This window comes from Streptomyces sp. NPDC025273 (assembly GCF_040638585.1).
In the GTDB taxonomy this organism is placed as follows: domain Bacteria; phylum Actinomycetota; class Actinomycetes; order Streptomycetales; family Streptomycetaceae; genus Streptomyces; species Streptomyces cinereorectus.
This window is the reverse complement of record NZ_JBEZYP010000017.1, coordinates 1-54891: the sequence shown is the minus strand read 5'-3', so window position 1 is coordinate 54891 and position 54891 is coordinate 1. Positions and strand designations below refer to the sequence as shown.

Sequence of the window (54891 nt, the reverse complement as noted above, 5' to 3'; positions counted from 1 at the left end):
TCACGACGATCACCGCGTTGAAGTACGAGGGCTGGGAGCCGGGGTCCACGCCCCAAGGCTCCGTCTCGTACACCGGGGAGACTGCCTTGACCCGCAGGCCGGGGGTGTCCTCCAGGGCGTCGATGGCGCCCTGGAGGGTCTCCAGCCGGTTGCCGAGGTTGGATCCCAGGGAGATCACGGCCCGTTTGGGGTTGGAGAGGGTGATGTCCGCCGCGTCCACCTGCTCGACGACGGCGGCCGGCACCGGCTGGACGGTCGGGTCGCTCTGCCCCTCGGTGGAAAATGCAGTCATGCTCGGCTCCGGGTGATGGTGATGGTCACGTCGTCGAAGGGGACGGTGATCGGCGCGTCCGGCTTGTGGACGACCACCTCGACCTCCTCGACCCCTTCGTGCTTGAGGCACTGCTGCGCGATGCGTTCCGCGAGGGTCTCGATCAGGTCGACGGGTTCACCCTTGACGACGGCGACGACCTCCTCCGCCACCACGCCGTAGTGCACGGTCTTCGTCAGGTCGTCGGCGGCTGCCGCGGGGCGGGTGTCGAGGCCGAGCACCAGGTCCACGATGAAGGTCTGGCCCTCTTCCCGTTCCCGGGGGAAGACGCCGTGGTGCCCACGGGCCTTGAGGCCGCGCAGCGCGACACGATCCACGCGAATCACTCCTGCTGTTCGTCGGTCGGGCGGCACCCCGGCCGCGTGCGGGCGGAGAGGTGCCGTCTTTTGAATCTACCCGCGAGCACCGACAGTTCCCGCCCGCGGGGGGACACGGTCCGCGGGGGACGAGGCCGGTAGCCGCGTATACCCCGTGATCCGGGCGTTCAGTCCCTACTGGATTCCTACCCGCTCAGGACGGCTCCTCCTCGTCCTCCTCGCCGTTCTCGGCCAGTACGGGCGATCCGTGGTGGGACCAGAGCTTCCAGCCCTCCGGTGTGCGACGGAACACGTTGGTGGCCACGACGAGCTGGCCCACGAGCGGGCCGAGTGCGTTGCCCTCCTCCGCCGGACCGCCGCTGAGGATGTTCTCGGTACAGGTCACCAGCGCGGTGTCGCCGGTCATCGCGACACCGACGTCGGTCAGGAAGAACTGGATGTACTCGGTGTTCGCCATGATCAGCGCGTAGCTGCGCAGCACCTCGCCGCGCCCCGTGAGGACCGGCCACCCCGGGTGGACGCAGGAGACGGTGAGGTCCTCCCCCGGCAGCCAGAGACCGGAGAGCTCCTCGAAGTCGCCGCGCTCCATCGCCTCGTAGAAGGCGGTGTTGGCCCGCTCGACGGCCTGGATGTCGGCGGCGGCCGCCTCGTGCTCGTCGTGCGGGGAGCTCACGCGGCTCCCTCGACGGCGCGGGCGACCCGCACCGCGTCCGCGGTGGCCCGGACCGCGTGCACCCGGACCGCCCAGGCGCCGGCGTTCGCCGAGAGGGCGGAGATCGCGGCCGTGGCGGCGTCGCGCTCCCGTGCGGGTGGTGGGGTCTCGCCGTCGCCGGCCAGGACATGGCCGAGGAACCGCTTGCGGGAGGCGGCGACGAGCAGCGGCCTGCCCAGCTCGCGCAGCCGGGAGAGGTGCGCGACGAGCGAGAGGTCATGGGCGGCGTCCTTGGCGAAGCCCAGCCCGGGGTCGATCACCAGCTGCTCCGGGGCCACCCCGCCCTCGATCACGGCGTCCATGCGGTCGCGGAGCTCCGCGACCACTTCGGCGACGACGTCCACGTACACCGCCCGGCTGTTCATCGACTCGCTGAACCCGCGCCAGTGCATGACGACGAAGGGCACGCCGGCAGCGGCGACGACCGGGATCATGTCAGGGTCGGCGAGGCCGCCGCTCACATCGTTGACCAGAGCCGCTCCCGCGGCGACGGCCTGCTCGGCGACGCGGGCCCGCATGGTGTCCACGGAGAGGGTGATGCCCTCGGAGGCCAGTCCCCGCACGACGGGGATGACCCGCCGCAGCTCCTCCGCCTCGTCCACCCGGCTGGCGCCGGGGCGGGTCGACTCACCGCCTACGTCGATCAGATCCGCTCCCTCGGCCGCCAGTTCGAGACCGTGCTTGATCGCCGCCGTGGTGTCGAACCAGTGACCTCCGTCCGAGAAGGAGTCGGGCGTCACATTGACGACTCCCATGACCGCGCAGCGGTCCCACTCCGGCAGGCCCCGCACTGTGCCGCGTCCTCGCAACGTACTCATACGACCAGCCTAGGCCCGCGAACGGGTCGGTCAGGCCGCGCGGACACCGCGCCCACCGCTCGGCGCGGGCCGGTGGCCGCAGGGGCGGGGGCGCCGGGAGCGGAACGGCCGCGGCGGCCGGCGGGTCACGAAGCCCTCCGCCTGAAGGGCGGCGAGGCCGATCCGGGGGAGGTCCCCGCCGGTGCGGAAGACGAGGACCGGGGCTCCCAGCGGGGCTGGAACTTCGCGTTGAACCGGTACAGCGACTCGATCTCGAACCAGCGCGACAGGAAGATCAGCAGCCCGCGCCAGCAGCGCGGCACCGGCCCCGCCCCCAGCCGCTCGCCGCGGGCGAGGGCGGAGCGGAACCTGGCGAAGTTCGGCGAGACGCGGGTGACGGAGAGCTCGGGTGCGGCCCCGCAGGGAGGCGACGATCAGGAGTTCGTTCATGCCGGGGTCGGCGCAACGGTCGCGCCTCATCAGCTCCAGGGAGAGGCCGTCGGTGCCCCACGGGACGAAGTGGAGCACGGCCTTCAGATCACCGTGCGGGGATTCCTTCGCGCCGGGTTCGGCCAGACGGGCGGTGGCCACGACGCAGTCGCCGTCCGCCGGGTCACCGATCGGGCCCAGCGCCATGGAGAAGCCGCGCTCGGTGTCGGTGCCGCGCCATTCGGTGGCTGCCCGGCGTATGCGGTCCAGTTCGGTGGGGCCGATGTCGCGGACGCGCCGGACCCGGGTCTCGTAGCCGTTACGTTCGATGCGCTTCACCATCTGGCGCCCGTTGCGCGTCGCGCGCCCGGACAGGGAGAAATCCGCGACGTCCACCACCGTCTCGTCCCCGAGCTCCAGCGCGGTCAGCCCCGTCTCGGCTGCGGCCGACGGTGGCGCCGCCCAGGGACACACCGAGTGCGTGGACATCGAGGACGGTCCGCAGACCGAGACGTTCTTCGCACAGGACCTGCCCCGGGCGGTCTCCCGGGCGTACCGCGTAGGGGAGCACGCCCGCAACTGGGGCGTCATCGGCAACTCGACCGGCGGCTACTGCGCGCTGAAGCCCGGCCTGCACCATACGGACCGATTCGCGGCGGGCGCCGGCCTCTCCGCGTACTACCGGGCCGCCGAGGATCCGACGCTTCCTGGTCACGACGTCACGCCAGGGCGAGGGCGGCCTGCGGGGACCCGTGAGTTCATCGACCGCGTGAAGGCTCCCGCCCGGGTGTCCTCGATCGTGCTCGGCAGCGGCGGGAGATCCCTCCGCCCTGGAGTGGATGGGTGCCGCACTCAGCGGGGACCGAACCCGGGCGTCACGGTGAGGCGACCTTCGCCACGGTCTCCACCGCCACCTCGGCACGCGGGAGCGACTGCGCGTCCGCGTCGATCGACCGGCGCAGGGCCTCGTGGAGACGGGCCGGGGTGAGGACACCGAGGAAACGGCCGGTGCTCTCCTCGTCGATGACGGCGATCCAGCCCGCGTCGTGCTGGAGCATCGTGGCGAAGGCCTGTTTGAGCGGCGCGCCGAGCGGCAGCCACGCCTCCATGCGCCGGGCATGGTCGCGGACCGTGCCCGGCGCGGTCACCGGCACCGCGTCGCCCGCCGGGATCCAGCCGTGCAGATTGTCGTCACGGTCCAGTACGACCGCCCAGCGGGCGCCCTCGGTCCGCAGCCGCGCGGTCGCCGCCGCCAGCGGGTCGTCGAGGTGGACGACCGGCGGCTGGTCCAGGTCGCTCTCCTCGATGGGAGTGACCGAGAGCCGCTTCAGGCCACGGTCGGCCCCCACGAAGTCCGCGACGTACGGGGTCGCGGGCGCCCCCAGCACGGTGGCGGGGGAGTCGAACTGGTCGATACGGCCCTGCCCGTACACCGCGATCCGGTCACCGAGCCGGACGGCTTCCTCGATGTCGTGCGTGACGAACAGCACGGTCTTGCGGACCTGTGCCTGCAGTTTCAGGAACTCGTTCTGCAGCCTCTCCCGCACGACGGGGTCGACCGCGCCGAAAGGCTCGTCCATCAGCAGGACGGGCGGGTCGGCGGCCAAGGCCCGGGCCACGCCCACGCGCTGGCGCTGACCGCCCGAGAGCTGCTCGGGATAGCGGCCGCCATAAACGGACGGATCGAGTCCGACCAGATCGAGGAGTTCGGCGGCGCGCCGCCGTCCTTCTTTCTGCTTCCACCCCAGGAGATGGGGGACGGTCGCGGTGTTCTCCAGGACCGTCTTGTGCGGGAAGAGGCCGACCTGCTGGATCACATAGCCGATACGGCGGCGGAGTTGCACGGGGTCGATGGCGGATATGTCGTCCCCGTCGAGGAATATCCGGCCCTCGGTCGGCTCGATCAGCCGGTTCACCATCTTCATGGTGGTCGTCTTGCCGCAGCCGGAAGGTCCGACGAGCGTGACCAGTTCACCCTCGGCGACCTCGAAGGAAAGGTCGTCGACGGCGGTGGTGCCGTGCGCGTACCGCTTGGTGACGTGCTCGAAACGGATCATGATTCCCCATTGTGACGCGGGTTCTGTGAAGGACGTGTTGCTGGAATACGACAGCCTCGGCGATTGTCAGTGGTCGAGGATAGGCTCGCCGGAGATCGGATCAGGACCGGCAGCACCACGGCGAACAGGGGGGTGGGACGGATGGCCGAGCAGAACTGCCTCGTGGCGAACGACTGGATCTGCGGAGAGTATCTGCGCTCCCGCAGCCAGGAGTTGGCCGACGCGACCATGCAGCACATCTGGATCACGGTGGCTTCCGTGCTGATTGGGCTTGTGGTGGCATTTCCGCTCGCCCTGCTCGCACGCCGCGGCCGGTATTTCGCCGGACCGGTGCTGGGTCTGACCACCGTGCTCTACACCGTGCCGTCGCTGGCGATGTTCTCGCTGCTGCTGCCGCTTTTCGGACTGTCCGCGGCGCTGGTCGTCACCGGCCTGGTGCTCTATTCGCTGACCATTCTCGTACGGAACATCCTGGCCGGTCTCGAAGCGGTGCCGCAGGAGGCGAGGGAAGCCGCCGAAGGCATGGGCTACGGGCCGGGCAGGCTCCTGTGGGAGGTCGAACTCCCCCTCGCGCTGCCCGCGCTGATGGCCGGGCTGCGGATCGCCACGGTGTCGACGGTCGCGCTGACCACGGTGGGCTCCCTCGTCGGCAAGGGGGGCCTCGGCAACCTCATCGAGGACGCGCTGCCCAGCTTCTTCAAGGCCCAGGTGCTGACCGCATCCCTGCTCTGCGTGCTGCTCGCGGTGGCGGCCGACCTGCTGCTGCTCGGTCTGCAGCGCCTGCTCACACCCTGGGCCCGGGCACCGGGGCCCACGGCTGCGAAGACGGGCTGATCCATGGGAGTCGTCGGGGACGCCTGGACATGGCTCACCACAGGTGCCAACTGGTCGGGGGACGACGGGGCGGCGCACCGGCTGGGCGAGCACCTGTACGTCAGCGGGGTCGCTCTCGTGCTCGCCTGCGCCATCGCCCTGCCGCTCGCGCTGTACCTCGGCCACATCGGCAAGGGAGGCGCGCTCGCGGTCAACATCTCCAACGTGGGGCGTGCGATACCGGTCTTCGCGGTGCTGGCGCTCTTCATGATGACGCCGCTGCGCAACTCCGGCTATCTGCCCACGGTCATCGCCCTGGTGCTGTTCGCCGTGCCACCGCTGCTGACCAACGCCTACGTCGGCATGCGCGAGGTGGACCGGTCGGTGCTGGAGGCGGCCCGCGGCATGGGGATGTCCGGCGGGCAGGTCTTCGTGCGGGTCGAGCTCCCGCTGGCCTATCCGATGATCATGACCGGGCTGCGGTCCGCGGCGGTCCAGGTGGTCGCCACCGCCTCGATCGCCGCCATGGTCGGCCTGGGCGGCCTGGGCCGGATCATCACCGCCGGATTCAACACGTACGACACCGCACAGGTCTTCGCCGGTGCCGTGCTGGTCGCTCTGCTGGCCCTGGTGGTGGAGGGCGTGCTCGTGGCCCTGGACCGGCTGCTCTCGCCCCTGCGCCGCCGGGCCGTTTGAACGCGCGGACTTTTCGGACTGTGCACATCCTCTTTTTTCGCGGACGGAGAACAACATGAGCAGGACCTCGCGCATAGCCGGTGCGGTCATCGGAGCGCTCGCGCTGACCGGGTCACTCGCCGCTTGCGGCGGCGACAGCCTGGAGCAGGAGAAGGGCGGCTCGAAGACCGGCGGGGACTCCGGGAAGGGCTCGCTCGTCGTGGGCGCCGCCTCGTTCACCGAGTCCAAGGTGCTGGCCGAGCTGTACGCACAGCTCCTGGCCGACGCCGGGTACAGCACCTCGATCACCACGGTGAAGAACCGCGAACTGTACGAGCCCTCGCTGGAGAAGGGCGAGATCGACATCGTCCCCGAATACGCGGCGACCCTCGCGGAATTCCTCAACGCCAAGGTCAACGGGGCTGAGGCGGCCAAGGAGAAGCCGGTAGCCTCCGGGGACACGGCGGACACCGTGGCCGCCCTGGAGGAACTGGCGACGCCGCTCGGGCTGAAGGTTCTCCCGGCCGGCGAGGCCATCGACCAGAACGCCTTCGCGGTGTCCAAGGAATTCGCCGAGAAGAACAGCCTCAAGACCCTTTCCGATCTCGGCGAGTCGAAGATCAAGGTGAAGATCGCGGCGGGCGACGAGTGCGAGGTGCGCCCGTTCTGCGCACCCGGGCTGAAGAAGACGTACGGCATCGACGTCACCGGGATCGACCCGAAGGGCGTCGGCACGCCGCAGTCCAAGCAGGCCGTCAAGGACGGCAAGGACCAGCTCGTTCTCACGACGACGACCGACGCCGTACTGGACACATACGGGCTGGTGTTCCTCGAGGACGACAAGAAGCTCCAGATCGCCGACAACGTCCTGCCGGTGCTGAATGCCGAGGACGCGGGCGCCCCGGAGATCGCCGAGGCGCTCGGGAAGCTCACCGACGTACTCACCACACGGGACCTCGCGGAACTGAACCGCGCGGTCGACGCGGAGCGCGCCAAGCCCGCCGATGCGGCCGAGGAGTATCTGCGGGCGAAGGGACTGCTCAAGAAGTAAAGGGCACACGGAAGGGCCGTGCGAGGGGCCGCAAGGTAACCGGCGGGGAACAGATTGCCGTGCGGCCTCCCAAGTCCCCCGTACGCACGGTAAATTTCGAGCCATGCCACGTGGACGTCACCGCCATTCGCCACCCCTTCACAGAATCCTGCCGCCCGCCGTGGTGGCCGGAGTGTCGGTCGTCTTCGCCGCCGGAGCCTGGTTCCTGGCGGAACCCCTGGTCCTGCGTGGCCTGGTGACCGGCACCGCGGCCGCCGCTCTCACCGGCGCCTGTCTGATGCGCAGCTGGGACCGGGCCGCGGGGGCGCGCGTCGCGGAGCTGACCCGTGCCCGGGCCGGCGACGAGTGGAGGACCGAGGAGCGCATAGCCGAGCTCGAGGCCGACCTCGAGGAATCGCGGGAACTGCGCACCCGGCTGGAGACGAAGCTGCGCCGCAAGCGCGTGGAGCTCGCCGGGCTGCGGGGCGAACACGCCGCGCTGCTGCGCCGGTACGCCAACGCGGAGACCGAGCGGGCCAGCGCGCTGGAGGGCCGCAGGCAGCTCGCCATCGAGGCGTCCGCGCCGCGCGAGCTGCCGGCCGCCCGCTCCACGCCGACGCCGGGTGCGTATCTGCGCGCCGCGCAGGCCCTGCGGGACCTGCCGCGCAACGCCGCGCTCCAGGAGGCGCGCCGCGCGGCCGGGCGGCGCGATCTCGCCGAGCGGGCCGCGGAACGGGACCTGGGGGGCGAAGTCCCGTCGGGGAAGCACGCGGCGGTCGCCGGAGCGGGGGCCGATCAGCACCGCCGTCCGTCTGCCGCCCTCCCTTCCCCCCGGCCGCCGGCCGCGCCCGTGCGCACACCCCGCGCCGCACCCGCCGCCTCGGCCGTCGTCCCGTACGCCACGGCGCCCCGCCAGCTCGTCCCGCAGGGAAGCTTCGACTTCTTCGGTACGCAGAAGGCGAACGCCGCGATCGAGTCCGTGCAGAACGAGGACCTCGCGGACGTGGTGGGCGAGGAGGCGCTTGCCGCGCACCGCACGGGCACGGCCCGGAACCGCGCCGTGGGCAAGGTCATCGACCTGACCGCGCACGACGAGACCGAGCAGCTGGACGTCGTCGGACTGCGCAGCGCTGTCTCCTCGTAGCCCCCGCGCCCGTGCGACGGGCGGCTACTTGTCGATGTCGCCGACGACGAAGAAGAGCGACCCCAGGATCGCGACCATGTCGGCGACGAGCGTGCCCGGCAGCAGTTCGGTGAGTGCCTGGATGTTGTTGAACGACGCGGAGCGGAGCTTCAGCCGGTACGGGGTTTTCTCGCCCGTGGACACCAGGTAATAGCCGTTGATGCCGAGCGGGTTCTCGGTCCACGCGTAGGTGTGGCCCTCCGGGGCCTTGAGCACCTTGGGCAGCCGCTGGTTGACCGGCCCGGGTTCCAGTCCGGCCATCCGGTCCAGGCAGGCGTCGGCCAGGTCCAGCGCGTTGTGCGTCTGTTCCAGCAGGCATTCGAAGCGGGCCAGGCAGTCGCCCTCGGTCCGGGTGACGACCTTGAGCGTGTCGCGCAGTTCCCCGTACGCGAGATACGGCTCGTCGCGCCGCAGGTCGAAGTCGACCCCGGAGGCGCGGGCGATCGGTCCGGACACCCCGTAGGCGTGCACGGCCTCGGCGGACAGCACGCCCACCCCCCGGGTGCGGCCCCGGAAGATCTCGTTGCCGAGGACCAGCCGGTCGTACACGTCCATCCGGGAGCGGACGGAGGCCACGGCGTCTCTGGCCCTGCCCAGCCAGCCCGCGGGCAGGTCCTCCTTGAGGCCGCCGACCCGGTTGAACATGTAGTGCATCCGGCCGCCGGAGACCTCCTCCATCACGGTCTGGAGCTCCTCGCGCTCCCGGAACGCGTAGAACACCGGGGTGATCCCCCCGAGTTCGAGCGGGTAGGAGCCGAGGAACATCAGATGGTTCAGGACCCGGTTCAGCTCGGCCAGCAGCGTGCGCGTCCAGACGGCGCGCTCCGGGACCTCCATGCCGAGCATGCGTTCGACGGCCATGACGACGCCGAGCTCGTTGGAGAACGCCGACAGCCAGTCGTGGCGGTTGGCGAGCATGATGATCTGCCGGTAGTCCCGGGCCTCGAAGAGCTTCTCCGCGCCCCGGTGCATATAGCCGATGACCGGCTCGGCCTGCTGGATCCGCTCGCCGTCGAGCACGAGTCGCAGCCGCAGTACACCGTGCGTGGAGGGGTGCTGGGGGCCGATGTTGAGCACCATGTCGGTGCTCTCCGCCGCGCCACCGATGCCGACCGTCGTCTCCGTCATGCGGGACAGTATCCCCCGCGCCGTCCCCCGGGTCAGGGGTGGAGGCCCGGCCGTACCCGTTGCCGCAGCCAGCCGAAGTCGCCCAGCCCGCCCCGCGCCGTCAGCTCCGCCGCCTCGCCCGCCGACGCGAGCGCCCGCACGTAGCCCGCCGGGTCCTGCGACGCCCTCGCCAGCGGCGGCCGCTCCCCGCTCACGCCCAGCTCCCGCAGCGCCGCGCGCTGGTCCAGCAGTTCTGCCTCCGCGCCGCCCGCCACGGCCGCCGCACACGCGTCCAGCGCCACGTGCGAGGTCAGGTCGCAGCTCCCGTCCGGCACCGGTGGCACCTCGCGCCCGCCCCGGAAGCCGGTCAGGGTGCCGAACGGCGGCCTCGATCCCCGTACATGGGCGTAGTCCACCGCCACCGCGGTCCCGCACGTCAGGGACGCGACCGCCCGGGACCAGGCCTCGTCGCGCGGGCGGCCGATCTCCGCCCGGTCGCCCGGCCGGGTCAGCGGCCACCAGCGGCTCAGCCACCGGGCGTCCTCACCGGTCACCGGATCACCCAGCCGCTCCGTGCCGTCGGTCCTGCGCACGAGGACGTAGCGGGCCACGCCGTCCGCGTCCGCCTCGGCGATCTCCGTCGGGACGTTGTCCAGCCACTCGTTGGCGAACAGCAGCCCCCGTACGTCCTGGGGGAGCTCGGTACCCCACTCGATGCCCGGATGCAGGCCCGGGGGCCGGGGGGCGATCTCCACGGCGTACGCCCGTACGGCGAGCCCCGGAGCGGCCTGGGCGCGCAGTGCCGCCAGCACCCCGGTCAGCAGTTCGCCCCGGCCCGCCCCCACGTCCACCAGGTCGACGGTGTCCGTCCCCAGCTCACGCGCTGTGCCGGCCAGCAGCCGGGCGACGGCGGCCGCGAACAGCGGGGACGCGTGCACCGAGGTGCGGAAATGCCCCGCGGGCCCCTCCCGGCGCCGGTAGAAGCCGTCGTTCCCGTACAAAGCGGTCTCTGCTGCTTCCCGCCAACCGCACCAGTCATACGTCACGTAGGCAAGTCTCCACCTTGGGGAGTACGGTCCCAGGACCTGGATCGGCCCTTCGGCTGACCCGGGCACCGATCAGCCGTCCCTACGCTGGGTAACGTGCAGCGCCTCTACGATTTCATCCGCAGACACCCGACGGGCGTCGACACCTTCTGGGCTGTCGTCCTCCTCGGGCTCTCCGGCATGTCCATCGTGGCCGGCCAGGTCGGTGACGGCCCGGAGCGCGTGGCAGCGGTGCCCATCGCCGTGGGCCTGTGCGTCGCGGTCGCGCTGCGCCGCCGGGCTCCGGAGAAGATGCTGCTGCTCACGATCCTGATGGGGGTCGCGCAACTGTCGCTCGGGGTGGAGCCGGGTGCGGCGGACTTCGCGATGCTGGTGATCACGTACACCGTCGCCATGGCCGGGGAGCGCTGGGCGTCCCGGCTCGCCCTCGGGTGCAGCCTGGGCGCGGCCGGGCTCTCACAGGTGCGCTGGCCCGAGGAGATGTCCTCGGGCAGCTGGGCGCAGTCGGTCTTCGTGGTCGTCGTGATGACCGTGCCGTTCGTCCTCGCATGGGTGCTCGGCGACTCGATGCGCACCCGGCGGGCCTACCTCAGCCAGCTGGAGGAGCGCGCCGCCCGGCTGGAGCGCGAGCGGGAGGCGCAGTCGAAGGTCGCCGTCGCCGCCGAACGGGCCCGTATCGCCCGCGAGCTGCACGATGTGGTCGCGCACAACGTCTCGGTCATGGTGGTGCAGGCCGACGGCGCCGCCTACGTCATGGACGCGTCCCCCGATCAGGCCCGCCAAGCCCTGGAGACCATCTCCAGCACCGGCCGCCAGGCCCTCGCCGAGATGCGGCGGCTGCTCGGGGTGCTGCGGACCGGCGACACCCGGGAAGGCGGCGAGTACGTGCCGCAGCCCGATGTCGAGCAGATCGAGGACCTGGTGGACCAGGTCAGGCAGACCGGTCTGGCCGTGGACTTCAAGATCGAGGGAACCCCGCGCCCGCTGCCGACAGGGGTCGAGCTGACCGCGTACCGCATCGTCCAGGAAGCCCTCACCAACACCCGTAAGCACGGCGGCCCGGACGCCGGTGCCAGCGTGCGGCTGCTCTACTTCGACGACGGGCTCGGACTGCTGGTCGAGGACGACGGCCGGGGCGCGGCGCACGAGCTGTACGAGGACGGCGGGGCCGACGGCGCCGGGCACGGAATGATCGGGATGCGTGAGCGGGTCGGCATGGTCGGCGGCACGCTGGACGCGGGCCCCCGCCCCGGCGGCGGTTTCCGGATCAGCGCGCTGCTCCCGCTCAAGCCCGCCAACCAGTGACACGAGGGACAGGACAGTCATGACGATCCGCGTAATGCTCGTCGACGACCAGGTGCTGCTGCGCACCGGCTTCCGGATGGTGCTCGCCGCCCAGCCGGACATGGAGGTCGTCGCCGAGGCGGGCGACGGTGCGGAGGCGGTCGAGGTCCTGCGGTCCACCGCCGTCGACGTGGTGCTGATGGACGTGCGCATGCCGCGGCTGGACGGCGTCGAGGCGACCCGGCGCATCTGCGCGCAGACCGATCCGCCCAAGGTGCTGATCCTGACCACGTTCGACCTGGACGAGTACGCGTTCTCCGGCCTGAAGGCGGGGGCCAGCGGCTTCATGCTCAAGGACGTGCCGCCGGGCGAGCTGCTCTCCGCGATCCGGTCCGTGCACAGCGGCGACGCCGTGGTGGCCCCGTCCACCACCCGCAGGCTGCTGGACCGGTTCTCCCCGATGCTGCCGAGCAGCACCAAGGAGCCGCGGCACAAGCACGTCGAGAAGCTGACCGAGCGCGAGCGCGAAGTGATGATGCTGGTCGCCCAGGGCCTGTCGAACGGCGAGATCGCCGCCCGGCTGGTGCTGTCCGAGGCGACCGTGAAGACCCATGTCGGCCGCATCCTCACCAAGCTGGGCCTGCGCGACCGCGTCCAGGTGGTCGTCCTCGCGTACGAGACGGGGCTGGTCCGGGCCGGCGGCGGCGCGGGCTGACCGACGGCGGGCGCGGACGCCGGCTGCTTCGGGAGGCCGCCGGCCGGCCGTGCGAGGACGGGCACACCCGCTGCGCCGCACCTGGACGGGCCCCGGGCACACCCGCTGCGACCGGCCGGTCCGCCGCTCAGCGCAGCACGCCCTCCAGGAAGTCGCTGCCCAGGCGGGCCACCACGGTCAGGTCCAGCGCGTGCAGTACGTAGCGCCCGCGCCGCCGCGTGGTGACCAGTCCGGCCTTCTTGAGCACGGCCAGGTGGCGGGAGACCTCGGGGGACGTGATGCCGTGGGAGTCGGCGAGTTCGCCCGTGGTGTACGGGGAACGGGCGAGATTGCGGCACAGGCGCATCCGCATCGGGTGCGCCAGCGCCTCCATCCGGAGCTGGAGCAGCTCGACGGAGGCGGGGGAGGGCAGCTCCGGCCGGTGCACCGGGTAGTGGATCACCGGCCGCCAGCCTGGGGCGTGCAGCACCATCAGGTGCGGCCAGCCGAAGCTGGTCGGGATGAGGGTCAGGCCCACGCCCGCCGCCGAGCCGGCGGCGTCGGTCCGGCCCACGCTCAGCTTGTCGACGCTGATCCTGCTCGCGTCCTCGTTCAGTGACAGGGCGGAGGACACCGCGTCCATCGCCGGTCCGACACCCTTGCGCCGGAGCACCTGCGTCTTGTGCCTGGCGTCGGCGACCAGCTGGACCCGGACCCGCTGCCAGGTGTCCGCGAAGAAGGCCTCGTCGCAGTCCTCGAAGAGGCGCCGGACCCAGCCGCGTACGGAGACCGGGTCGGTCAGCAGCTGCTGGGTGAACTCCACCTGTTTCGGCCCCCGGGCCGCTGCCATGTCCAGCGCGCGGGTCCGCATGCCGGCGTCCGCCAGCGGGGACGGCGCCCCGGTTCCGTACAGGCTCGCGCAGGTGAACTCCAGGGCGGCGGCGACGAACCGTTCGTCGTCGAGCCGGTCGAGGATGTCCAGGTCCTCGGTGAGGGTCGCGCCGGTCCTGCCGTCGCCGCCGCGGACGCCGGCGAACGGCATGAACACATCGGAGAAGGTGTTCCGCCAGAGGAACTCCGCCTCGTGCATCCGGTCCGCGAGGTCCGGCTCCAGCGCCGCGGCCGTCGCGGTCGCCCAGCCGTGCAGGCCCGGGTGGTGCCCGGGTTCGGAGAGCGCGTGCAGAGCAAGCCCCAGCTCGGCGAGGGGGGAGGTCTCGAAGACGATGCGCTCGGGGGGCAGGCCGGAGATGTCGATGTGCACGCTCACCCCTCCATAGTGGGGGTCCCCGGACGGGGCACGGCGCCACTTGACGGCGGCAGTCAATCGACGGGCAGGCCTGCGGGTGCGGGTCCACGCTGGACGCATGGACATCGTTCAGCAGCAGATGCTCGACAGCTTCCGCGCGGCGCAGCACGGCGAGCCGCCGCCACCGCTGCCCGGCCGCCACGACCGGGAGGTCCTGCGCGAACTCCGCCGACGCCTCCTCGCCCGTGCCACAGCTCCACGCAGGCCCGGCGGCTGAGGGCGGACGGACGCGGGGACAGGGCGCCCGCGGCGTCGCAAGGGAGGCCGGAGGCCGAGGACCGGCAGGGCCGGCTCCTACTCCAGCCGCGTCACGAACTCCGCCACCGCCGCCCGCACGTCCTGCGCGGTCCACTCCAGCCCGGGCGCCGCCACGGTGACCTCGGTGTACGACACCCCGGGCGGTCCGGCGGGACCCGCGGACCAGCGCCGGAAGAGCGTCACACCGGTCTCCTCCGCCTGCCGGACCGACGCCTCGTCCAGCACCCGCGTCCCGTACGGCAGCCACACCTGGAACTGATGGGTGTGCGGCGGCTCGGGATGCACCCGGAACCACGGCACCGCGGAGCGGGCGAAGCCCTTCGCCAGCGCGGCGGCGACCACCTTCGCGTGTGCCACGTACGCGGGCAGCCGCGGCAGCTCCCGCTTCAGGCCCAGCAGCGCGGAGAGCGCGGCCGGATACTGCTGGAAGACCTGCCCGCCGTACCGGTGGCGCCAGGTCCGGGCCTCCTCGACCAGCGAATCCGGTCCGGCGAGCACCGCCCCGGACATCCCGTCGAGTGACTTGTAGAACGAGACGTACACGCTGTCGGCGAGCCCCGCGATCTCCGGCAGGCCGCGGCCGAAGTGCGGACCGCACTCCCACAGCCGCGCCCCGTCCAGGTGCACCACCGCGTCCCGCTCCCGCGCGGCGGCGACGACGGCCTCCAGCTCCTCCCAGGCCGGCAGGACGAAGCCGGCGTCGCGCAGCGGCAGTTCCAGCATCAGTGTGCCGAACGGCTCGGGGAAGTCCCGGATCTCCTCCGCCGTGGGCAGCCGTGGTGCGGACGTCGGATGCACCGTGCGCAGCCCGCTCACCGACCCGAGCGCCCCTCCCTCGTGCACCTCGGGGTGGGCGAGCGGATGCAGTGCCACCACCGGATCGCCCGTGCGCGCCGCCCAGCACCTGAGCGCGACCTGCTGGGCCATCGTGCCGGTCGGGAAGAACGCCGCGGCCTCCATGCCCAGCAGGCCCGCCGTGCACCGCTCCAGCTCGGCGACGACCCCGTCGCCGTACACATCCGTCCAGCCGTCCAGGTCGTGGACCGTCCCGGCGTCGGCGGCCAGTGCGGCCAGCCGCTCGCCCAGCGTGCGGTCGGCGGACCCCCTGGCCAGCACCCTCGCGGACCGCTGCCAGGCCGTCAGCATGCGGTGCCGTTGCTTCTGCTCATCGGTGACTGCCATGGGACGATCATCACCCGGACCGGCGGCACCACCCACCCCGTTTTCCGTCACCACCGGAGTTATCCACAGGCTGTGGACGGTCAGGGGTGTCGCGAAACGCTGGCGTAGCATGCAGAGGAATCGTCCGGTACCCCCCGCGGACTGGAACGGAAGGCCGTCGCCGCGTGAACACATCAGTTTCCCAGGAACCCCTCGACCCGAGGGACCGCCCCGCACGCCTCACCGTCGGCGTCGTCGGCGCGGGACGGGTCGGTCCCGCCCTCGCCGCCGCGCTCCAGCTCGCCGGGCACCGTCCGGTGGCGGTGTCGGGCGTCTCCGACGCATCCGTGCGCCGGGCCGGAGCGCTGCTCCCCGACGTACCCCTCGTGACACCGGCCGAGGTTCTCGCCCGCTCCGAGCTCGTTCTGCTGACCGTCCCCGATGACGCACTGCCCGGCCTGGTCGAAGGCCTCGCCGAGACCGGTGCCGTGCGACCGGGCCAGCTGATCGTCCACACCTCGGGGCGGTACGGGACGAAGGTGCTCGGCCCCGCCCTGCGGGCCGGCGCGCTGCCGCTCGCCCTGCATCCGGCCATGACCTTCACCGGCACCTCCGTCGACGTCCAGCGGCTGGCGGGCTGCTCCTTCGGGGTCACCGCCCCCGAGGAGCTCCGGCTGGCCGCCGAGGCGCTCGTCATCGAGATGGGCGGCGAGCCCGAATGGATCGCGGAGGAGTCCCGCCCGCTCTACCACGCGGCGCTGGCCCTCGGCGCGAACCACCTGGTCACCCTGGTCGCCCAGTCCATGGAACTGCTCCAGAAGGCCGGAGTGGCCGCACCCGACCGGATGCTCGGCCCGCTGCTCGGGGCCGCGCTGGACAACGCCCTGCGCTCCGGTGACGCGGCACTGACCGGCCCCGTCGCCCGGGGAGACGCGGGCACGGTCGCCGCGCACGTCCACGAGCTGCGCACGCACGCCCCGCAGGCGGTGGCCGGCTATCTCGCCATGGCTCGCACCACGGCCGACCGGGCGCTCGCCCACGGCCTGCTCAAGCCGGAGCTCGCGGAGGACCTCCTCGATGTCCTGTCGGACAGCGCGAACGCGGTGAACGGAACACACGGCACGGACGAGTCCGGGCCGGGGGAGAGCCGATGACCACCGCACCCGCCACCCTGCTGCGCACCGCAGGGGAACTGCACGCCCTCGCCCGGCCCGCCGGGGCGCGGCGCGCCGTCGTCATGACGATGGGCGCGCTCCACGAGGGACACGCCGCCCTGATCCGCACGGCCCGGGCCGCCGCGGGACCCGACGGCCAGGTCCTCGTCACCGTCTTCGTCAATCCGCTCCAGTTCGGCGAGGCCGCCGACCTCGACCGCTACCCCCGCACCCTGGAGGCCGACCTCGCCGTCGCCGTGGAGGCCGGCGCCGACGCCGTCTTCGCGCCCTCGGTCGAGGAGGTCTACCCCGGCGGAGAACCACAGGTCCGGATCACCGCCGGCCCCATGGGCGAGCGGCTGGAGGGCTCCTCGCGCCCCGGGCACTTCGACGGCATGCTCACCGTCGTCGCCAAGCTCCTCCACCTCACCCGGCCCGACGCGTCCTTCTACGGGCAGAAGGACGCCCAGCAGCTGGCACTGATCCGCCGCATGGTGCGCGACCTCGATTTCGGCGTCGACATCGTCGCCGTGCCCACGGTCCGCGACCCGGACGGCCTCGCGCTCTCCAGCCGCAACCGCTTCCTCTCCGCCGGTGAACGCCGCACGGCGCTCGCCCTGTCCAAGGCCCTGTTCGCGGCCCGCGACCGCCTGGCCGCCCAGCAGGCCCTGCACGCCCGCGCCCGGACCGTCCGACGGCGGGAGGGCCGGGCCGCCGCGCTCACGCAGCTCGGGGAGGCCCGCGCGGCCGCCGACACGCAGGCGGTGGCACGTGCCCGGCCGGAGGTCGGACCCGCCGCGGTCCGGGCCGCCGCACAAGCCGTCCTGGACGAGGCGGCCCAGGAGGACGTGCCGCTCGTCCTGGACTACCTGGCCCTCGTGGACCCGGCGGACTTCACCGAGATCCCCGACGGCCGGGGCAGCGGCGAGGCGGTCCTCGCCGTGGCGGCGCGGGTGGGCGCCACCCGCCTGATCGACAACATCCCGCTGACCCTCGGAGCCCTCACATGACCGGCATACGGCTGACCGCCCCCGCCCCAGGCTGGGCCATCGACGCGGACGTCGTCGTGGTCGGCTCCGGCGTGGCCGGTCTCACCACGGCCCTGCGCTGCGCCGCGGCGGGCCTCGCCACCGTCGTCGTCACCAAGGCCCGCCTCGACGACGGCTCCACCCGTTGGGCGCAGGGCGGCATCGCGGCGGCGCTCGGCGAGGGCGACACCCCCGAACAGCACCTCGACGACACGCTGGTCGCCGGGGCCGGACTGTGCGACGAGACCGCGGTGCGGACCCTCGTCACCGAAGGCCCCGACGCCGTACGCAGGCTGATCGACACCGGCGCGCACTTCGACACGACCGACGCCGGCGACATCGCCCTGACCCGGGAGGGCGGCCATCACCGCCGCCGCATCGCGCACGCGGGCGGTGACGCGACCGGTGCCGAGATCTCCCGCGCCCTGGTCGGAGCGGTCCGCTCCGCCGCGCTGCACACCGTCGAGAACGCCCTGGTCCTCGACCTGCTGACCGACGCCGAAGGCCGTACCGCGGGCGTCACGCTGCATGTCATGGGCGAGGGCCAGCACGACGGGGTCGGCGCCGTCCACGCCCCCGCGGTGGTCCTCGCGACCGGCGGCATGGGCCAGGTCTTCTCCGCCACCACCAACCCGCCGGTCTCCACCGGCGACGGGGTGGCACTGGCGCTGCGGGCGGGTGCGGAGGTTTCCGACCTCGAGTTCGTCCAGTTCCATCCGACCGTCCTGTTTCTCGGCTCCGACTCCGAGGGCCAGCAGCCACTGGTGTCGGAAGCGGTACGCGGAGAGGGAGCCCACCTCGTCGACGCGTCCGGTACGCGCTTCATGGTGGGGCAGCACGAGCTGGCCGAGCTCGCCCCCCGCGACATCGTCGCCAAGGCCATCACCCGCCAGACGCATCTCCAAGGCACCGAGCACATGTATCTCGACGCCCGCCACTTCGGCGCCGAGATGTGGGAGCAGCGCTTCCCGACGATTCTGGCCGCCTGCCGCTCGCACGGCATCGACCCGGTCACCGAGCCCATCCCGGTGGCCCCGGCCGCGCACTACGCGTCGGGCGGCGTCCGTACGGACCTCCGGGGCCGTACGACGGTTCCCGGCCTGTACGCCTGTGGCGAGGTCGCCTGCACGGGCGTGCACGGCGCGAACCGGCTGGCGTCCAACTCCCTCCTGGAGGGACTCGTCTTCGCCGAGCGCATCGCGGCGGACATCGTGGCGGACGGGGCCCGTCCCGGCAGGCCGCCGCGGGCCGAAGCCGTGACGGCCACCGGCCGCGAGCCCGTTCCGCTGCTCACCGCCGAGACCCGGACCGAGATCCAGCGGATCATGACCCGGGGCGCCGGAGTCATCCGCTCCGCCGCCAGCCTCGCCGCCGCCGCACAGGAACTGGAGGCGCTGCAGCAGCGGGCCGCCGACGCCGCCGACGCCGAGGTGAACGGTCCCAAGGACGCCGTGCCCGGGGTGGAGGCCTGGGAGGCCACCAACCTGCTCCTCGTCTCGCGGGTGCTGGTCGCGGCGGCCAGGGAGCGCGAGGAGACCCGCGGGTGCCACTGGCGCGAGGACCGGCCCGGCCGTGACGACGCCCAGTGGCGCCGCCACCTCGTCGTCCGCCTCGCCCCGGACCGCCGGCCCGTGGTCCACCGGACGGACGATGCGGCGTTCCCGCCCGTACGCCCCGGGGACCCAGCAGACTTCGCCGTACCCACCAGCCTCCCGAACCACCCCGCCGACGCCCCCGAGGAGCCGTAACCGTGAGCACGCCCGAAGAGAACCCGCGTCCCACCCCCGTGGACGTACCACTGATCCAGATCGGCGCGCCCGCCGCGTCCGGGGGCGGCTGCGGCGACGACTGCGGCTGCGGGGACGGCTACGACCCGGACGGACTGGAATGCGGTCTGGACCCCGCGCTGGCCCAGTTGCTGGCCGACGCCGGTCTGGATCCCGTCCAGGTCGAGGACATCGCCCATGTCGCGACCGAGGAGGACCTCGACGGCGGGCTGGACGTCACCACCGTGGCGACCGTCCCCGAGGAGGACGTCGCGACCGGTGACTTCACCGCCCGCGAGGCGGGCGTCGTCGCGGGTCTGCGCGTGGCCGAGGCCGTCCTGTCCATCGTCTGCACGGACGAGTTCGAGGTCGAGCGCCACGTCGAGGACGGCGACCGCGTCGTGCCCGGCCAGAAGTTGCTCACCGTCACCACCCGCACCCGTGACCTGCTCACCGGCGAGCGCAGCGCGCTCAACCTGCTCTGCCGGCTCTCCGGGATCGCGACCGCGACGCGGGCCTGGGCGGACGTGCTCGAGGGCACGAAGGCCAAGGTCCGCGACACGCGCAAGACGACTCCCGGGCTGCGCGCCCTGGAGAAGTACGCGGTGCGCTGCGGCGGCGGCGTCAACCACCGCATGTCGCTCGTGGACGCGGCGCTCGTCAAGGACAACCACGTGATCGCGGCGGGCGGCGTCGGCGAGGCGTTCAGGCGGGTCAGGGAGGCGTTCCCCGAGCTTCCGATCGAGGTCGAGGTCGACACCCTGGAGCAGGTCCGCGAGGTGCTCGACGCGGGCGCCGACCTGATCCTGCTGGACAACTTCACGCCCTCCGGCACCGAGGAGGCGGTCGCTCTCGTCGGCGGCCGTGCGGTGCTGGAGTCCTCGGGCCGGCTGACCCTCGACTCGGCACGCGCCTACGCCGAGGCCGGCGTCGACTACCTGGCCGTGGGCGCGCTCACGCACTCCTCGCCGATCCTCGACATCGGCCTGGACTTCCGCGACGCCGACGGGACCGGCGCCTGATGCTGCTCACCATCGACGTCGGCAACTCGCACACGGTCCTCGGCCTGTTCGACGGTGAGGAGATCGTCGAGCACTGGCGGATCTCCACCGACGCCCGCCGCACCGCCGACGAGCTCGCCGTGCTGCTGCAGGGCCTGATGGGCATGCACCCGCTGCTCGGGGTCGAGCTCGGCGACGGCATCGAGGGCATCGCGATCTGCTCGACCGTCCCCGCCGTGCTGCACGAGCTCCGCGAGGTCACCCGCCGCTACTACGGCGACGTTCCGGCGATTCTCGTGGAGCCGGGCGTCAAGACCGGTGTGCCGGTCCTGACGGACAATCCGAAGGAGGTCGGCGCGGACCGCATCATCAACGCGGTCGCGGCCGTCGAGCTCTACGGTGGCCCGGCGATCGTCGTCGACCTCGGCACGGCCACCACCTTCGACGCGGTCTCCGCCCGCGGCGAGTACACGGGCGGGGTGATCGCGCCCGGCATCGAGATCTCGGTGGAGGCCCTCGGGGTGAAAGGCGCCCAGCTCCGCAAGATCGAGCTGGCCAGGCCGCGCAGCGTGATCGGCAAGAACACCGTCGAAGCCATGCAGTCCGGCATCGTGTACGGCTTCGCGGGCCAGATCGACGGCGTGGTCGAGCGCATGAAGAAGGAGCTGGCGGCCGACCCCGACGAGGTCACCGTGATCGCGACCGGCGGCCTTGCTCCGATGGTGCTGGGCGAGTCCTCCGTCATCGACGAGCACGAGCCGTGGCTGACGCTCATCGGCCTGCGTCTCGTCTACGAGCGCAACATCGCCCGGATGTAGACACGCCTCCGGTCACCTGCGGGAACAGCTCGGCGGCGCGGCGGGGAACGCCGCGCCGCCGAGCGGCCAGTTAAGCGGATTTTGTCCATTTAGCACGTATTGTCGCTTCATGCCCACGCCCTACGGATCACGCGGCGGTATGGCGTTCAGCGCGGACGAGCTGCGGGTGCTCCGACGTGCCCTCGCCAACGCCCTCCACCCCACGCCCCTGCCGGAAGAAGACGTCCAGGACTGCCTGCGGCTCGCGGGTGCCGTGGACGAGGCGGTGAGCGAGGCCGGCCGGCTGCGCGCGTTCCTCCTCGCCGATCTCGCCCGTTACCGCGCAGCGCTCCCCGGCTCGCTCAGCAGCTACCTGGAGCTCCTCCAGGACGCCCTCGCCGCCGGCTACGACCCCCGCCCCGACGACCTCGCTGCCTTGCGCGCCCTGCGGGCCGGGCCGGTCGCGGCGGCCCTCCTGGAGCGCTGCCAGGTACTCGCCGAGCGCTCGGTGCGGGCCCGCCTCGCCGGGCGCGCGGTGTCCGCCACGGCGCCCGCGCCGCGGACCCGGCTGCTGGCCCTGCCGGGCGGCCTGGTCGCGGCCGAGGAGCCCGAGCGTCCCGCGGTCCCCGCCCGGCCCGCCCCGCCGGCCCGCCCGGGCGAGCGGCCGATGCCCAAGCCGTCCGAGGTCTTCCCGCCCCGGCGCCGCCCCGCGCCCGCACCCCCTCCCGAGGAACGCGCCGCGTCCTGAGGGGTGGGCGACGTCCCGGGAGGACGCGCCGAGCCCCGAGGGGTGCCCGGGAGGGGCCGGAACGCCGGGCTCGATACCCTGGGCGGCATGGACTACGTATCCGCGCTCGTGCCCCCCGTGGTGATGGCAGCCTTCTTCATCGGCCTCGTCGTGACGATCATCAAGAGTCAGGGCGGCCCGAACAAGGCCAAGGAGGACGCCGCCGTGGACGCGGCGATCGCCCGCGCCGAATCGGCACCGCAGGCCCCGCGAACCGACGGCGTCTGACCGGATCCGAGCAAGAAGGGCGCATGGCTCCTCAGGAGCTGTGCGCCCTTTTCGCGTCCCATAAATGCCCTATTTCGGACATCTAGCGCTAAGGTGACGCTGTGCCGCGCCCATTGGGAGATCTGGAAGACGCCGTGATGACGCGGGTCTGGCAATGGAACCGTCCGGTCACCGTGCGAGAAGTTCTCGAGGACCTTCAGCAGGAACGGTCCATCGCATACACGACCGTCATGACGGTAATGGACAATCTCCATCAGAAGGGCTGGGTGCGCCGAGAAGTGGACGGCCGGGCCTATCGATATACGGCGGTCTCCACCCGGGCCGCGTACTCGGCCGCACTGATGAACGAGGCCTGGTCGCGCAGCGACAACCCCGCGGCAGCCCTGGTCGCCTTCTTCGGCATGATGTCGGCCGAGCAGCGCGAGGCCCTGCGGGATGCGATGCGCATCGCCGCGCCCACCTTCCCCGAGCCGTCCGGCGACCGGAGCCCGGCCGATGAAGCGCCGCCGGAGACCGGGCGATAGCGTCAGGGCATGTCCTCAGAGCTGCCGCAAACCGAGCCGCATACCGAGCCGCATACGGATTTTCATACCGACCCGTCGGTAAAAAAGCAGGCCATCACTGTCCGGAGGGCCAGGACGAGTGATGTGGCGTCCGTCCGCGCTCTCCTCGACGGGTACGTCTCCGAAGGCATCCTGCTCGACAAAGCAACAGTGACGCTTTACGAGGACATCCAGGAGTTCTGGGTCGCCGAACGCGACGACGACGCCCGGGTCATCGGCTGCGGCGCACTGCATGTGATGTGGGAAGACCTCGCCGAAGTACGTACTCTCGCCGTCGATCACAGCATCAAGGGCGCAGGAGTAGGACACCAAGTTCTGGACAAGCTCTTGCAGACCGCGCGCTGGCTCGGCGTCCGCCGGGTTTTCTGTCTCACCTTCGAAGTGGACTTCTTCGCGAAGCACGGGTTCACCGAGATCGGAGAGACGCCCGTCGACGGAGATGTCTACAGTGAGCTCCTGCGTTCCTATGACGAGGGCGTTGCCGAGTTCCTCGGTCTCGAACGAGTGAAGCCGAACACCTTGGGCAACAGCCGCATGCTTCTGCACCTGTGATCGGCGGAAGAAGCTCGAACCCTATGTCCGAATCGCGCATGTTTCCCGTGTTCTTGCACTGCTCGACCTCTCCCAGGGGTTTGTGTTTTCCGGGGAAAAGCGGTTTCCTTTCCGCGTACTGCATTTTCGATGAAAGGAAATCCGGTGGCACAGAAGGTTCAGGTCCTTCTTGTTGACGACCTCGATGGTGGCGAGGCGGACGAGACGGTGACGTTCGCTCTGGACGGCAAGACGTACGAGATCGACCTCACCACGACCAACGCGGACAAGCTCCGTAGTCTTCTCGAGCCGTACGCCAAGAGTGGCCGTCGCACCGGTGGTCGCGCCGCGACCGGCCGTGGCAAGGGCCGCGCCGTTGCCGGTGGCAACAAGGACACCGCGGAGATCCGTAAGTGGGCGCGCGAGAACGGTCACAATGTGAATGACCGTGGCCGCGTTCCGGCCGAGATCCGTGAGGCTTACGAGAAGGCCAACGGCTGACCTGTCGGATCGGCCGACAAGTGCGTCCGGGCATGCGTCAGCCGGACCCGGTGGCATTCCGTCGCCGCCGCGTTCACGAGTCGTACGAGATCGGGAGCATTCCCGCCCCTGCTCCCGAGGCCGGCCAGGGCCGGGAGCAACGGTTCCACCTCCTGGTGCGGTTCGGGGGGCCGCAGCCAGAACGCGGCCCCCGGCAACCCTCCCGCCCCGCCGGGCGGTACGGGGGCCGCGATGTGCCCGCCCGTGCCGATGCCGATCAGGTCGAGGGTGATTCCGCCCCACTCCAGCCAGTCGAGCAGCCCGGACAGCTCGTCGGAGCTTCCCGCGGCCACCAGCAGCCGCATCCGCTGCCCCGCCAGTGCCACGGGGCCGCTGCGGCCGACCCGGCGCAGCGCGGCGTGACCTGCCACCGCGGGGAGCTCCAGCACGTCGAAGCGCAGCCCCGTCAGCAGCCGTACGGGCGAGGTCCCCGCAGTGGCCCAGTCGAGCTCGCGTGTGTACCACTGCGCCCATGCGTCGGATCCCGGCGACGGGCGGGGGGGCGGGACGAGGGGAGCCATGACCGATGAACCGTCGAACCCGGCGGGGAGTTACGCATCGTGCGTGATCGATTGCTGGCCGTGTCCGTGTTGGGGGCGTACGGGAGCATTCGGCAGCCCGAAGTTGTTCGCCCGTAGCGGAGGGAACGGGGGTGCGCCGCATGGACTGTCAGTGAGTGCGGGTAAGACATCCCTAGTGGGAAGGGGCGACACGCGGGCAAAAACGTCTCACGTTCGCCATCGGCGTACTGGCGAAAGGGCTATCTGCCTGGCCTGCGGGAACATCGTCTCGCACCATCGGGTTGGAGCAGTTGTCGGCGTTCGCGGCAGGAGGCCATCGACGGGTGTCGGCAGTTGAAATGAGCGGTCCCCGCTTGCGGGACTAAGCTGCGGAAGGACAGGGAGGGGACCGACCCCTTACTGCCTGACCGCTCTGAGGAGCGATTAACGATGTTCGAGAGGTTCACCGACCGCGCGCGGCGGGTTGTCGTCCTGGCTCAGGAAGAAGCCCGGATGCTCAACCACAACTACATCGGCACCGAGCACATCCTCCTGGGCCTGATCCACGAGGGTGAGGGTGTCGCCGCTAAGGCCCTGGAGAGCCTCGGGATTTCGCTCGAGGCGGTCCGCCAGCAGGTGGAGGAGATCATCGGTCAGGGCCAGCAGGCCCCGTCCGGTCACATCCCCTTCACACCCCGGGCCAAGAAGGTCCTGGAGCTGTCGCTCCGCGAGGCACTTCAGCTCGGCCACAACTACATCGGTACCGAGCACATCCTGCTCGGCCTGATCCGCGAGGGCGAGGGTGTCGCAGCCCAGGTCCTCGTGAAGCTGGGCGCCGACCTGAACCGGGTGCGGCAGCAGGTCATCCAGCTGCTCTCCGGGTACTCGGGAGGCAAGGAGGCAGCCACGGCAGGCGGCCCCGCGGAGGGCACCCCCTCCACGTCCCTGGTGCTCGACCAGTTCGGCCGGAATCTCACCCAGGCCGCTCGTGAGTCCAAGCTCGACCCGGTCATCGGGCGCGAGAAGGAGATCGAGCGGGTCATGCAGGTGCTGTCCCGCCGCACCAAGAACAACCCGGTTCTCATCGGCGAGCCCGGCGTCGGCAAGACGGCGGTCGTCGAGGGCCTGGCACAGGCCATCGTCAAGGGCGAGGTGCCCGAGACCCTCAAGGACAAGCACCTCTACACCCTCGACCTCGGTGCGCTGGTCGCCGGTTCCCGCTACCGCGGTGACTTCGAGGAGCGCCTGAAGAAGGTCCTCAAGGAGATCCGCACCCGCGGCGACATCATCCTGTTCATCGACGAGCTCCACACCCTGGTGGGTGCGGGTGCCGCCGAGGGCGCGATCGACGCGGCGAGCATCCTCAAGCCCATGCTGGCGCGAGGCGAGCTCCAGACCATCGGTGCCACGACGCTCGACGAGTACCGCAAGCACCTGGAGAAGGACGCCGCGCTCGAGCGCCGCTTCCAGCCCATCCAGGTCGCGGAGCCGTCGCTGCCGCACACCATCGAGATCCTCAAGGGTCTGCGCGACCGTTACGAGGCCCATCACCGGGTGTCCATCACGGACGAGGCGCTGGTCCAGGCCGCCACCCTGGCCGACCGCTACATCTCGGACCGCTTCCTGCCGGACAAGGCGATCGACCTGATCGACGAGGCCGGCTCCAGGATGCGCATCCGCCGGATGACCGCGCCGCCGGACCTTCGCGAGTTCGACGAAAAGATCGCGGGTGTCCGCCGCGACAAGGAGTCGGCGATCGACTCCCAGGACTTCGAGAAGGCAGCTTCCCTCCGTGACAAGGAGAAGCAGCTGCTGGCGGCGAAGGCCAAGCGGGAGAAGGAGTGGAAGGCCGGCGACATGGACGTCGTGGCGGAGGTCGACGGCGAGCTCATCGCCGAAGTCCTGGCCACGGCCACGGGTATTCCGGTCTTCAAGCTGACGGAGGAGGAATCCTCCCGTCTGCTGCGCATGGAGGACGAGCTCCACAAGCGCGTCATCGGCCAGAAGGACGCCATCAAGGCCCTCTCGCAGGCGATCCGCCGTACGCGAGCCGGTCTGAAGGACCCGAAGCGCCCCGGTGGCTCGTTCATCTTCGCCGGTCCGTCCGGTGTCGGTAAGACGGAGCTCTCCAAGACGCTCGCCGAATTCCTCTTCGGCGACGAGGACGCGCTGATCTCCCTCGACATGTCGGAGTTCAGCGAGAAGCACACGGTTTCCCGTCTCTTCGGTTCGCCCCCCGGTTACGTGGGCTACGAAGAGGGCGGCCAGCTCACCGAGAAGGTGCGCCGCAAGCCGTTCTCCGTCGTTCTCTTCGACGAGGTCGAGAAGGCCCACCCCGATATCTTCAATTCCCTGCTCCAGATTCTGGAGGACGGTCGCCTGACCGACTCCCAGGGCCGGGTCGTGGACTTCAAGAACACGGTCATCATCATGACGACCAACCTCGGGACCCGGGACATCTCCAAGGGCTTCAACCTGGGCTTCGCCGCCCAGGGCGACGTGAAGACGAACTACGAGCGGATGAAGGTCAAGGTCAACGAAGAGCTCAAGCAGCACTTCCGGCCCGAGTTCCTCAACCGTGTCGACGACACGGTCGTCTTCCACCAGCTCACCGAGGAAGACATCATCCAGATCGTCGACCTGATGGTCGCCAAGGTGGATGAGCGCCTCAAGGACCGCGACATGGGTCTGGAGCTCAGCCCCGGCGCCAAGTCGCTCCTGGCGAAGAAGGGCTACGACCCCGTGATGGGCGCCCGGCCGCTGCGCCGGACGATCCAGCGCGAGATCGAGGACATCCTCTCCGAGAAGATCCTCTTCGGTGAGCTGCGCCCCGGTCACATCGTGGTCGTCGACACCGAGGGCGAGGGAGACGAGAAGAAGTTCTCCTTCCGCGGCGAGGAGAAGTCGGCACTGCCCGACGTCCCGCCGATCGAGCAGGCGGCAGGCGGCGCCGGCCCGAACCTGACGAAGGAAGCGTAGGGGCGCGTAGCGCCTGAGCGTGTGGGGCTGCCCCGGACCGGTCAACGGTCCGGGGCAGCCCCATTTCCGCGTCCGGCGGGTGAACGGGCCCCAGGCGCCGGCGGCGCCCCCTCCACGGCGACGGGTGCCGGGCGCCCGCTGCCCGGCCCGGGGTGGTCTCCCTCCGCCCGGGGCAGGGGCGATGCCTCGGTGGTCCGGGGCGGGCGGTGTGCTTTCCGCGCGGTGCGGGTGTCCACCCGGGCCAAGAAAGGACGGTCCGCCGTCCGCGCGGTGCGGGTGTCCACCCGGGCCATGGAAGGACGGTCCGCCGTCCGCGCCACGCGGGCGCCCGCCCTGGCCGTGCCCGGTCCTGCCAGGGCACCCGAGGACTGGGCACATCGGCCGGCGGGGCGGGCGCCCGCTGCGGGTCCGCGTCCGTGCTGCCCGGGCGCGGACCGCCCGGCACGGCGTGATCCGTGCGCTCCGGCAGGGTTCCGGGTTCCCTTCCGGGCGCCGGAAGGCCGCATTCTGCCCCGCGCAGGAGGTCCCGAAACGGAAGGCCTTTGGTCCCACCGGCGGTGACAAGGCGCACAGCCCTTCAGGGGCCTACTACGCGAGGTAGGAGCAATGTCCTTGATCGCTCAAGGGGCCTTGGTCCCGGACTGCGACGGGACCTTCGGCATGGAGGGGTGATACGCCCGGAACGCCGCCCTGTGTCCGCTGATGGGGCTTTCGGGCTGCGGCTAAACCTGTTCCAGGGATCTGATCGAGGTGGGGTTCCCGGGGTCGCTCGGCGAGGGGTGCGGCGATGAATTCCCCAGGGGGTTTCTACGGCTTTTCTTCGTAGATGGGGGGTTTGAGTGTTGCCCGGGGTGCGGGTTACCAAGGTGGAGCAAGCCCGGTCCGAGCACTGGGTCCAGTCACCCCGGAGGTTCTCCCCGCATGTCGAAGCGCGTTACGTTCCAGCACTCCCGCCGCCCGTCCATGTCCCGCGTCAGTGGCGCCGTCGTGGCCGCGGGCCTGGGTGCGTCGATGGTGTTCGGTGCGGGCGCGGCGTTCGCGTCCGGCACGACGGGCACCGCGGGTACCGCGGCCCTCGCCGGCGCGGCCACCGCCGAATCCGTCGCCCTGCAGGCGACCGCCCAGAGCAAGGCCGCCGACGCGGTCAAGAAGTCCTCCGCCGACAAGAAGGCCGAGAAGAAGGCCGCGGCCAAGAAGAAGGCCGCGGCCGCGAAGAAGAAGGCACGCTCGTGGGAGGCCCCGGTCAACCGCTACGTGCTGAGCGCGACCTACGGCACCGGCGGCGACCGCTGGGCCAGCAAGCACTCCGGCCAGGACTTCGCGGTGCCGATCGGTACCAAGGTCGAGGCCGTGCACTCCGGCCGGGTCGTCAAGGCGGGCCCGAACGGCGGCGGCGACGGTCCCGCGTACGGCAACGCCATCGTGATCAAGCACTCCAACGGCAAGTACTCGCAGTACGCGCACCTGTCCAGGATCGACGTGAACGTCGGCGACCGCGTGAAGACGGGCGAGAAGATCGCCCTGTCCGGCAACACCGGGAACTCCAGCGGCCCGCACCTCCACTTCGAGATCCGGACCTCCCCGAACTACGGCTCGGCGATCAACCCGGTCTCCTACCTGAAGACCGAGCACGTCCACATCTGACGCGGTGCCCCTGGCGGTCAAACGGCAGGGCCCGGTTCATGAGCCTTGGTCACCAGCTCGACGGCGACCTCGAGAGCAGCCTTGCGCTTCTCCTCGGGGTCGCCTTCGGCGTCTCTGAGGGCGAGCATCCCCGCGTGCATCGCGAAGAGTGCGGTGAAGCAGCGCACCTGGTCGGTGAGCGGGGCGTCGGGTTCCTTGACCAGGTCCACCAGGGCGATGACCCGGTGCTTGATGGTGTGGCCGATGCTCAGGTCGCGCACGGTCGCCTGGTTCTCCTGCATGAAGCGGAAGAGCGGCGCGGCGACGTCGAGCGCCTCGCTGTAGCGGACCAGGATCTCCTTCTTCGTCTCCAGGGTGCGAGGCTGCTCCTTGCCCCAGGCGATGAGCTCCTCGACGGGCCGGTTCAGGTCCTCGAAGATGCTGTTGAGGATGTCTTCCTTGGTCTTGAAGTGGTAGTACAGCGCCGCCTTGGTGACCTGTAGCTGCTCGGCGATCTCGCGGAGAGAGGTCTTCTCGTAGCCCTGCTCGGCGAACAGGGCGAGGGCGACGTCCTGAATGCGCTGGCGGGTGTTGCCCCGGCGCGGCTGCGGCGTGCTGCCCATACGACTCTCCCAAGAACTTACTTGACGACCGGCTAGTGGCGGGTCTACTTTCCTCAGTGTAGCCAACTAGCCGGGCGGCAAGTAAGCGTATGTCCGGTGACAGACCGGACAGCAGGGGCAGGGGAGCGCGCGACATGGCTGAGCTGAGGAAATCGACCACGGCCGGGAAACCGGAACCACGGGCACGCAGCGTCCGGGTGGTGGTTCTCGCCCTGATGATCACGATGCTGCTGGCCATGCTCGACAACCTGATCGTCGGCACCGCGATGCCGACGATCGTCGGCGACCTGGGCGGTATGGAACACCTGTCCTGGGTGGTTACCGCCTACACCCTGGCCACGGCCGCCTCCACCCCGATCTGGGGCAAGCTCGGCGACCTGTACGGACGCAAGGGCATCTTCCTCACGTCCATCGTGATCTTCCTGGTCGGCTCGGTGCTGAGCGGAATGGCCCAGGACATGGGCCAGCTCATCGGATTCCGGGCGGTGCAGGGCCTCGGCGCAGGCGGCCTGATGGTCGGCGTCATGGCGATCATCGGAGATCTGGTGCCGCCCCGGGAGCGCGGCAGGTACCAGGGGATGATGGCCGGCGTGATGGCGATCGCCATGATCGGCGGCCCGCTGGTCGGCGGCACCATCACCGACCACCTGGGCTGGCGCTGGAGCTTCTACATCAACCTGCCCCTGGGCGCCGTCGCCCTGGCCATGGTCAGTGTGGTGCTGCACCTGCCAAGGAAGGAGCGGACGAAGGCCGGCATCGACTACCTGGGCGCCGCGCTGCTCACCGTCGGCATCACCGCGATCGTGCTGGTCACCACCTGGGGCGGCACGGAGTACGCGTGGGACTCCGCCGTGATCATGGAGCTCATCGCACTGGGCGTGGCCTCCCTCGTCGGCTTCGTCTTCGTCGAGACGAAGGCCGCCGAACCGGTCATCCCGCTGCACATCTTCCGCAACCGCAACTTCACCCTCATGTCGGTGATCGGGTTCATGGCCGGCTTCGTGATGTTCGGAGCCGTTCTCTTCCTGCCGCTGTTCCAGCAGTCGGTGCAGGGCGCGTCCGCGACCAACTCCGGACTGCTGCTCCTGCCGATGCTGGTCTCGATGATGATCGTCTCGCTGATCGCCGGCCGGGTCACCACCAGCACCGGCAAGTACAAGGTGTTCCCGATCGTGGGCAGCGCCCTGATGGTCACGGGCCTGTTCCTGCTCGCCACCATGGACACCGGCACCACACGCCTCACCTCCGGCATCCACATGGTGGTGCTCGGCGCGGGCATGGGCTTCCTGATGCAGATCACCATGCTCGTCGCGCAGAACAGCGTGGAGCTCAAGGACATGGGCGTCGCCTCCTCCGCGACCACCCTCTTCCGTACGCTCGGCAGTTCCTTCGGCGTCGCGATCATGGGCGCGCTGTTCACCGGGCGGGTCCAGGACGAGATGGCGGCGCGCGGCGGCGGTGGAGCCACCGACGAGTCCGCCCAGCTGGGGGCGGCGAGCCTGGCCAAGCTGCCGGACGCGGTGCGCGAGGCGTACGAGGCCGCGGTGGCATCAGGCACGCACCTCGCCTTCCTGGTGGGCGGTTCGGTCGCGATCACGGCTCTGCTGGCGGCGCTGTTCGTCAAGGAGGTCCCGCTGCGGGGCGCCGCGAAGCCGGAGAACTCCGCGGGCGACGACGGCGGCGCACCCTCGCACCCGGCCAGGGAGTCGCAGACCGTCTGACCAGCGACACGGAGGGGCCCCGGAGAGCGATCGCCCCCGGGCCCCTTCGCACCCGCGGGTCAGTCCGCCTGCCGCAGGACGGGGAAGCTCCCGGTGTTGGTCGGTGCGTGCTCCGGCAGCCACAGCACGGCGACCGCACCGCCCGTGCCGTCCGCGGTCCCGGCGGGCGCCGCGTTGCGGAAGGTCAGCCGGGCGCCCAGGACCCGCGCCTGCCCGGCGGCGATCGTCAGCCCCAGACCATGACCGCGTCCGGCCCGGTCCGTACTTCCGGTGCGGAACCGGCTCGGCCCGTCCCGCAGCAGCGCCTCCGGGAAACCGGGCCCGTGGTCGCGGACCCGCACCACCCGGCCCTCGACCGTCACCTCGACCGGCCCGGACCCGTGCTTGGCGGCGTTCCCCAGGAGATTGCCCAGGATGCGTTCCAGGCGGCGCGGATCCGTGGACACCCACGACTCGTGCACCACCTGCACCGTGATCTCCGGTCTCAGCAGACCGACCCGCCGGCTGACGAACTCACCCAGCGGCAGCTCCTGCAGCTCGGCCCGCTCCGAGGCACTGTCCAGCCGGGCCACTTCGAGCACGTCCTCGACCAGGGTCCGCATCGCCTGCGCCCGGTCCCGTACGAGCTCCGTGGGCCTGCCCGGCGGCAGCAGCTCGGCCGCGGTGAGCAGCCCGGTCACCGGCGTGCGCAGCTCGTGGGCGATGTCCGCGGTGACCCGGCGCTCCGCCTCGATCCGCTCGTTCAGCGCGTCCGTGAGCGCGTCCACGGCGCGGGCCAGCTCATCGGTCTCGTCCCGTACGACGCCGCCGACGGCCTCCCGCACCCGTACATCCGTATTGCCCTGGGCGACCTTGCCGGCCGCTGCCGCCGCCTTGCGCAGCCTGCGGGACAACTGGCCGCCGATCAGGACCCCCAGCGCGCAGCCCCCGAAGACGACCGAGACCGAGCCGATGATCAGCGCCCGGTCGAGGTCACCCATGATCGTGGCGCTGCGGTCGGCGAACCGGGTGTGCAGCGACAGGACGTCCCCGTTGGCCAGCGGTACGGCCGCCCAGACGTCGGGCACCCCGTCGGCGTACTCGTCGACATGGGTGGCACGCCGGTTGTCCCGGATCTGGTCGCGCAGGCCGGCGGGCAGCCCGGGATCGTTGAGCTTGGCGCCGAACTTCGGCGACGGCTTCTGCGTGTTCGATGCCTCGTACAGCCGCTGGGCGAACAGGAGCCGCTCCAGCTGCACCTCACGGGCGTTTTCCAGCATCGAGACGCGCGCGGCGTTGTGGACGACGAGGCTCAGCGTCAGGGCGATGAGAGCGCCGACCGCGGCGATCGCGATGCTGATCTTCCAGCGGACACCGGTCCGCAGCGCGAGCCGCTTCATGCGCGGAGCTTGTAGCCGAAGCCGCGGACCGTCTCGATCCGGTCCTGCCCGATCTTGGTGCGCAGCCGTTGCACATGGACGTCCACGACCCGGGTGTCACCGCCCCAGCCGTAGTCCCAGACCCGCTCCAGGAGTTTGTCCCGGGAGAGCACCGTGCCGGGCGCCGAGGAGAACTCCAGCAGCAGCCGCATCTCGGTGGGCGTGAGGCCCACCTGGGCGCCCGCCCGGCGCACCTCCATGCCCTCGGTGTCGATCTCCACGTCGCCGAAGACCAGGACACCGTCCGTGTGCCCGGACGTCTCGCCGCCCATGGCGCCCGGCTGCCCGCCCGGGCCCGAGGCATGCCCGAAACGCCGCAGGACGGCGCGGATCCGGGCGACCAGTACCGCCCCGTCGAACGGCTTCGTGACGTAGTCGTCGGCCCCGGCCTCCAGGCCGAGCACCACATCGATCGAGTCGGCCCGCGCCGACAGCATGATCACGGGGACGGTCGACTCGTCCCGGATGCGGCGGCACAGGCTGACCCCGTCGAGCCCCGGCACCATCACGTCGAGCAGTGCGATGTCCGGACGGTCGGCCCGGAAGGCCTCCAGGCCACGCAGGCCGTCGGGCATCGCGGTCACCGTGAAACCGACGCGTTCCAGCGCGAGCTGGGTGGCCTCGCGGATGACGTCGTCGTCCTCGACGAAGAGGACATGGGTCTCTGCCATGCGGGCAGTCCTCAGTTCTGCGGCCTCGTCGGCGCGGGAAGGTCGCCCTCGCCGCTGCCGAGGGCCCGGTTGAAGTCGTTGTGCACCCGGTCGGTCTCGGTGAACCGGGTGGCCGCCCAGCGATACGTGATGACGTCCTCGCCGGAGGGGTAGGCGACCGCGTCCTTCGACCCGTACACCTGGGTCGTCACCACCAGGTCGCCGCGGTCGATGGTCCCGTATACCGCGGGCATCTCGGCCGCGAAGACGTTCTCGTACGAACCGTCCGTCCGCTCCCGGTAGACGTATGTGCCGACCCCCACCGAGTCGCCGCAGGTCATCACGTTGACCACCACATCGGCGGCCGGACCGTCGGTCAGCGTGCCGTACGAGGTGTCCACCGGGTACTCGTCGCCCGCGCAGGGCTTCAGGTCGTTCCTGATCCGCCCGCTCACCTCCGGGTCAGCCTTGAGGAGCGGCACGGCGTCGACCCGCGCCGCGGGCTTCGCCGTCCCGGTGGGCACGGTGGTCGAGGGCGTGGCCCGGGCGACCGGCTGCGTGGCCGCCGGGCCCTCGTCACGGGTGCCCGTGCCGCCGGTGGAACAGCCAGCGCAGAACAGCCCGAAGGTGAGGAGTCCGGCCATGGCCGTACTCCCCGCCGCCAGACCGGCCCGGAGCGTGCTGCCCCGGCCGGCCGCCGATGTGCCCGTTTCGTCACCGCTGCCTGTCAGGCCGCGCACCGCTCCCGCCCCCGCTCGTCATGACGCCTGTCCGGCTGCGCCGGCATCCGCGCCGGTGCGCCCTCGGCCTCCCGGCTCCGGGCGGCACGGTCCTCCAGCTCCTGGCGCAGTCGTGCCAGGGCCCGGTGGAGCGTGCTCTTCACCGTACCGGCCGACATGCCGAGTGCCGCGGCCGTCTCCTCCGTGCTCATCTGCTCCCAGTGTCGCAGCACGACCACGCTGCGCTGCTTCGGAGCCAGGACCCCCAGGACGTCCATGAGCAGGGCGCGGTCGGCGCGCTGCTCGGTGCCGTCGTCGACGCTCGCGTCGGGGAGCTGCTCGGTGGGGACCTCTTCGAGCCTGCGGGCCCGCCACCACTCCGTACGCGTATTGATCATGACGCGGCGCAGATAGGCATCGGCCAGGGACTTGTCGGCGATGCCGTCCCAGCGTCCGTAGGTGCGGACCAGGGCGGTCTGCAGCAGGTCCTGCGCGTCCACGGGATCGGGGACCAGCCGGCGGGCACTGCGCAGCAGCGCGTCATGCCGGGTGCGTACGTACTCCTCGAACTCGAGCACCTGGCCCTGCGCCATAACAACCGCCTCCGTCGCCGTGCGTCCCCGTGATGTCGCCGCCGGCAGGTGGTCCCGTCGCCGACGCCGATGACGCTACGGAGGGGTTGTCACGAGGGTGTGCGGAGCAGCCGTACACGGACGCACGGCTGTCCATCGGTTGTGTAACAGCCGCTGGACAGCCCGGTCCGCCGGTGCGGTGTCAGGTCAGAGGAAGCCGGTACCGGCCGTTCGCCAGGGGTTCCACCAGGCCGTCGGCGACCAGCCCGTCCAGGGCACGTGCCCGCTGCACGGGCTCCTCCCACACGGAGTCCAGCGCGGACTGCGGCACCGGTGCGACCGACTCGCGCAGGACGGCGAGCAGCCGGCCCCGCACCTGCCGGTCCGTACCGGCATAGGTCTGGCCCCGGCGCGGCGGTCCCTGGTGGGCGGGCTTCCCGGCCAGCCGCCAGGCGCACTGTCCGGCGATCGGGCAGCGCGTGCAGTCCTCGTTCTTCGCGGTGCACACGAGTGCGCCGAGCTCCATCGTCGCCGCCGCCCAGCGGGCCGCGCGCTCGTCCTCCTCGGGGAGCAGGGCACGGGCGAGCTTGCGCTCGGCCGCGGTGGTCGCGTTCGGCGGGTACTGGATGCCCGACGCCGCCCGGGCGAACACCCGGCGGACGTTCGTGTCGAGTACGGCATGACGCTGGCCGTACGCGAACGAGGCCACGGCCGCCGCCGTGTACTCGCCGATCCCCGGCAGTGCGAGCAGCTGGGCGTGCTCGCTCGGCACGTCGCCGCCGTGCCGTTCCGCTATCGCCTGGGCGGCCCCGTGCAGGCGCAGGGCGCGTCGCGGGTAGCCGAGCCGGCCCCAGGCACGGACCGCCTCACCGGGCGCGTCGGCGGCCAGGTCGGCGGGGCGCGGCCAGCGGGCCAGCCACTGTTCGTACACCGGGAGGACCCGGTTCACCGGGGTCTGCTGCAGCATGAACTCGCTCACCATCACACCCCAGGCACCCGCTTCGGGGCGGCGCCAGGGCAGATCGCGGGCGTGCTGCTCGAACCACCCGATGACGGGGGTGTGGAGGGAGGCGGGGGGCGTCTGTGTCGTCGTCGTGGCAGTCATCGCACCTACGATCCTGGCACGGAAGACGGGACATGGGGCACGGCTACGGGGGTGTCGGCCCGGCTGAGGGCTCACGGGGTGATAACGCCACCCGTTCTGTCCCTTCGCGCCGGGACCGGCGGGGCCCGAGCGGCACAAAGTGGCTGGAAGCGGCCAGGAACGGCCGCTCCGTGATGATGATCCGGAAAACTTGTCGGTCAGAGCGGCGGGTGGGGGCCGGAGTCGGTCCGGAACTCTCGTAGAGTTCGGGACGTGGGATCTATGCGCAATCCGGTCGGGCCGCTTCCCTCCAGCATCTACTGGCGTCGGAGGGCAGGAGCGGCGATGGTGATCGCGCTGCTCGCGGCGCTGATCGCGTGGGCCGTCACCTCGGGCGGCGGCGAGGCGAAGAAGGACGACGGGAAGCCCGGGGACGCGGCTCCCGCCCCCTCCATCACGCCAGGCCCCACCACCTCCGGTCCGGACGTCGGCCAACCGCCGGGCGGGCGCGACGAGTCGGGGGAGACCGGCGGTGGCGAGGCCTCCGGCGGCGGCACCGGGGACGCGGGGACGGGCGGCGAGAGCGGATCGGGCGGCTCGGGACCGAGTGGCACCGCCTCGTCCGGGTCCGGATCCGCGGGGACGGGCACGGGCGGCGGCGGAGCGGCCGGCGAGCAGGTACCGGCAGGTTCTCCCCTTCCCAACTGCACGTCCGCGGCCCTTCAGTTGAGCCTGAAGACGGAGATCAGCTACGGTCCCGACGACAAGCCGGTGTTCCGTCTGGTCGCCAGGAACACCTCGGCCACCGACTGCAAGACCGACGTCGGCCCGAAGAGCGCGGTGCTCACGATCACCGAGGCCGGCGGGGACGACGAACAGCTGTGGTCGTCCAAGGACTGTCCGCGGACGGGTGCCTTCTTCCTGAAGGTTCCGGCGGGCGCGACGGTCGTCCACACCGTGAAGTGGGACCGCAAGCAGAGCGCGCCCGGGTGCGCGACACCCCCTGCGGGCACAGCGGCGCCCGGCACGTACCTGCTGGAGGCGAAGGCCCCGGGCGAGCCCGTCGAGCGGGCCTCGTTCGTCCTCGCCAAGGACTGACCCGGCGCTCCGGGGCGGCTCCGGCAGCGGGGCCGCTTCCGAGGAGCGGTCGCCCGTGTCCGTCCGGCCCGGGAGGGAAGCGGCGGCGGTCACCGGTCGAGCCCGGTGCGCCCCACCCCGGTCCGACTAGACGTACCGCTCGAGGATCGACGACTCCGCCAGCCGCGAGAGGCCCTCGCGCACACTCCGCGCCCGCGCCTCGCCGACCCCGTCCACCGTCTGCAGGTCGTCCACACTCGCGGCGAGCAGCTTCTGCAGACCGCCGAAGTGCTCGACCAGCCGCTCGATGATCGCCCCCGGCAGCCTCGGCACCTTCGCCAGCAGCCGGAAGCCGCGCGGGGACACCGCCGAGTCCAGCGTCTCCGGCGAGCCGCTGTATCCCAGCGCCCTTGCCACCACCGGGAGTTCGAGCAGCTCGGTGTGCGTGAGGGCGTCCAGCTCGGTCAGCGCCTCCGCGACCGTGCGGGACCGCTTCGCGGTCGGCTCGGGCACGTAGTCGCGCACGACCAGCTCCCGCTCCGGCTCCACGCCCGCGATCAACTCGTCGAGCTGGAGCGACAGAAGCCGGCCGTCGGTGCCCAGCTCCACCACGTACTCGGCGATCTCGGTCGCGATCCTGCGCACCATCTCCAGCCGCTGCGCGACCGCCGTGACGTCGCGGACCGTCACCAGGTCCTCGATCTCCAGCGCGGAGAGCGTCCCGGCGACCTCGTCCAGCCGGAGCTTGTACCGCTCCAGCGTGGCGAGTGCCTGGTTGGCGCGGGACAGGATGGCGGAGGACTCCTCCAGGACCCGCCGTTCCCCGTCCACGTACAGCGCGATCAGGCGCATCGACTGGGAGACCGAGACGACCGGGAAGCCGCACGCCTTGGAGACCCGGTCCGCCGTGCGGTGACGGGTGCCCGTCTCCTCGGTGGGGATCGAGGCGTCCGGGACCAGCTGCACGCCGGCCCGCAGGATCTTGGTCATGTCCTTGTCGAGGATCAGCGCGCCGTCCAGCTTGCACAGCTCGCGCAACCGCGTCGCGGTGAATTCCACGTCCAGCACGAATCCGCCGGTACACATGGATTCGACGGTTTTGTCCATGCCGAGCACGATCAGTCCGCCGGTGTTGCCGCGCAGGATGCGCTCCAGGCCGTCACGAAGGGCCATGCCGGGCGCGACCGCGCTCAACGAGGCACGCATCAGCCACTCGTTACCCGTGCCTTGGCCGGACTTTCCGGGCGATGCTGCCCGGTCGCTGGCTGCCACTGCACTCCTCCGGTCACAGGTTTGCGGTGCCCTGAGTCCCTCATACCGTTCGTACGGGCGGGCGAGACCAGGGCAAAGTCTACCGGCGTGCGCCGTCCTCCTGTGGTCCGTCCGGGCGAGACCGGCGAGGGAGGACTCTCAGAGCATCGCCCATGTCGGCGACTTCTGTGACCTTCATACCGGCGGGGACCTGCCCCGGGTCCCTCGGGACCAAGGCGTGCTTGAACCCGAGACGGTACGCCTCCGCGAGCCTGCGCTGGACCCCGGTGACCCTTCTGACCTCGCCGGCGAGGCCCACTTCGCCGATCGCGACCAGGTTTTTCGGGAGCGGTGTGTCGCTGGCCGCACTGGCCAGGGCCAGGGCGATCGCGAGGTCCGCGGCGGGTTCGGTGAGCTTCACGCCGCCCACCGTCGCGCTGTAGATGTCCCGCTTGCCGAGCGCGCTGATCCGGCCCCGCTGCTCCAGGACGGCCAGCATCATCGAGACCCGGGAGGTCTCCAGTCCCGAGGTGGTGCGCCGGGGCGAGGGGATCTGGGAATCGACCGTCAGCGCCTGCACCTCGGCGACCAGGGGGCGCTTGCCCTCCAGGGTGACCGTCAGACAGGTGCCGGGGACCGGCTCGTCACGGCGGGTGAGGAAGAGTCCGGAGGGGTCGGCGAGGCCGGTGATGCCCTCGTCGTGCAGCTCGAAGCAGCCGACCTCGTCCGTGGCCCCGTACCTGTTCTTGACGCCCCGTACGAGACGGAGTCGCGCGTGCCGGTCGCCCTCGAAGGACAGCACCACGTCGACGAGGTGCTCCAGGAGCCGTGGCCCCGCGATCGCGCCGTCCTTGGTGACGTGGCCGACCAGGAGCGTGGACATGCCGCGCTCCTTCGAGGCCCGGATGAGGGCTCCCGCCACTTCGCGGACCTGCGCCATCCCCCCGGGCGCGCCCTCGATCTCCGGCGACGCGACGGTCTGTACGGAGTCCAGGACCAGGAGGGACGGCTTGACCGCGTCCAGGTGGCCGAGAACCGCGGACAGGTCGGTCTCCGCGGCCAGGTACAGGTGGTCGTTGATCGCCTTGATGCGGTCGGCCCGCATCCGCACCTGACTGGCGGACTCCTCCGCCGTCACGTAGAGGGTGCGGTGGTCGTCGCTCGCCGCCTTGGCCGCCACGTCCAGCAGCAGCGTCGACTTGCCGACGCCGGGTTCGCCCGCGAGCAGCACGACGGCGCCGGGCACGAGCCCGCCGCCGAGCACGCGGTCCAGCTCGCCGACGCCGGTCGAGCGCGCCGTGGCCTGCCGGCTGTCGACCTGGCCGATCGGCACGGCGGCGGTGGAGACGCGTCCGGCCGCGGTGGTGCGGATCGCGGGGGCGCCGCCGAACTCCTCGACCGTCCCCCAGGCCTGGCACTCCGGGCAGCGGCCGAGCCACTTGGCGGTCGTCCAGCCGCATTCGGTGCAGCGGTAGGACGGCCGGTCCTTCGCGGATTTCGTACGGGCAGCCATGGCGTCACCGTATAGGTGCGGTCCGACACCGCCGACCACGGGCACGGAAGGCGAACACATGCCCGATGTGCGTTAGCGGTGGAATCCGGGGATCCCTGTCCCCTTTCGGGGGATACGTTAACTCGTAAGGATTAAATGTGAGAAAGGGCTGCTACGGGTGTGCCCTCGTCTGCTTACGGTCGCCAGGTGACGAGCAGCAGGCTGGAGACCCCCGTACACACCACCGGCGCGCACCGGCGAGCGCCCCGTCCGTCGACGCAGCGACCGGCGGCGCGTGACGAGCCGTACCTCGACGGTCTGTTCACCTACTGCCTCTCCGTCCTGTGCGACCACGAGGCGGCCACCGACGCGCTCGGCTCGGTCCTCGCGATCGCGGAACGACAGGACGGCCGGTGCCCCGCGGCCGAGGAGGAACGTAAATCCTGGCTGTACGCCCTGGCCAGGTGGACCTGCCTGCGCGCGCTCACGGAAAAGCGGCGGGGCCGCCAGGCCCACCGCCGGACGGCCGCCCCGCCGGCCTCCGCGTCCGGCTCCCGGGGCGCCCCGGAGGAGGCGCTCGCCCCGGATCCCGACGAGTCCCCGGCGGCCGAGGCGCGCCGGCGCGAACTCGCGCAGCTGGCCTGGCCGGAGGCCGCGGGCACCACCCCGGAGCAGCGGGAGGCGCTGGAGCTCTCCGTACGCCACCGGCTCCCCCCGCGCGCCGTCGCCGCCGTCCTCGGCCTCGAACCGGGCAGTGCCCGGGAGCTCCTGGCCGCGGCGGCCTGCGAGGTGGAACGCACCCGCGCCGCCCTCGCCGTCGTCGAGTCGGGGAACTGCCCCACCGTCGCCCGGCTCACGGGTACCCACCAGGTACTGCTCTCCGTGGCCCTGCGCCGGGAGCTCGTGCGGCACGTCGACGACTGCCCCCGCTGTCGCCGTGCCGCCGAGCGGGCCGGCGCCACCGGGCCGTGGCCCGGTGCGGGCCTCACCCCGGTCGCCGTGCTGCCGGTCGTCGAGGCGCCGCGCCCCTCGGTGCAGGTCGCCCTGGCCCGTGCCGGACGGTCCGGGCCGGGCGCCCCGCGGTTCGGCCGGACGGGCTTCCCGCTGGACCCGAAGGACCATGCCGCGCAGCGGAGCCGGCTGCGCGCGCGGGTGGTGACGACGACGGTCGTGGCCACGGTCGTCGCCGCCCCCGTGATCGCCCTGTGGGCCGCCTACCGGGGCGCACCGCTGACCGGCGAGGGCCGCGACGGCTCCTCCGTCTCGGTCACGGAGGTGGAGGAGGGTTCCGGGCTCGCCGGAGAGCCGGACAGCCCCTACGAGAACGCGGGCAACGCCCGCCCCGAAGAGGGCGGACGCTTCACGGACGCCGCCCGGGGACCGGACGTCTCGGCCGAGGTCATCAGCGTCGGAGGCGGCGCGCAGGCCTCCGACGGGATCCGGATCGTGGCCCGCTCGGCCGGCGGCCGTACGACGATCACGCTGACAGCGCGCGACGCGGCGGTCGCCTGGTCGGCCCGGGTGAACGCACCGTGGCTGCACCTCAGCCGTTCGTCCGGCACGCTCGCCCCCGGGCGGAGCGTCACGGTCCAGGTGCTCGTGAACGAGGAGGCCGAGCCGGAGAGCCCCTGGAGCGCACGGGTGGTGTTCGCACCGTCGGGCACCGCGGTCGCGATCACCGGGTCCGGCGCCGCGGCCCCGCCGTCCGGAGGCCCGGACCCCGTGCCCGGCCCGTCCGCGGGCTCCCCCGATCCGTCGCCCTCGCCCGCCCCGACCCCGGACCCGACGCCTTCTCCGACGGACCAGCCCGGCTCGCCCGATCCCGAGCCGTCCCCGACCGAGCCGTCCCCGACGCCGGAACCGACCGGGCCCACGGAGGACCCGGGCGACCCTTCGCCCGGGTCCTCCGGCTGACACACGGCGACAGCGCGGCCGGGTGCGGCGGCACCTCTCACCACCGCGACGGCGGCCGCCACCGCGGCCGCCGTCGCAGCAGGCCCGCGAGCAGGAAACAGGGGTCAGGAAGCCGGATCCGCCGGATGCGGCGCCATCGGCAGCAGCGAGGCCAGCCGCCGCTCGCACAGCTCGACCAGCCGGTCGTACGCCTCCTCGCCCATCAGCTCGGTGAGCTCGGGGCGGTAGGACACGTAGACCGGGTCCCCGGCCCCGTGCGCGGACGTCGCCGACGTGCACCACCAGTGCAGGTCGTGACCACCCGGGCCCCAGCCCCGGCGGTCGTACTCCCCGATCGAGATCTGGAGCACGCGCGTGTCGTCCGGCCGGTCGATCCAGTCGTACGTCCGCCGGACCGGCAGCTGCCAGCACACGTCGGGCTTCGTCTCCAGCGGCTCCTTGCCCTCCCGCAGGGCCAGGATGTGCAGCGAGCAGCCCGCGCCGCCCTCGAATCCGGGACGGTTCTGGAAGATGCAGGAGCCCTCCCAGCGCCGCGTCTGGCGTTCGCCGTCCTCGTCCACGCCGACCCAGCCCGTCTTCGTGCCGACGTCGTGGAACTGCCACAGGTCCGGGGTGAGCCGCGCGACGTGCCCGGCCACCCGCTTCTCGTCGTCCTTGTCCGAGAAGTGCGCGCCCAGGGTGCAGCACCCGTCGTCCGCGCGGCCCGCCTGGATGCCCTGGCAGCCGCTGCCGAAGATGCAGGTCCACCTGGACGTGAGCCACGTCAGATCGCAGCGGAAGATCTGCTCGTCGTCGGCGGGATCGGGGAATTCGACCCAGGCCCGCGCGAAGTCGAGCCCCTTCTCGTCGGGCCCGTCCGGCCCTTTTGATTCCGGCTGCCGCATCTCCTGCTTCGTTTTCTGCTTCTTCGTGACTTTGTCCGGCTTCGCCTTTTTCGTCTTTGGCACGCGCCAAGAGTAAGTCCGCGACGGCAGTAGCGTTCCGGGTATGAGACTCGGAGTCCTCGACGTGGGGTCGAACACGGTTCATCTGCTGGCGGTCGACGCGCACCCGGGCGCCCGCCCGCTGCCCGCCCACTCGCACAAGGCGGAGCTTCGGCTGGCCGAACTCCTCGATCCGGAAGGAGCGATCGGCCCCGCGGGGGTCGACCGCCTCGTGTCGACGATCACCGACGCGCTCCGGGCGGCGGAGGACAAGGGCTGCGAGGACGTGCTGGCCTTCGCCACCTCCGCCGTGCGCGAGGCGACCAACGCGGACGAGGTGCTGACCCGCGTACGGGACGAGACGGGCGTCGCCCTCGCCGTCCTCAGCGGCGAGGAGGAGGCCCGGCTCACCTTCCTCGCCGCCCGCCGCTGGTTCGGCTGGTCGGCGGGGAAGCTGCTGGTCCTGGACATCGGCGGCGGGTCGCTGGAGGTCGGGTACGGACTGGACGAGGAGCCGGACGCCGCCGTCTCGCTGCCCCTCGGCGCCGGACGCCTCACCGCGAGCTGGCTGCCGGGCGACACAGCGGACCCCACGGCCGTACGGGCGCTGCGCCGCCATGTCCGCGCCTGCATCGCCCGCACGGTGGGTGAGTTCACCCGGCTCGGGCCGCCCGACCACGTCGTCGGGACCTCCAAGACCTTCAAGCAGCTCGCCAGGATCACGGGTGCCCCACGCTCGGCCGAAGGCCTGTACGTGCAGCGTGTCCTCACCCGCAAGGCCCTGGCGGAGTGGGTGCCGAAGCTGTCCGTGATGACCGTCGAGCAACGGGCGAACCTGCCCGGGGTCACCGAGGGGCGCGCCGCCCAGCTGCTCGCGGGAGCGCTGGTCGCCGAGGCGGCGATGGACCTGTTCGGGGTCGAGGAGCTGGAGATCTGCCCCTGGGCACTCCGTGAGGGGGTCATTCTGCGCCGTCTGGACCATCTCCCGGCGGAACGGGCCGCTCTCCTCACCTGACCGCCGCAAAGGGCGCCATGGCCCTTCTCACTTTCAGCCGGGGTCCCTCGGCGTCGCGTGCCACTGCCCGTACCCTGGCCACGTGGCAGATCCAGTGGTGCGCATCCCGGATGCGAAGGTCGCCCTGTCGACGGCCTCCGTCTATCCGGAGTCGACGGCGACGGCCTTCGAGATCGCTGCGCGCCTGGGCTTCGACGGTGTCGAGGTCATGGTCTGGACCGATCCTGTCAGCCAGGACATCAAGGCGCTCAGACGGCTTTCGGACTACCACGGGGTGCCGGTCCTCGCCGTGCACGCACCCTGCCTGCTGATCACGCAGCGGGTCTGGTCCACCGACCCGTGGGTGAAGCTCCAGCGGGCCAGGGCGGCGGCGGAGAAGCTCGGCGCGTCGACGGTGGTCGTCCACCCGCCCTTCCGGTGGCAGCGCAACTACGCACGTGACTTCGTCACCGGAATCTGGCGCATGGCGGACGAGACCGATGTGCGCTTCGCCGTCGAGAACATGTACCCGTGGCGCTACCGGGACCGCGAGATGCTCGCGTACGCCCCCGACTGGGACGTCACCCAGCACGACTACCGGCACTTCACCGTGGACCTCTCGCACACCGCGACCGCGCGCACCGACAGCATGGCGATGGTGGACCGGATGGGCGACCGGCTCGCTCATGTCCACCTCGCCGACGGCAAGGGTTCCAACAAGGACGAGCACCTGGTGCCCGGCCGGGGCGACCAGCCCTGCGCGGAGCTGCTGGAGCGGCTGGCCCGTACGGCGTTCGACGGTCATGTGGTCATCGAGGTCAACACGCGCCGCGCCATGTCATCGGCCGAACGCGAGGCCGACCTCGCGGAGGCCCTCGCGTTCACCCGGCTCCACCTGGCGTCCTCGGCGCGGGCCCCCCGCTCATGACGTCCGACGGACCGCAGGGCCACGCCCCCCGGCGCCGGGGGCGCCCCTCCCGTACGGCCGGGAGCACCGGCCCCGACGCCAGGGCCCGGATCCTCGCGGCGGCCCGTGCGGAATTCGCCGGGCGTGGCTACGACAAGACGTCGATCCGGGGCATCGCCAAGGAGGCCGGCGTCGACGCGGCCCTGGTCCATCACTACTTCGGTACGAAGGACGAGGTCTTCGCGGCGGCCATCGAGGTCTCCTTCGAGCCCGCCCTCGTCATCCCGGAGCTCCTCGGCGGCCCTGTCGAGGGCATGGGCGAGCGGCTGGCCCGCTCCTTCATCGGTGTGTGGGAGAACCCGGTCACCAGGGCGCCCCTGCTGGCGGTCCTGCGCTCCGCGCTCACCCACGAGGCGGCGGCCAAGGTGCTGCGCGGTTTCGTGCTGCGGCGGCTGCTGGAGCGCGTCGCGGCTGACCTGGACGTGCCCGACCCGACGTTCCGCGCCGAACTGGCGGCCTCGCACATGATCGGGATCGCGATCCTCCGCTACGTGGTCCAGGCGGAGCCCCTGGCATCGGCGGACCCGGAGAAGATCATCGACATGGTGGCCCCGACGCTCCAGCGGTACCTCACGGAACAGGACGCCCCGTAGGGCCGTTCCCGCCCCCGGCCCGAGGCCGTACGGACACGGGGCACCGTGTCCCGAAATCCGGACACATTGTCCAGATCCTGGAGCGAGGCGTACGCTCGGAGACAGTCTTTTCTGTCGAAGGAGCGAGCGACGATGCCCCAGCTGAGGTCCCGCACTGTCACCCACGGCCGCAACATGGCGGGTGCCCGCGCCCTGATGCGGGCGTCCGGCGTAGCCAGTGAGGACATCGGTAAGCCGATCATCGCGGTGGCCAACTCCTTCACCGAGTTCGTCCCGGGCCACACCCACCTCGCCCCCGTCGGCCGGATCGTCTCCGAGGCGATCAAGGCGGCGGGCGCGGTGCCCCGCGAGTTCAACACGATCGCGGTGGACGACGGCATCGCGATGGGCCACGGCGGCATGCTCTACAGCCTGCCCTCCCGCGACCTCATCGCGGACAGCGTCGAGTACATGGTCGAGGCCCACTGCGCCGACGCCCTGATCTGCATCTCCAACTGCGACAAGATCACCCCCGGCATGCTGATGGCCGCGATGCGCCTCAACATCCCGACGGTGTTCGTCTCCGGCGGCCCGATGGAGGCCGGCAAGGCCACCCTCGTCGACGGCACGGTCCGCAAGCTCGACCTGGTCAACGCGATCAGCGACGCGGTCGACGAGAGCATCTCCGACGAGGACATCCTCCGCATCGAGGAGAACGCCTGCCCCACCTGCGGCAGCTGTTCCGGCATGTTCACCGCCAACTCGATGAACTGCCTGACCGAGGTCCTCGGCCTCTCCCTCCCCGGCAACGGCTCCGTCCTCGCCACGCACACCGCCCGCAAGGCGCTGTACGAGGACGCGGGACGCACGATCGTGGAGATCACCAAGCGCTACTACGAGCAGGACGACGAGACCGTTCTGCCGCGGGCCATCGGCACCCGCGCCGCGTTCGACAACGCCATGGCGCTCGACATCGCCATGGGCGGCTCGACCAACACGATCCTGCACCTGCTCGCCGCGGCGCAGGAGGCCGAGCTGGACTACGACCTCGACGACATCGACGAGGTCTCGCGCCGTGTGCCCTGTCTGTCGAAGGTCGCCCCCAACGTGGCCCCCGGCGGTACGTACTACATGGAGGACGTCCACCGGGCGGGCGGCATCCCCGCCCTCCTCGGCGAACTGCACCGCGGCGGTCTGCTCAACGAGGACGTGCGCTCGGTCCACTCCGACACCCTCGCCGAATGGCTGAAGAACTGGGACATCCGCGGCGGCTCCCCGTCGCCCGAGGCCGTCGAGCTCTGGCACGCGGCCCCGGGCTGCGTGCGCTCCGCGACCGCCTTCTCGCAGTCCGAGCGCTGGGACACCCTCGACCTGGACGCGGCCGGCGGCTGCATCCGCGACCTGGAGCACGCGTACTCCAAGGACGGCGGCCTCGCCGTCCTCAGGGGCAACCTCGCCGAGGACGGCTGTGTCGTGAAGACGGCGGGCGTCGACGAGTCGATCTGGACCTTCGAGGGCCCGGCCGTCGTCTGTGAGTCGCAGGACGCCGCCGTCGACAAGATCCTCCGCAAGGAGATCAAGGAGGGCGACGTCGTCGTCATCCGTTACGAGGGCCCGCGCGGCGGCCCCGGCATGCAGGAGATGCTCTACCCGACGTCGTTCCTGAAGGGACGCGGCCTCGGCAAGAGCTGCGCCCTGGTCACGGACGGCCGCTTCTCCGGCGGTACGTCGGGCCTGTCGATCGGCCACGCGTCGCCGGAAGCAGCCTCCGGCGGCACAATCGCGCTGGTCGAGGACGGCGACCGGATCCGGATCGACATCCCGAACCGCTCGATCGAGCTCCTCGTTCCCGACGCCGAACTGGCCACCCGCCGCGAGGCGCTGAAGGGCGTGTACGCGCCGAAGAACCGCGACCGCAAGGTCTCGGCGGCCCTGCGCGCCTATGCGGCGATGGCGACGAGCGCGGACCGCGGCGCGGTCCGCGACGTCTCCAAGCTCGGCTGACGTCCCGGCAGACCCGCCCGGCCCCGTCCCTGGTCACTCACCAGCGGGCGGGGTCCTCCGCGTCCACGGCGAAGACGGATCCGTCCGGGGCCGTTCCCACGACGTTCCGGCCGAGGACCACGGGAGCGGGCAGGGACGAGGCATGGCCGAGCTTCCCCGCCTTCAGCCGCGGACGCGTCTGGCCGAGCAGCGTCCCGTGCTCCGTGTCGACGGCCAGCAGCCGCCCGTCGGCCGCCGAGAAGTACAGGCGGTTCCCCGCGCCGAGGACCGGTGCCGAGGTCAGGCCCACGGCAGTCTCCAGCCGCCACCGTTCGGCCCTCTCCCCGGCGCCCGGCCGGACATCGACGGCCAGCAGCCCTCCACCGCGCTCCAGCAGGAAGGCGGTCGGACCGGTCACCACGACCTCCGGCTGGTTCATCCGGAAGGGCAGCGGTACGGGCGTCGCGCTCCGCAGCACCGGGTCGTAGCGGACCAGCCCGGTGGTCTGGGCGTTCTCGTCCACGGAGGTCAGCAGGAGCGCCCCGTCGACCACCCCGGCCGGGGTGAGCATCCCGTCCAGCCGGCGCTGCCAGGCCGTGCCGCCGGTCCGTGCCACGACCGCCGAGACGAGGGTGGTGGTCCCGTTCGCGGAGTGCTCGAAGGCGTAGGCGAGCCCCGTCCCGCCGTCGTACAGCGCGTAGCCCGGCTGTCGGTGACCGGGGACGCCGTGCCGCCAGCGGGACGCACCGGTCTCCGCGTCGAGCCCCTGGGCGGTGCCGTCCCGCTCGACCATCAGCAGCGTGTCACCCGCGGGGAAGGGGACGTCCAGGTACGCGGAGAGGCCCGTCTCCCACAGCGGTGCGGCGCCGCCGGGGGCGTACGCCCGGAGCTTGCCGCCCGGCGCGGCGGTGTACGCCGTGCCCTCGGGCGCCGTCCCCAGCTCGGGGGCCTCGGCCGAGGCGTCCCGGTGCGACCAGACCACCCGGCCGTCCGACGGATCCAGCCGGGCCGTGCCGAAGCCGGCCGCGACGCAGTACAGCGCCGAGCCGCCCGGGGAACACGACGGCGTCGAACCGCTCGGGGACCGGAGCGCGGTCCGCCAGGGTGCGAAGGCCACCGGCTGCTCCCTCTTCCCGCCGGAACCGGTCGCCTCCGGCACCCCGGAGCCGTCAAAGGCCCCGACCGACCACACGCCCCCGGCGGTCAGCGCGAGGACCGCCGCCGCGACCGCGAGCCTGCGCACCGTACGCCGTCGGCCGCCCCGGGTCCCGGACGCCGGCCCGCCGGCCGCCCGCACATGGGTGGTCCCCTCCGCCGCCTCGCGGGCCTCTCCGCCCCCGGCGACGGCCGGCGTGACCGGCCGCCGCTGCGCCGGGACGAACGCGGTTGCCTCGTACGACGGGGGATGCAGCGCCGCCATGATCTCGTCCGGGGTGGGACGCTCCGCCGGGTCCTTCGCCAGGCAGCGTCCGACCAGCGGCGCGAGGTCCCCGGGCACCCCGGTCAGATCGGCCTCGTCGTGCACCACCTGGTAGGCCACGATGTACGGGCTGTCCGAGTCGAAGGGCCCCCGGCCGGTCGCCGCGTGGACCAGCACCGCGCCCAGCGCGAACACGTCCGCGGCGGGCCCGACCTCGCGCGGCCGCTGGAACTGCTCCGGCGCCATGTACGGCGGCGAGCCGATCAGCTTGCCCGTCTCGGTGCGCAGATCACTGTCGTACGGCCGGGAGATCCCGAAGTCGATGACCTTGGGCCCGGAGTCGGGAAGCAGCACGTTGCTCGGCTTCAGGTCCCGGTGGATGACGCCGGCCCGGTGGATGTCGCGCAGTGCCTCGGCGAGGCCGGCCGTCAGTCTGCGCAGCTCCGCGGGGCTCATCGGCCCGTTCCGCTTCACCTGCGCGGACAGAGTCGGTCCGGGCACGTAGAGGGTGGCCATCCAGGGCAGCGCGGCCGTCGGATCGGCGTCCACGACCGGTGCGGTGAACGCACCGCTGACCCGCCTGGCGGCAGCCACCTCCTGCCGGAAACGAGCCCTGAACTCGGGGTCCGCCGCATGCTGTCGGTGCACCACCTTGACCGCGAGCTGCAGCCCGGAAGGGGAACGGGCCAGGTGCACCACACCCATGCCGCCCGCTCCGAGACATGCCTCCAGCCTGTACTGCCCTGCGTACTCAGGATGCTCCGCTTCCGGATGTGATCCGGTCCCTCGCAGCGGCGGCATCGCCCACCCCCGTGTGTTCGTGCGCAAGCGCGACGCACGGAGCCTAGTCGATGGTGCGTGCGAGGAGACGGGGGCTTGTTAGCCTGCGCGTCGTACGCATCGTTTTCAACGGGGGAGGCCCTGATGGGCGTTGGAGAGAACACCGGCAGCACGCAGAACACGGCGGCGGACGAGGGGGCGACGACGCTCGCGGTGAGCGTGGTCCAGTATCCGATCGCTTCCGGATACCGCGTCAACGTCCGCAGGGGACCGGGCACGCAGTACGGGATCGTCCGGACGCTGCCGTACGGGATGAGCGTCCCGGTCTACTGCCAGAAGCCGGGGGAGTGGATCACCGGCCCGTACGGCACGACGAACCTCTGGGACAACATCGCCAGCGGCGAGTTCGTGTCGGACGCCTACGTCCGCACGGGCAGTGACGGATACATCGCCCCGCGCTGCGACTGACACGAACGCTGTCCGCCCGGGGATAATCGGTTCCGTGAGCGAGAACAGCGAAGCGTCCGGCACGTCCTCCGGCGGCACAGCGCCGGGGCCGCAGCCCGAGCCCCTGCGTTTCTTCGGTACGACCTGGGTCGACCACGACGGGGGTTACGGGCTGCGGCGCGCCGGGGTCAGCGTCGGGTCGCTCGCGGCAGCCGTGGCCGCGTGCTTCGTCCTCCGCTTCGCCTACCAGGGACTGGAGATCGCCGAGGTCGGCAGTCTCGTCGGCATGCTGGTCGTGCTGATGTTCGCGGTCTGCAGCGCCATCGCGTTCCGCAGGACCTGGGAGGGCTTCGGCCGCCGTCCCGCGGACCCGTCCCGCGAGGACAGCCTGCGGGGCCTGAAGTCGATCGGCTTCATCGGCTCGCTGCTCGCCTACTTCTTCCGCTCGCTCGTCGAGGCGCCGGGCGAGAAGCTGCGGCGTACGGAGTACGAGACGGCGCTCGCCCGGTACGTGAAGCGCCGCTCGGCCCGCACCGGCAACCCGGCAGCCCGCAGGAGCGGCAAGGGGAAGCGCCCCGGGCGCGGGTAGCACCACCGCGAGGCCCCGGCGCGTCGCCCGCCGGCCGTGCCGGTCTTCCGAGCCCGCCGCGCCGCATGCGCCTCGGCCCCTCCCTCCAGCGCGGCGGCGCCCGCCTGGATGGTGTGCCGCAGCCCGGTCGGACCCAGCTCCGCCCGCCGGCGTGCGGCAGGGCGTCCAGCAGCCGCGGGAACGGGACTTGGCCCGCCAGCCGGACACGGTCCTGCACCTCCACGTGCACCTGGCCGAGGGCCCGGGCGGCCTTGGTGACGGCCCGATGTTCGCGTACCCGGCGGTGCGCCGGCACGCCCGTCGGCGCCGGCCTCATCACCGCCCGGCGAACATGCCCCGCACCACGGAGCGGAGACGGCCCGGAACCATCGTCCGGGCCGCGGGCGCCGAGCCCCGCCCTCAGCGCGCCGGCGGCCGGCACCAGCACCCCCAGGCCCGCCACGCCGATCCCTTGACGGCGGAGCTGCGGCAGGACCAATATTCATCACATGATGAATTCCCAAGGTGTCGCATCGGCAGGGGCCGTCGAGGCACGCGCCCTCACCGTCGTGCGCGGCGACCGCACCGTCCTGCGCAGTCTCGACTTCACCGTCGAACCGGGCAGGATCACCGGCCTCCTCGGCCCCTCCGGCTGCGGCAAGTCCACGCTCATGCGGTCCGTCGTCGGCACCCAGGCCAAGGTCGGCGGAACCCTCGACGTCCTCGGCCTCCCCGCGGGTCACCCTGCCCTGCGCCCCCGCGTCGGCTACGTCGCCCAGGCCCCGTCGGTCTACACTGACCTCACCGTCCGCCAGAACCTGGACTACTTCGCGGCCGTGCTCCGGCCGGGCCGCGCCCACCGCGAGTCCCGCAGGGAAGCCGTCGCCCGCGCCGTCCAGGACGTCGACCTCACCACCCACGCCGACGACCTCGGCGGAAACCTCTCCGGCGGGCAGCTCAGCCGCGTCTCGCTCGCCGTCGCCCTGCTCGGCACCCCCGAGCTCCTCGTGCTCGACGAACCGACCGTCGGTCTGGACCCCGTGCTGCGCCGCGACCTGTGGAACCTCTTCCACACCCTCGCCGCCGAGCGCGGCACCACGATCCTCGTCTCCTCCCACGTCATGGACGAGGCCGAGCGCTGCCAGCACCTGCTGCTCATGCGCGAAGGAGCCGTCCTCGCAGCGGACACCCCCGACGCCCTGCGCACCCGCACCGGCTCGGCCACCGTCGAGGAGGCCTTCCTCCACCTCGTCGACGAGGCAGCCGCCACCACCGGCCAGGAGACGACCCGATGAGCACCGACGCCACCACGCCCACCCCGCAGCCGCTGAGCCCCGCCCGCACCCTGGCCACCGCCGCCCGTGTCCTGCGCCAGCTCCGCCACGACCCCCGCACCATCGCGCTGCTGCTGATCGTCCCCGTCCTGATGATCACGCTGCTCCGCTACGTCTTCGACGCCAGCCCGCAGACCTTCGACGCCATCGGCGCCTCGCTGCTCGGCATCTTCCCGCTGATCACGATGTTCCTGGTGACCTCGATCGCCACCCTCCGCGAACGCACCTCGGGCACCCTCGAACGACTGCTCGCCATGCCCCTCGGCAAGGGCGACCTGATCGCCGGGTACGCGCTCGCCTTCGGCACCGTCGCTGTCGTCCAGGCCCTCCTGGCCACCGCGCTGTCCGTGTGGGTGCTCGGCCTGGACGTCGTCGGATCACCCTGGCTGCTGCTCCTGGTCGCCCTGCTCGACGCGCTGCTCGGCACGGCGCTCGGACTGTTCGTCTCGGCCTTCGCCGCCTCCGAATTCCAGGCCGTGCAGTTCATGCCGGCCGTGATCTTCCCGCAGCTGCTCCTGTGCGGACTGTTCACCCCGCGCGACCAGATGCACCCCGTTCTCGAAGCCGTCTCGAACGTCATGCCGATGTCGTACGCCGTCGACGGGATGAACCAGGTCCTCACCCATACGGACGTCACCACCGACTTCTACCGCGACATCCTGATCGTCGCGGGCTGCGCCCTGCTCGTCCTCTTCCTCGGCGCCGCCACCCTCCGCCGCCGCACCAGCTGACGGCGCGGTGCGAGGATGGCGGCGACGACGCGTACCGCCACCCGGAGGGTGAACCGCATGACCCAGACAGTCGCAGTCCTCGGCACAGGAAAGATCGGCGAGGCCTTGCTCAGCGGCATGATCAGGGCCGGCTGGCGCGCCCGCGACCTTTTGGTGACGAACCGCCGCTCCGAGCGCGCCGAGGAGCTCCGCACCCGCTACGGGGTCGAGTCCGTCACCAACGCCGAGGCGGCCAGGAGCGCGGACATCCTCATCCTCGCGGTCAAGCCCCAGGACATGGGCAAGCTCCTCGACGAGCTCGCCCCGCACGTCACCCCCGACCGGCTCGTCATCAGCGCCGCCGCCGGCATCCCGACCGCGTTCATCGAGGAGCGCCTCGCCGAGGGCACCCCGGTCGTCCGCGTCATGCCGAACACCCCCGTCGTCGTGGACGAGGGCATGTCCGTCATCTCCGCGGGCAGCCACGCCACCCCCGAACACCTCGGCCACGCCGAGGCGATCTTCGGGGGTGTCGGCAAGACCCTCCGCGTCCCGGAATCCCAGCAGGACGCGGCCACCGCGCTCTCCGGCTCGGGACCCGCGTACTTCTACTTCCTCGTCGAGGCCATGACGGACGCCGGCATCCTGCTCGGCCTGCCCCGCGCCCAGGCCCACGACCTGATCGTCCAGGCCGCGATCGGCGCCGCGATCATGCTCCGGGACAGCGGCGAACACCCGGTCAAGCTCCGCGAGGCCGTCACCAGCCCGGCCGGCACCACCATCAGCGCCATCCGCGAGCTGGAGAACCACGGCGTACGCGCCGCCCTCATCGCCGCCCTCGAAGCAGCCCGCGACCGCAGCCGTGAGCTGGCCTCCGGCAACGGCTGACCCCCGCTACCCCACCGCGGCGACCAGCTCCGCACTGCGCACCACGCTCGCGAACCCACCGCCATGCAACGTCACGGCGGTGGCCCGCGCCAGCTCGTCCGCGCTCAGCCGCCAGCCCCACGGGCCCTCCTGGTCGAAGGTGTACGTCGCGTCGAACGCGAAGAACACCTCGTAGCCGAGATTCCCGCCCATGCGCGCCGTCGTCTCCGCGCACATATTGGTCTGGATCCCGGCCACCACGATCTGCCGTACACCGGTCTCCCTGAGCCAGGCGTCCAGATCGGGCGTTCCGTAGAAGGCGGAGTTCACCGACTTCGTGAGGAACAGTTCCGGGCCGCGGCCCTTTCCGCGCCGCTCCTCGACGTACTCCTTGAAGTCGTTCCCCGTGTACCCCGCACGCAGGGGTGAATCCGGCTCGGCCGAGTCGTGCCGCACGAAGACGACGGGCCGGCCGCTCGCCTGCCAGGCGTCGATGAGCCCGGCGATGTTCCGATCCGCCTCCGGATTGTTCCGGGGCCCCCAGTAGGCGTCCTCCTCGAATCCCCGCTGTACGTCCACGACGACCAGTGCTGTGTTCTCCGCGATCTCCATGCTCACCAGCCTCCCCCTGAGGACGCGTCTCTCCCAGTGCCCTGAAAGTCATCGATCGATGGTTTACTGCCACCATGACCGCGTCGCCGCACCGCCGTCCCTCCCGTATCGCCCTGGTCGCGTTTCCCGGGGTCCGCGCGTTCGACGTCTCGGTCATCACGGAGGTCTGGGGAGTGGACCGTACCGACCGGGGCGTCCCCGCCTTCGACCTGCGTCGCACCGCAGCCGATCCGGCACCCGTCGCGCTCCGCGGCGGGCTGTCGCTCACCCCCGACCGCACGCTGGCCTGGCTGTCCCGCGCCGATCTGGTCGTGGTCCCCGGCCTCGACGACCACCTGACGCCCGCCCCCGAGCCGGTACTCGAAGCTCTTCGCCGAGCCCACCGCCGCGGCACGCCGCTCGCCGCACTCTGCGGGGGCGCGTTCACCCTGGCCCAGGCGGGACTCCTGGACGGCCGCCGCGCCGTCACCCACTGGAATCTCACCGAGCTCCTCAGCACCCACCACCCACGGGTGGCCGTGGTGCGGGACGCCCTCTTCCTCCATGACGACAACATCTGGACCTCGGCGGGCACGGCGGCGGGCATCGATCTGTGCCTCCACCTGGTGCGCACGGAGCACGGCGCGGAGGCGGCGGCGACGATTGCCCGTTCGATGGTCACGGCTCCGTTCCGCACCGGCACCCAGGCCCAGTTCATCGAGCACCCCACCCCGCAGTCCGACCGGGACGCGGATGCCCTGGCGGCGGTGCGCGCGCACGCGCTGACCCATCTGGCGCAACCCCACACGGTGGCCGGCCTCGCCGCCCGCGCGGGCATGTCGACGCGGACCTTCGCACGCCATTTCCAGGCCACCACCGGGACGACGCCACTGCGCTGGCTGATCAACCAGCGCATCGCCGCAGCCCAGAAGCTCCTTGAGCGGACCGACCTCCCCCTCCCGGAGGTGGCCCGCCGCACGGGCTTCGGCAGCGAGATCACCATGCGCCAGCACTTCGCCGCGCACCTCGCCACCAGCCCGCGCGACTACCGGCTGGCCTTCCATGACACAGGTGGGCGGACCGGAGGTTGACATCGCCCGCGCACATCCGTAGTGTGCTCCGAGTTGTCCGACGTGAGTGCCGGCCTAGGTCGGTCCCCGGACAGCCATTCCGCAGTAACCACTCAAAACGCGCGACATCTGTCGCAGTGTTTTTCTGTGCGCATGTGCGGAATGGGGAATCAGCGTTCGAAGGAACCCCGATTAGCGTCGGGGCCGGGGATTCCGCTAAAGTCTCACTCGTCGGAACGGCCCAACAGCCGGGAAGGCAAGCCCCACTGACTGGGAATCGGGCCCGAAAGGATCTGATAGAGTCGGACTCGCCGGAAAGGGAAACGCGAAAGCGAAGAACTGGAAGGCGAAACCCGCTTCGACCGGGAATCGGACACGAAAGAGTCTGATAGAGTCGGAAACGCAAGAACGAAGGGAAGCGCCCGGAGGGCCCCGGTGAAACGGGAC

Annotated in this window: 54 protein-coding genes and 1 pseudogene (1 of these 55 only partly in view); 33 read left to right on the top strand and 22 right to left on the bottom strand. The window is 71.6% G+C overall.

Annotated features, from left to right (window positions below; genetic code table 11):
* The 5 genes and pseudogenes from folK to AB0F38_RS24875 all read right to left on the bottom strand — a co-directional run.
* Positions 1–292, bottom strand: partial view of a 2-amino-4-hydroxy-6-hydroxymethyldihydropteridine diphosphokinase gene (folK, locus tag AB0F38_RS24895; RefSeq protein WP_361897429.1) — the beginning only. Its footprint begins 320 nt before the window's first position; 292 of the gene's 612 nt are visible here — the first part of the coding sequence; it begins with the start codon at positions 290–292; its stop codon lies beyond the left edge, outside the window.
* Positions 289–648, bottom strand: a complete 360-nt coding sequence (gene folB / locus AB0F38_RS24890) for a dihydroneopterin aldolase (RefSeq protein ID WP_361897426.1) — start codon at positions 646–648, stop codon at positions 289–291. Before folB ends, folK begins: the two co-directional genes overlap by 4 nt.
* 193 nt (positions 649–841) lie before the next feature.
* The gene (locus AB0F38_RS24885) at positions 842–1321 is read right to left on the bottom strand and encodes a nuclear transport factor 2 family protein (protein ID WP_361897423.1); all 480 of its coding nucleotides are present in this window, start codon (positions 1319–1321) and stop codon (positions 842–844) included.
* A complete protein-coding gene (folP, locus tag AB0F38_RS24880) occupies positions 1318–2115 on the bottom strand; it encodes a dihydropteroate synthase (protein ID WP_361897639.1) in 798 nt (265 codons plus the stop codon). Before folP ends, AB0F38_RS24885 begins: the two co-directional genes overlap by 4 nt.
* A gap of 93 nt (positions 2116–2208) precedes the next feature.
* A pseudogene (locus tag AB0F38_RS24875) lies at positions 2209–3024 on the bottom strand (phosphatidylglycerol lysyltransferase domain-containing protein); the annotation flags it as partial.
* On the opposite strand from AB0F38_RS24875, the gene AB0F38_RS24870 reads away from it, so the two are divergent.
* Positions 2915–3574: an alpha/beta hydrolase-fold protein gene (locus tag AB0F38_RS24870; RefSeq protein ID WP_361897421.1), complete on the top strand. Its 660-nt coding sequence runs from the start codon at positions 2915–2917 to the stop codon at positions 3572–3574. The pseudogene AB0F38_RS24875 and the gene AB0F38_RS24870 sit on opposite strands and share 110 nt — an antisense overlap.
* Here AB0F38_RS24870 and AB0F38_RS24865 read toward each other — a convergent pair.
* On the bottom strand, positions 3462–4643 hold the full coding sequence (locus AB0F38_RS24865) for a betaine/proline/choline family ABC transporter ATP-binding protein (protein WP_361897418.1): 1182 nt from the start codon (positions 4641–4643) through the stop codon (positions 3462–3464). The genes AB0F38_RS24870 and AB0F38_RS24865 overlap by 113 nt on opposite strands.
* Positions 4644–4784: 141 nt before the next feature.
* Here AB0F38_RS24865 and AB0F38_RS24860 point away from each other — a divergent pair, with 141 nt between their 5' ends.
* The 4 genes from AB0F38_RS24860 (at position 4785) to AB0F38_RS24845 (ending at position 8305) form a co-directional block, all read left to right on the top strand.
* Positions 4785–5477 carry an ABC transporter permease gene (locus AB0F38_RS24860; protein WP_361897415.1) on the top strand — a complete coding sequence of 231 codons (693 nt, stop codon included), beginning with the start codon at positions 4785–4787 and terminating at the stop codon, positions 5475–5477.
* Between the two features lie 3 nt (positions 5478–5480).
* On the top strand, positions 5481–6152 hold the full coding sequence (locus AB0F38_RS24855) for an ABC transporter permease (protein WP_361897412.1): 672 nt from the start codon (positions 5481–5483) through the stop codon (positions 6150–6152).
* 55 nt (positions 6153–6207) lie between these two features.
* A complete protein-coding gene (locus AB0F38_RS24850) occupies positions 6208–7182 on the top strand; it encodes an ABC transporter substrate-binding protein (protein ID WP_361897409.1) in 975 nt (324 codons plus the stop codon).
* 103 nt (positions 7183–7285) lie between these two features.
* A complete protein-coding gene (locus AB0F38_RS24845) occupies positions 7286–8305 on the top strand; it encodes a hypothetical protein (protein WP_361897406.1) in 1020 nt (339 codons plus the stop codon).
* 24 nt (positions 8306–8329) lie between these two features.
* Here AB0F38_RS24845 and AB0F38_RS24840 read toward each other — a convergent pair whose 3' ends face one another.
* Both AB0F38_RS24840 and AB0F38_RS24835 read right to left on the bottom strand, forming a co-directional pair.
* Positions 8330–9472, bottom strand: a complete 1143-nt coding sequence (locus AB0F38_RS24840; protein ID WP_361897403.1) for an NADH-quinone oxidoreductase subunit D — start codon at positions 9470–9472, stop codon at positions 8330–8332.
* A 32-nt stretch (positions 9473–9504) separates the two neighbouring features.
* Entirely contained in the window at positions 9505–10497 is a 993-nt protein-coding gene (locus tag AB0F38_RS24835; RefSeq protein WP_361897401.1) for an SAM-dependent methyltransferase, read from the bottom strand.
* A 96-nt stretch (positions 10498–10593) separates the two neighbouring features.
* Here AB0F38_RS24835 and AB0F38_RS24830 point away from each other — a divergent pair, with 96 nt between their 5' ends.
* Positions 10594–11802, top strand: coding sequence for a sensor histidine kinase (locus tag AB0F38_RS24830; protein ID WP_361897398.1), 1209 nt, complete (start codon positions 10594–10596; stop codon positions 11800–11802).
* 19 nt (positions 11803–11821) lie between these two features.
* Positions 11822–12496: a response regulator transcription factor gene (locus tag AB0F38_RS24825; RefSeq protein ID WP_361897396.1), complete on the top strand. Its 675-nt coding sequence runs from the start codon at positions 11822–11824 to the stop codon at positions 12494–12496.
* A gap of 127 nt (positions 12497–12623) precedes the next feature.
* Here AB0F38_RS24825 and AB0F38_RS24820 read toward each other — a convergent pair whose 3' ends face one another.
* A complete protein-coding gene (locus tag AB0F38_RS24820; protein ID WP_361897637.1) occupies positions 12624–13736 on the bottom strand; it encodes a DUF5937 family protein in 1113 nt (370 codons plus the stop codon).
* Between the two features lie 103 nt (positions 13737–13839).
* On the opposite strand from AB0F38_RS24820, the gene AB0F38_RS24815 reads away from it, so the two are divergent.
* Positions 13840–13998, top strand: coding sequence for a hypothetical protein (locus tag AB0F38_RS24815; protein WP_361897393.1), 159 nt, complete (start codon positions 13840–13842; stop codon positions 13996–13998).
* 77 nt (positions 13999–14075) lie between these two features.
* On the opposite strand, the gene AB0F38_RS24810 is transcribed toward AB0F38_RS24815, so the two are convergent.
* Positions 14076–15221: a beta-eliminating lyase-related protein gene (locus tag AB0F38_RS24810; RefSeq protein WP_361897390.1), complete on the bottom strand. Its 1146-nt coding sequence runs from the start codon at positions 15219–15221 to the stop codon at positions 14076–14078.
* A gap of 164 nt (positions 15222–15385) precedes the next feature.
* On the opposite strand from AB0F38_RS24810, the gene AB0F38_RS24805 reads away from it, so the two are divergent.
* From AB0F38_RS24805 to AB0F38_RS24760, 10 genes are all read left to right on the top strand, one after another.
* The gene (locus AB0F38_RS24805) at positions 15386–16354 is read left to right on the top strand and encodes a DUF2520 domain-containing protein (protein WP_361897387.1); all 969 of its coding nucleotides are present in this window, start codon (positions 15386–15388) and stop codon (positions 16352–16354) included.
* Positions 16351–17364, top strand: a complete 1014-nt coding sequence (gene panC, locus AB0F38_RS24800) for a pantoate--beta-alanine ligase (RefSeq protein ID WP_361897384.1) — start codon at positions 16351–16353, stop codon at positions 17362–17364. The genes AB0F38_RS24805 and panC overlap by 4 nt, the downstream gene beginning before the upstream one ends.
* Entirely contained in the window at positions 17361–19130 is a 1770-nt protein-coding gene (locus tag AB0F38_RS24795; protein ID WP_361897381.1) for an L-aspartate oxidase, read from the top strand. Before panC ends, AB0F38_RS24795 begins: the two co-directional genes overlap by 4 nt.
* Before the next feature lie 2 nt (positions 19131–19132).
* Positions 19133–20170, top strand: coding sequence for a carboxylating nicotinate-nucleotide diphosphorylase (nadC, locus tag AB0F38_RS24790; protein WP_361897379.1), 1038 nt, complete (start codon positions 19133–19135; stop codon positions 20168–20170).
* Positions 20170–20967: a type III pantothenate kinase gene (locus AB0F38_RS24785; RefSeq protein ID WP_056793518.1), complete on the top strand. Its 798-nt coding sequence runs from the start codon at positions 20170–20172 to the stop codon at positions 20965–20967. The genes nadC and AB0F38_RS24785 overlap by 1 nt, the downstream gene beginning before the upstream one ends.
* A gap of 139 nt (positions 20968–21106) precedes the next feature.
* Entirely contained in the window at positions 21107–21694 is a 588-nt protein-coding gene (locus tag AB0F38_RS24780; RefSeq protein WP_361897634.1) for a hypothetical protein, read from the top strand.
* 87 nt (positions 21695–21781) lie between these two features.
* Positions 21782–21961 (top strand): hypothetical protein, encoded by a 180-nt coding sequence (locus AB0F38_RS24775; protein WP_361897376.1) that lies wholly within the window; start codon positions 21782–21784, stop codon positions 21959–21961.
* 101 nt (positions 21962–22062) lie between these two features.
* On the top strand, positions 22063–22485 hold the full coding sequence (locus AB0F38_RS24770) for a BlaI/MecI/CopY family transcriptional regulator (RefSeq protein ID WP_361897373.1): 423 nt from the start codon (positions 22063–22065) through the stop codon (positions 22483–22485).
* 9 nt (positions 22486–22494) lie between these two features.
* Positions 22495–23076 (top strand): amino-acid N-acetyltransferase, encoded by a 582-nt coding sequence (locus AB0F38_RS24765; protein ID WP_361897370.1) that lies wholly within the window; start codon positions 22495–22497, stop codon positions 23074–23076.
* A 144-nt stretch (positions 23077–23220) separates the two neighbouring features.
* On the top strand, positions 23221–23556 hold the full coding sequence (locus AB0F38_RS24760; protein ID WP_056793525.1) for an Lsr2 family protein: 336 nt from the start codon (positions 23221–23223) through the stop codon (positions 23554–23556).
* Here the strand turns inward: AB0F38_RS24760 and AB0F38_RS24755 are convergent.
* Positions 23535–24116: an SCO3374 family protein gene (locus tag AB0F38_RS24755; RefSeq protein WP_361897367.1), complete on the bottom strand. Its 582-nt coding sequence runs from the start codon at positions 24114–24116 to the stop codon at positions 23535–23537. The two genes, AB0F38_RS24760 and AB0F38_RS24755, sit on opposite strands and share 22 nt — an antisense overlap.
* A 429-nt stretch (positions 24117–24545) precedes the next feature.
* Here AB0F38_RS24755 and AB0F38_RS24750 point away from each other — a divergent pair, with 429 nt between their 5' ends.
* The gene (locus AB0F38_RS24750; protein WP_361897364.1) at positions 24546–27074 is read left to right on the top strand and encodes an ATP-dependent Clp protease ATP-binding subunit; all 2529 of its coding nucleotides are present in this window, start codon (positions 24546–24548) and stop codon (positions 27072–27074) included.
* A gap of 921 nt (positions 27075–27995) precedes the next feature.
* Positions 27996–28718 (top strand): M23 family metallopeptidase, encoded by a 723-nt coding sequence (locus AB0F38_RS24745; RefSeq protein WP_361897361.1) that lies wholly within the window; start codon positions 27996–27998, stop codon positions 28716–28718.
* Between the two features lie 17 nt (positions 28719–28735).
* On the opposite strand, the gene AB0F38_RS24740 is transcribed toward AB0F38_RS24745, so the two are convergent.
* On the bottom strand, positions 28736–29320 hold the full coding sequence (locus AB0F38_RS24740) for a TetR family transcriptional regulator (RefSeq protein WP_361897358.1): 585 nt from the start codon (positions 29318–29320) through the stop codon (positions 28736–28738).
* 134 nt (positions 29321–29454) lie between these two features.
* On the opposite strand from AB0F38_RS24740, the gene AB0F38_RS24735 reads away from it, so the two are divergent.
* Positions 29455–31041 (top strand): MDR family MFS transporter, encoded by a 1587-nt coding sequence (locus AB0F38_RS24735; RefSeq protein ID WP_361897355.1) that lies wholly within the window; start codon positions 29455–29457, stop codon positions 31039–31041.
* 59 nt (positions 31042–31100) lie between these two features.
* On the opposite strand, the gene cseC is transcribed toward AB0F38_RS24735, so the two are convergent.
* From cseC to AB0F38_RS24710, 5 genes are all read right to left on the bottom strand, one after another.
* Positions 31101–32420 carry a two-component system sensor histidine kinase CseC gene (gene cseC, locus AB0F38_RS24730; RefSeq protein WP_361897352.1) on the bottom strand — a complete coding sequence of 440 codons (1320 nt, stop codon included), beginning with the start codon at positions 32418–32420 and terminating at the stop codon, positions 31101–31103.
* Positions 32417–33130: a two-component system response regulator CseB gene (gene cseB, locus AB0F38_RS24725; protein WP_361897349.1), complete on the bottom strand. Its 714-nt coding sequence runs from the start codon at positions 33128–33130 to the stop codon at positions 32417–32419. Before cseB ends, cseC begins: the two co-directional genes overlap by 4 nt.
* Before the next feature lie 11 nt (positions 33131–33141).
* Positions 33142–33753, bottom strand: a complete 612-nt coding sequence (locus AB0F38_RS24720; RefSeq protein ID WP_361897347.1) for a hypothetical protein — start codon at positions 33751–33753, stop codon at positions 33142–33144.
* An 83-nt stretch (positions 33754–33836) separates the two neighbouring features.
* Complete coding sequence (locus tag AB0F38_RS24715; protein ID WP_361897344.1) at positions 33837–34421, bottom strand: SigE family RNA polymerase sigma factor; 585 nt, start codon at positions 34419–34421, stop codon at positions 33837–33839.
* 181 nt (positions 34422–34602) lie between these two features.
* Positions 34603–35505 carry an A/G-specific adenine glycosylase gene (locus AB0F38_RS24710; RefSeq protein ID WP_361897342.1) on the bottom strand — a complete coding sequence of 301 codons (903 nt, stop codon included), beginning with the start codon at positions 35503–35505 and terminating at the stop codon, positions 34603–34605.
* 324 nt (positions 35506–35829) lie between these two features.
* Here AB0F38_RS24710 and AB0F38_RS24705 point away from each other — a divergent pair, with 324 nt between their 5' ends.
* Complete coding sequence (locus AB0F38_RS24705; RefSeq protein WP_361897339.1) at positions 35830–36582, top strand: hypothetical protein; 753 nt, start codon at positions 35830–35832, stop codon at positions 36580–36582.
* 126 nt (positions 36583–36708) lie between these two features.
* Here the strand turns inward: AB0F38_RS24705 and disA are convergent, their stop codons facing one another.
* Together disA and radA are read right to left on the bottom strand one after the other, a co-directional pair.
* Positions 36709–37833, bottom strand: coding sequence for a DNA integrity scanning diadenylate cyclase DisA (disA, locus tag AB0F38_RS24700; RefSeq protein WP_361897337.1), 1125 nt, complete (start codon positions 37831–37833; stop codon positions 36709–36711).
* Positions 37834–37912: 79 nt separating this feature from the next.
* Entirely contained in the window at positions 37913–39325 is a 1413-nt protein-coding gene (radA, locus tag AB0F38_RS24695; protein ID WP_361897334.1) for a DNA repair protein RadA, read from the bottom strand.
* A 186-nt stretch (positions 39326–39511) separates the two neighbouring features.
* On the opposite strand from radA, the gene AB0F38_RS24690 reads away from it, so the two are divergent.
* A complete protein-coding gene (locus tag AB0F38_RS24690; protein ID WP_361897331.1) occupies positions 39512–41218 on the top strand; it encodes a sigma-70 family RNA polymerase sigma factor in 1707 nt (568 codons plus the stop codon).
* 104 nt (positions 41219–41322) lie between these two features.
* Here the strand turns inward: AB0F38_RS24690 and AB0F38_RS24685 are convergent, their stop codons facing one another.
* The gene (locus AB0F38_RS24685; protein WP_361897329.1) at positions 41323–42165 is read right to left on the bottom strand and encodes a hypothetical protein; all 843 of its coding nucleotides are present in this window, start codon (positions 42163–42165) and stop codon (positions 41323–41325) included.
* A gap of 40 nt (positions 42166–42205) precedes the next feature.
* Between AB0F38_RS24685 and AB0F38_RS24680 the strand changes: the two genes are divergently transcribed.
* The 4 genes from AB0F38_RS24680 to ilvD all read left to right on the top strand — a co-directional run bounded on the left by AB0F38_RS24680 (position 42206) and on the right by ilvD (position 46678).
* On the top strand, positions 42206–43156 hold the full coding sequence (locus tag AB0F38_RS24680) for a Ppx/GppA phosphatase family protein (protein WP_361897327.1): 951 nt from the start codon (positions 42206–42208) through the stop codon (positions 43154–43156).
* Between the two features lie 97 nt (positions 43157–43253).
* Entirely contained in the window at positions 43254–44063 is an 810-nt protein-coding gene (locus tag AB0F38_RS24675) for a sugar phosphate isomerase/epimerase (protein ID WP_361897631.1), read from the top strand.
* Positions 44060–44695 carry a TetR family transcriptional regulator gene (locus tag AB0F38_RS24670; protein WP_361897324.1) on the top strand — a complete coding sequence of 212 codons (636 nt, stop codon included), beginning with the start codon at positions 44060–44062 and terminating at the stop codon, positions 44693–44695. Before AB0F38_RS24675 ends, AB0F38_RS24670 begins: the two co-directional genes overlap by 4 nt.
* Positions 44696–44827: 132 nt before the next feature.
* Positions 44828–46678 carry a dihydroxy-acid dehydratase gene (gene ilvD, locus AB0F38_RS24665; RefSeq protein WP_361897322.1) on the top strand — a complete coding sequence of 617 codons (1851 nt, stop codon included), beginning with the start codon at positions 44828–44830 and terminating at the stop codon, positions 46676–46678.
* 37 nt (positions 46679–46715) lie between these two features.
* On the opposite strand, the gene AB0F38_RS24660 is transcribed toward ilvD, so the two are convergent.
* Positions 46716–48878: a serine/threonine-protein kinase gene (locus AB0F38_RS24660; RefSeq protein WP_361897320.1), complete on the bottom strand. Its 2163-nt coding sequence runs from the start codon at positions 48876–48878 to the stop codon at positions 46716–46718.
* Positions 48879–49001: 123 nt separating this feature from the next.
* Here AB0F38_RS24660 and AB0F38_RS24655 point away from each other — a divergent pair, with 123 nt between their 5' ends.
* The 5 genes from AB0F38_RS24655 to proC all read left to right on the top strand — a co-directional run bounded on the left by AB0F38_RS24655 (position 49002) and on the right by proC (position 52804).
* Entirely contained in the window at positions 49002–49325 is a 324-nt protein-coding gene (locus tag AB0F38_RS24655; RefSeq protein WP_361897318.1) for an SH3 domain-containing protein, read from the top strand.
* Between the two features lie 34 nt (positions 49326–49359).
* On the top strand, positions 49360–49893 hold the full coding sequence (locus AB0F38_RS24650; RefSeq protein WP_361897315.1) for a hypothetical protein: 534 nt from the start codon (positions 49360–49362) through the stop codon (positions 49891–49893).
* Positions 49894–50381: 488 nt separating this feature from the next.
* Positions 50382–51167: an ABC transporter ATP-binding protein gene (locus tag AB0F38_RS24645; RefSeq protein ID WP_361897312.1), complete on the top strand. Its 786-nt coding sequence runs from the start codon at positions 50382–50384 to the stop codon at positions 51165–51167.
* The gene (locus AB0F38_RS24640; protein ID WP_361897310.1) at positions 51164–51937 is read left to right on the top strand and encodes an ABC transporter permease; all 774 of its coding nucleotides are present in this window, start codon (positions 51164–51166) and stop codon (positions 51935–51937) included. The genes AB0F38_RS24645 and AB0F38_RS24640 overlap by 4 nt, the downstream gene beginning before the upstream one ends.
* 15 nt (positions 51938–51952) lie before the next feature.
* Entirely contained in the window at positions 51953–52804 is an 852-nt protein-coding gene (gene proC, locus AB0F38_RS24635; protein ID WP_361897307.1) for a pyrroline-5-carboxylate reductase, read from the top strand.
* Positions 52805–52810: 6 nt separating this feature from the next.
* Here the strand turns inward: proC and AB0F38_RS24630 are convergent, their stop codons facing one another.
* Positions 52811–53395: a cysteine hydrolase family protein gene (locus tag AB0F38_RS24630; protein ID WP_361897304.1), complete on the bottom strand. Its 585-nt coding sequence runs from the start codon at positions 53393–53395 to the stop codon at positions 52811–52813.
* 74 nt (positions 53396–53469) lie between these two features.
* Between AB0F38_RS24630 and AB0F38_RS24625 the strand changes: the two genes are divergently transcribed.
* A complete protein-coding gene (locus AB0F38_RS24625; protein ID WP_361897301.1) occupies positions 53470–54465 on the top strand; it encodes a helix-turn-helix domain-containing protein in 996 nt (331 codons plus the stop codon).
* The last annotated feature ends 426 nt before the right edge of the window (positions 54466–54891 follow it).

What these genes read in the sequence shown, in the direction of transcription:
- folP (WP_361897639.1), bottom strand. Translation starts at nt 2,115, where the DNA reads ATGGGAGTCGTCAATGTGACGCCCGACTCCTTCTCGGACGGAGGTCAC.
- AB0F38_RS24740 (WP_361897358.1), bottom strand. Translation starts at nt 29,320, where the DNA reads ATGGGCAGCACGCCGCAGCCGCGCCGGGGCAACACCCGCCAGCGCATT.
- AB0F38_RS24705 (WP_361897339.1), top strand. Translation starts at nt 35,830, where the DNA reads ATGGTGATCGCGCTGCTCGCGGCGCTGATCGCGTGGGCCGTCACCTCG.
- AB0F38_RS24845 (WP_361897406.1), top strand. Translation starts at nt 7,286, where the DNA reads ATGCCACGTGGACGTCACCGCCATTCGCCACCCCTTCACAGAATCCTG.
- AB0F38_RS24870 (WP_361897421.1), top strand. Translation starts at nt 2,915, where the DNA reads ATGCGCTTCACCATCTGGCGCCCGTTGCGCGTCGCGCGCCCGGACAGG.
- AB0F38_RS24720 (WP_361897347.1), bottom strand. Translation starts at nt 33,753, where the DNA reads ATGGCCGGACTCCTCACCTTCGGGCTGTTCTGCGCTGGCTGTTCCACC.
- panC (WP_361897384.1), top strand. Translation starts at nt 16,351, where the DNA reads ATGACCACCGCACCCGCCACCCTGCTGCGCACCGCAGGGGAACTGCAC.
- AB0F38_RS24840 (WP_361897403.1), bottom strand. Translation starts at nt 9,472, where the DNA reads ATGACGGAGACGACGGTCGGCATCGGTGGCGCGGCGGAGAGCACCGAC.
- AB0F38_RS24750 (WP_361897364.1), top strand. Translation starts at nt 24,546, where the DNA reads ATGTTCGAGAGGTTCACCGACCGCGCGCGGCGGGTTGTCGTCCTGGCT.
- AB0F38_RS24670 (WP_361897324.1), top strand. Translation starts at nt 44,060, where the DNA reads ATGACGTCCGACGGACCGCAGGGCCACGCCCCCCGGCGCCGGGGGCGC.
- AB0F38_RS24775 (WP_361897376.1), top strand. Translation starts at nt 21,782, where the DNA reads ATGGACTACGTATCCGCGCTCGTGCCCCCCGTGGTGATGGCAGCCTTC.
- AB0F38_RS24640 (WP_361897310.1), top strand. Translation starts at nt 51,164, where the DNA reads ATGAGCACCGACGCCACCACGCCCACCCCGCAGCCGCTGAGCCCCGCC.
- AB0F38_RS24810 (WP_361897390.1), bottom strand. Translation starts at nt 15,221, where the DNA reads ATGGCAGTCACCGATGAGCAGAAGCAACGGCACCGCATGCTGACGGCC.
- AB0F38_RS24710 (WP_361897342.1), bottom strand. Translation starts at nt 35,505, where the DNA reads ATGACTGCCACGACGACGACACAGACGCCCCCCGCCTCCCTCCACACC.
- cseC (WP_361897352.1), bottom strand. Translation starts at nt 32,420, where the DNA reads ATGAAGCGGCTCGCGCTGCGGACCGGTGTCCGCTGGAAGATCAGCATC.
- cseB (WP_361897349.1), bottom strand. Translation starts at nt 33,130, where the DNA reads ATGGCAGAGACCCATGTCCTCTTCGTCGAGGACGACGACGTCATCCGC.
- AB0F38_RS24780 (WP_361897634.1), top strand. Translation starts at nt 21,107, where the DNA reads ATGGCGTTCAGCGCGGACGAGCTGCGGGTGCTCCGACGTGCCCTCGCC.
- AB0F38_RS24655 (WP_361897318.1), top strand. Translation starts at nt 49,002, where the DNA reads ATGGGCGTTGGAGAGAACACCGGCAGCACGCAGAACACGGCGGCGGAC.
- AB0F38_RS24815 (WP_361897393.1), top strand. Translation starts at nt 13,840, where the DNA reads ATGGACATCGTTCAGCAGCAGATGCTCGACAGCTTCCGCGCGGCGCAG.
- AB0F38_RS24865 (WP_361897418.1), bottom strand. Translation starts at nt 4,643, where the DNA reads ATGATCCGTTTCGAGCACGTCACCAAGCGGTACGCGCACGGCACCACC.
- AB0F38_RS24785 (WP_056793518.1), top strand. Translation starts at nt 20,170, where the DNA reads ATGCTGCTCACCATCGACGTCGGCAACTCGCACACGGTCCTCGGCCTG.
- AB0F38_RS24795 (WP_361897381.1), top strand. Translation starts at nt 17,361, where the DNA reads ATGACCGGCATACGGCTGACCGCCCCCGCCCCAGGCTGGGCCATCGAC.
- AB0F38_RS24660 (WP_361897320.1), bottom strand. Translation starts at nt 48,878, where the DNA reads ATGCCGCCGCTGCGAGGGACCGGATCACATCCGGAAGCGGAGCATCCT.
- AB0F38_RS24850 (WP_361897409.1), top strand. Translation starts at nt 6,208, where the DNA reads ATGAGCAGGACCTCGCGCATAGCCGGTGCGGTCATCGGAGCGCTCGCG.
- proC (WP_361897307.1), top strand. Translation starts at nt 51,953, where the DNA reads ATGGCGGCGACGACGCGTACCGCCACCCGGAGGGTGAACCGCATGACC.
- ilvD (WP_361897322.1), top strand. Translation starts at nt 44,828, where the DNA reads ATGCCCCAGCTGAGGTCCCGCACTGTCACCCACGGCCGCAACATGGCG.
- AB0F38_RS24745 (WP_361897361.1), top strand. Translation starts at nt 27,996, where the DNA reads ATGTCGAAGCGCGTTACGTTCCAGCACTCCCGCCGCCCGTCCATGTCC.
- AB0F38_RS24755 (WP_361897367.1), bottom strand. Translation starts at nt 24,116, where the DNA reads ATGGCTCCCCTCGTCCCGCCCCCCCGCCCGTCGCCGGGATCCGACGCA.
- AB0F38_RS24860 (WP_361897415.1), top strand. Translation starts at nt 4,785, where the DNA reads ATGGCCGAGCAGAACTGCCTCGTGGCGAACGACTGGATCTGCGGAGAG.
- AB0F38_RS24825 (WP_361897396.1), top strand. Translation starts at nt 11,822, where the DNA reads ATGACGATCCGCGTAATGCTCGTCGACGACCAGGTGCTGCTGCGCACC.
- AB0F38_RS24645 (WP_361897312.1), top strand. Translation starts at nt 50,382, where the DNA reads ATGATGAATTCCCAAGGTGTCGCATCGGCAGGGGCCGTCGAGGCACGC.
- AB0F38_RS24680 (WP_361897327.1), top strand. Translation starts at nt 42,206, where the DNA reads ATGAGACTCGGAGTCCTCGACGTGGGGTCGAACACGGTTCATCTGCTG.
- AB0F38_RS24630 (WP_361897304.1), bottom strand. Translation starts at nt 53,395, where the DNA reads ATGGAGATCGCGGAGAACACAGCACTGGTCGTCGTGGACGTACAGCGG.
- AB0F38_RS24735 (WP_361897355.1), top strand. Translation starts at nt 29,455, where the DNA reads ATGGCTGAGCTGAGGAAATCGACCACGGCCGGGAAACCGGAACCACGG.
- AB0F38_RS24765 (WP_361897370.1), top strand. Translation starts at nt 22,495, where the DNA reads ATGTCCTCAGAGCTGCCGCAAACCGAGCCGCATACCGAGCCGCATACG.
- AB0F38_RS24715 (WP_361897344.1), bottom strand. Translation starts at nt 34,421, where the DNA reads ATGGCGCAGGGCCAGGTGCTCGAGTTCGAGGAGTACGTACGCACCCGG.
- AB0F38_RS24625 (WP_361897301.1), top strand. Translation starts at nt 53,470, where the DNA reads ATGACCGCGTCGCCGCACCGCCGTCCCTCCCGTATCGCCCTGGTCGCG.
- AB0F38_RS24855 (WP_361897412.1), top strand. Translation starts at nt 5,481, where the DNA reads ATGGGAGTCGTCGGGGACGCCTGGACATGGCTCACCACAGGTGCCAAC.
- radA (WP_361897334.1), bottom strand. Translation starts at nt 39,325, where the DNA reads ATGGCTGCCCGTACGAAATCCGCGAAGGACCGGCCGTCCTACCGCTGC.